General features: G+C 59.9%; 43 protein-coding genes and 1 riboswitch. Of the genes, 20 read left to right on the top strand and 23 right to left on the bottom strand.

The genetic code is table 11. From position 1 onward, the window contains the following. Window positions 1-74: 74 nt before the first annotated feature. Genes DW925_RS08055 through DW925_RS08045 form a run of 3 tightly spaced genes read right to left on the bottom strand, consistent with a single transcriptional unit; the run spans window position 75 to window position 2,055 of the window. A complete protein-coding gene (locus DW925_RS08055; RefSeq protein WP_117630050.1) occupies window positions 75-773 on the bottom strand; it encodes an ABC-2 transporter permease in 699 nt (232 codons plus the stop codon). Next, entirely contained in the window at window positions 770-1,651 is an 882-nt protein-coding gene (locus tag DW925_RS08050) for an ABC transporter ATP-binding protein (protein WP_117786914.1), read from the bottom strand. The genes DW925_RS08055 and DW925_RS08050 overlap by 4 nt, the downstream gene beginning before the upstream one ends. A gap of 23 nt (window positions 1,652-1,674) precedes the next feature. Further along, window positions 1,675-2,055, bottom strand: coding sequence for a GntR family transcriptional regulator (locus tag DW925_RS08045; RefSeq protein ID WP_117790780.1), 381 nt, complete (start codon window positions 2,053-2,055; stop codon window positions 1,675-1,677). Window positions 2,056-2,614: 559 nt separating this feature from the next. On the opposite strand from DW925_RS08045, the gene DW925_RS08040 reads away from it, so the two are divergent. The 3 genes from DW925_RS08040 (at window position 2,615) to DW925_RS08030 (ending at window position 5,797) form a co-directional block, all read left to right on the top strand. After that, entirely contained in the window at window positions 2,615-4,228 is a 1,614-nt protein-coding gene (locus DW925_RS08040; RefSeq protein WP_055286676.1) for a peptide chain release factor 3, read from the top strand. 156 nt (window positions 4,229-4,384) lie between these two features. Then, complete coding sequence (locus tag DW925_RS08035; RefSeq protein WP_233503106.1) at window positions 4,385-5,107, top strand: VUT family protein; 723 nt, start codon at window positions 4,385-4,387, stop codon at window positions 5,105-5,107. Window positions 5,108-5,116: 9 nt separating this feature from the next. Beyond that, window positions 5,117-5,797: an SDR family NAD(P)-dependent oxidoreductase gene (locus DW925_RS08030; RefSeq protein WP_117630049.1), complete on the top strand. Its 681-nt coding sequence runs from the start codon at window positions 5,117-5,119 to the stop codon at window positions 5,795-5,797. A gap of 50 nt (window positions 5,798-5,847) precedes the next feature. On the opposite strand, the gene DW925_RS08025 is transcribed toward DW925_RS08030, so the two are convergent. Together DW925_RS08025 and DW925_RS08020 are read right to left on the bottom strand one after the other, a co-directional pair. Then, window positions 5,848-6,573 (bottom strand): uracil-DNA glycosylase, encoded by a 726-nt coding sequence (locus DW925_RS08025; RefSeq protein WP_117630048.1) that lies wholly within the window; start codon window positions 6,571-6,573, stop codon window positions 5,848-5,850. An 88-nt stretch (window positions 6,574-6,661) separates the two neighbouring features. Beyond that, window positions 6,662-7,564, bottom strand: a complete 903-nt coding sequence (locus tag DW925_RS08020; RefSeq protein ID WP_117630047.1) for a DMT family transporter — start codon at window positions 7,562-7,564, stop codon at window positions 6,662-6,664. A 158-nt stretch (window positions 7,565-7,722) separates the two neighbouring features. Between DW925_RS08020 and DW925_RS08015 the strand changes: the two genes are divergently transcribed. After that, window positions 7,723-8,589 carry a LysR family transcriptional regulator gene (locus DW925_RS08015; protein WP_117790779.1) on the top strand — a complete coding sequence of 289 codons (867 nt, stop codon included), beginning with the start codon at window positions 7,723-7,725 and terminating at the stop codon, window positions 8,587-8,589. Window positions 8,590-8,616: 27 nt separating this feature from the next. On the opposite strand, the gene DW925_RS08010 is transcribed toward DW925_RS08015, so the two are convergent. Further along, window positions 8,617-9,999: an MATE family efflux transporter gene (locus DW925_RS08010; protein WP_117790778.1), complete on the bottom strand. Its 1,383-nt coding sequence runs from the start codon at window positions 9,997-9,999 to the stop codon at window positions 8,617-8,619. Between the two features lie 190 nt (window positions 10,000-10,189). On the opposite strand from DW925_RS08010, the gene DW925_RS08005 reads away from it, so the two are divergent. Then, window positions 10,190-11,005, top strand: a complete 816-nt coding sequence (locus DW925_RS08005; protein ID WP_117790777.1) for a putative RNA methyltransferase — start codon at window positions 10,190-10,192, stop codon at window positions 11,003-11,005. Between the two features lie 127 nt (window positions 11,006-11,132). Here DW925_RS08005 and DW925_RS08000 read toward each other — a convergent pair whose 3' ends face one another. After that, the gene (locus DW925_RS08000) at window positions 11,133-11,534 is read right to left on the bottom strand and encodes a hypothetical protein (RefSeq protein ID WP_117790776.1); all 402 of its coding nucleotides are present in this window, start codon (window positions 11,532-11,534) and stop codon (window positions 11,133-11,135) included. A gap of 435 nt (window positions 11,535-11,969) precedes the next feature. Here DW925_RS08000 and DW925_RS07995 point away from each other — a divergent pair, with 435 nt between their 5' ends. Next, complete coding sequence (locus tag DW925_RS07995; protein ID WP_117790775.1) at window positions 11,970-12,674, top strand: class I SAM-dependent methyltransferase; 705 nt, start codon at window positions 11,970-11,972, stop codon at window positions 12,672-12,674. A gap of 49 nt (window positions 12,675-12,723) precedes the next feature. Here the strand turns inward: DW925_RS07995 and DW925_RS07990 are convergent, their stop codons facing one another. Further along, a complete protein-coding gene (locus tag DW925_RS07990) occupies window positions 12,724-13,020 on the bottom strand; it encodes a hypothetical protein (RefSeq protein WP_055310006.1) in 297 nt (98 codons plus the stop codon). Between the two features lie 77 nt (window positions 13,021-13,097). On the opposite strand from DW925_RS07990, the gene DW925_RS07985 reads away from it, so the two are divergent. The 4 genes from DW925_RS07985 to DW925_RS07970 all read left to right on the top strand — a co-directional run bounded on the left by DW925_RS07985 (window position 13,098) and on the right by DW925_RS07970 (window position 19,614). Then, the gene (locus DW925_RS07985) at window positions 13,098-13,586 is read left to right on the top strand and encodes a GNAT family N-acetyltransferase (RefSeq protein WP_117582849.1); all 489 of its coding nucleotides are present in this window, start codon (window positions 13,098-13,100) and stop codon (window positions 13,584-13,586) included. A gap of 306 nt (window positions 13,587-13,892) precedes the next feature. Next, window positions 13,893-15,896, top strand: coding sequence for a translation factor GTPase family protein (locus DW925_RS07980; RefSeq protein WP_117790774.1), 2,004 nt, complete (start codon window positions 13,893-13,895; stop codon window positions 15,894-15,896). Window positions 15,897-15,989: 93 nt separating this feature from the next. Further along, complete coding sequence (locus DW925_RS07975) at window positions 15,990-17,108, top strand: AAA family ATPase (protein WP_089572898.1); 1,119 nt, start codon at window positions 15,990-15,992, stop codon at window positions 17,106-17,108. A 10-nt stretch (window positions 17,109-17,118) separates the two neighbouring features. Continuing rightward, complete coding sequence (locus DW925_RS07970) at window positions 17,119-19,614, top strand: excinuclease ABC subunit UvrA (RefSeq protein ID WP_233540262.1); 2,496 nt, start codon at window positions 17,119-17,121, stop codon at window positions 19,612-19,614. A 41-nt stretch (window positions 19,615-19,655) separates the two neighbouring features. On the opposite strand, the gene DW925_RS07965 is transcribed toward DW925_RS07970, so the two are convergent. The 5 genes from DW925_RS07965 to DW925_RS07945 form a co-directional block, all read right to left on the bottom strand. After that, on the bottom strand, window positions 19,656-20,756 hold the full coding sequence (locus DW925_RS07965; protein WP_117655631.1) for an ATP-binding protein: 1,101 nt from the start codon (window positions 20,754-20,756) through the stop codon (window positions 19,656-19,658). Between the two features lie 111 nt (window positions 20,757-20,867). Further along, entirely contained in the window at window positions 20,868-21,467 is a 600-nt protein-coding gene (locus DW925_RS07960) for a tRNA (cytidine(34)-2'-O)-methyltransferase (protein ID WP_117757295.1), read from the bottom strand. A gap of 95 nt (window positions 21,468-21,562) precedes the next feature. Further along, window positions 21,563-22,693: a GTP-binding protein gene (locus DW925_RS07955; RefSeq protein WP_117790772.1), complete on the bottom strand. Its 1,131-nt coding sequence runs from the start codon at window positions 22,691-22,693 to the stop codon at window positions 21,563-21,565. Between the two features lie 86 nt (window positions 22,694-22,779). Then, on the bottom strand, window positions 22,780-23,121 hold the full coding sequence (locus DW925_RS07950; RefSeq protein ID WP_022093957.1) for an arsenate reductase family protein: 342 nt from the start codon (window positions 23,119-23,121) through the stop codon (window positions 22,780-22,782). A gap of 12 nt (window positions 23,122-23,133) precedes the next feature. Then, a complete protein-coding gene (locus tag DW925_RS07945) occupies window positions 23,134-23,757 on the bottom strand; it encodes a flavodoxin family protein (protein WP_117790771.1) in 624 nt (207 codons plus the stop codon). A 334-nt stretch (window positions 23,758-24,091) separates the two neighbouring features. Between DW925_RS07945 and DW925_RS07940 the strand changes: the two genes are divergently transcribed. Further along, entirely contained in the window at window positions 24,092-24,412 is a 321-nt protein-coding gene (locus tag DW925_RS07940; RefSeq protein WP_117635527.1) for a DUF3784 domain-containing protein, read from the top strand. Window positions 24,413-24,695: 283 nt separating this feature from the next. On the opposite strand, the gene DW925_RS07935 is transcribed toward DW925_RS07940, so the two are convergent. After that, window positions 24,696-26,225 (bottom strand): diguanylate cyclase domain-containing protein, encoded by a 1,530-nt coding sequence (locus DW925_RS07935; RefSeq protein ID WP_117790770.1) that lies wholly within the window; start codon window positions 26,223-26,225, stop codon window positions 24,696-24,698. 127 nt (window positions 26,226-26,352) lie between these two features. Further along, on the bottom strand, window positions 26,353-29,070 hold the full coding sequence (locus DW925_RS07930; RefSeq protein ID WP_117790769.1) for an EAL domain-containing protein: 2,718 nt from the start codon (window positions 29,068-29,070) through the stop codon (window positions 26,353-26,355). A gap of 319 nt (window positions 29,071-29,389) precedes the next feature. On the opposite strand from DW925_RS07930, the gene DW925_RS07925 reads away from it, so the two are divergent. Next, the gene (locus tag DW925_RS07925; RefSeq protein ID WP_199577065.1) at window positions 29,390-30,259 is read left to right on the top strand and encodes a patatin family protein; all 870 of its coding nucleotides are present in this window, start codon (window positions 29,390-29,392) and stop codon (window positions 30,257-30,259) included. Window positions 30,260-30,421: 162 nt separating this feature from the next. Here DW925_RS07925 and DW925_RS07920 read toward each other — a convergent pair whose 3' ends face one another. The 3 genes from DW925_RS07920 to thiM are packed head-to-tail and all read right to left on the bottom strand — an operon-like array spanning window position 30,422 to window position 32,298. Further along, entirely contained in the window at window positions 30,422-31,117 is a 696-nt protein-coding gene (locus tag DW925_RS07920) for a thiamine phosphate synthase (protein WP_117790768.1), read from the bottom strand. Beyond that, window positions 31,114-31,455: a thiamine-binding protein gene (locus DW925_RS07915; RefSeq protein WP_233540261.1), complete on the bottom strand. Its 342-nt coding sequence runs from the start codon at window positions 31,453-31,455 to the stop codon at window positions 31,114-31,116. The genes DW925_RS07920 and DW925_RS07915 overlap by 4 nt, the downstream gene beginning before the upstream one ends. 3 nt (window positions 31,456-31,458) lie before the next feature. Continuing rightward, a complete protein-coding gene (gene thiM / locus DW925_RS07910; protein WP_117790767.1) occupies window positions 31,459-32,298 on the bottom strand; it encodes a hydroxyethylthiazole kinase in 840 nt (279 codons plus the stop codon). Window positions 32,299-32,349: 51 nt separating this feature from the next. Next, window positions 32,350-32,460: riboswitch (TPP riboswitch) on the bottom strand. 163 nt (window positions 32,461-32,623) lie between these two features. Here thiM and DW925_RS07905 point away from each other — a divergent pair. The 4 genes from DW925_RS07905 to DW925_RS07890 all read left to right on the top strand — a co-directional run bounded on the left by DW925_RS07905 (window position 32,624) and on the right by DW925_RS07890 (window position 37,185). Further along, on the top strand, window positions 32,624-33,532 hold the full coding sequence (locus tag DW925_RS07905; protein WP_117790766.1) for an HAD-IIB family hydrolase: 909 nt from the start codon (window positions 32,624-32,626) through the stop codon (window positions 33,530-33,532). 10 nt (window positions 33,533-33,542) lie between these two features. Continuing rightward, entirely contained in the window at window positions 33,543-34,439 is an 897-nt protein-coding gene (locus tag DW925_RS07900) for a LysR family transcriptional regulator (protein ID WP_117636881.1), read from the top strand. A 155-nt stretch (window positions 34,440-34,594) separates the two neighbouring features. Next, a complete protein-coding gene (locus DW925_RS07895) occupies window positions 34,595-35,728 on the top strand; it encodes a 5-methyltetrahydropteroyltriglutamate--homocysteine S-methyltransferase (protein ID WP_233540260.1) in 1,134 nt (377 codons plus the stop codon). A 122-nt stretch (window positions 35,729-35,850) separates the two neighbouring features. Further along, window positions 35,851-37,185 (top strand): uracil-xanthine permease family protein, encoded by a 1,335-nt coding sequence (locus DW925_RS07890; RefSeq protein WP_117582868.1) that lies wholly within the window; start codon window positions 35,851-35,853, stop codon window positions 37,183-37,185. A gap of 63 nt (window positions 37,186-37,248) precedes the next feature. Here the strand turns inward: DW925_RS07890 and DW925_RS07885 are convergent, their stop codons facing one another. From DW925_RS07885 to DW925_RS07870, 4 genes are all read right to left on the bottom strand, one after another. Next, complete coding sequence (locus DW925_RS07885; protein ID WP_117582869.1) at window positions 37,249-37,914, bottom strand: alpha/beta hydrolase; 666 nt, start codon at window positions 37,912-37,914, stop codon at window positions 37,249-37,251. A gap of 207 nt (window positions 37,915-38,121) precedes the next feature. Further along, a complete protein-coding gene (locus tag DW925_RS07880) occupies window positions 38,122-39,912 on the bottom strand; it encodes a carbohydrate-binding domain-containing protein (RefSeq protein ID WP_158556469.1) in 1,791 nt (596 codons plus the stop codon). A 271-nt stretch (window positions 39,913-40,183) separates the two neighbouring features. Beyond that, on the bottom strand, window positions 40,184-41,947 hold the full coding sequence (locus tag DW925_RS07875; RefSeq protein ID WP_158565759.1) for a carbohydrate-binding domain-containing protein: 1,764 nt from the start codon (window positions 41,945-41,947) through the stop codon (window positions 40,184-40,186). Window positions 41,948-42,155: 208 nt separating this feature from the next. Next, window positions 42,156-43,466 (bottom strand): NCS2 family permease, encoded by a 1,311-nt coding sequence (locus DW925_RS07870; protein WP_117636875.1) that lies wholly within the window; start codon window positions 43,464-43,466, stop codon window positions 42,156-42,158. A gap of 193 nt (window positions 43,467-43,659) precedes the next feature. Between DW925_RS07870 and DW925_RS07865 the strand changes: the two genes are divergently transcribed. Beyond that, window positions 43,660-44,079: a peptide deformylase gene (locus DW925_RS07865; protein WP_035137017.1), complete on the top strand. Its 420-nt coding sequence runs from the start codon at window positions 43,660-43,662 to the stop codon at window positions 44,077-44,079. Window positions 44,080-44,210: 131 nt separating this feature from the next. Continuing rightward, window positions 44,211-45,176, top strand: coding sequence for a choloylglycine hydrolase (bsh, locus tag DW925_RS07860; protein ID WP_117636874.1), 966 nt, complete (start codon window positions 44,211-44,213; stop codon window positions 45,174-45,176). Between the two features lie 102 nt (window positions 45,177-45,278). On the opposite strand, the gene DW925_RS07855 is transcribed toward bsh, so the two are convergent. Beyond that, window positions 45,279-46,190, bottom strand: coding sequence for a DMT family transporter (locus DW925_RS07855; protein WP_117790762.1), 912 nt, complete (start codon window positions 46,188-46,190; stop codon window positions 45,279-45,281). A 118-nt stretch (window positions 46,191-46,308) separates the two neighbouring features. Here DW925_RS07855 and DW925_RS07850 point away from each other — a divergent pair, with 118 nt between their 5' ends. Together DW925_RS07850 and DW925_RS07845 are read left to right on the top strand one after the other, a co-directional pair. Continuing rightward, window positions 46,309-47,166 carry a LysR family transcriptional regulator gene (locus DW925_RS07850; protein WP_117790761.1) on the top strand — a complete coding sequence of 286 codons (858 nt, stop codon included), beginning with the start codon at window positions 46,309-46,311 and terminating at the stop codon, window positions 47,164-47,166. Window positions 47,167-47,368: 202 nt separating this feature from the next. Continuing rightward, window positions 47,369-48,850 carry an aminotransferase class I/II-fold pyridoxal phosphate-dependent enzyme gene (locus tag DW925_RS07845; protein ID WP_117790781.1) on the top strand — a complete coding sequence of 494 codons (1,482 nt, stop codon included), beginning with the start codon at window positions 47,369-47,371 and terminating at the stop codon, window positions 48,848-48,850. Window positions 48,851-48,941 lie beyond the last annotated feature (91 nt).

Below are 48,941 nucleotides of genomic sequence, written 5' to 3'. Positions count from 1 at the left end.
ATCGAAATTTATCGATGGCCTATTTCAGACTGTAATGGGGCGATCGCGTCCTTCGTGGATTGAGACTCGCGTGCCTACAGGTCGTGTACTCGATAAACCTTGGTGCTGACGGTGCAGCTGATTGCGCATAGCGCGAGGGCCAGCACGGCAATTCCTGCGCACAGACAGCCCAGAACGGCGGGATCGGGATTCGCCCCAGCAATCGACATGAGCCAGTTGCTGATGGGGTTGGAGGAGCTCAGTGTGGCCATGGCAAGGCATCCGAGCAGGGCAAACAGGCCGACGGAAAGGCGCAGCGCCTCCATGTGTCCAAATCGAAAGAACAGCGGCTGTGCCAGAAACACCATCATGAGGGAAATGAGCATGGACGCGGTCGAAGCGATTGCGGTCTCAAAGACGGTCTGTCCCGTCGAGGGGATACCCACGCTGTTGAAGAGCGGGATGGAGACGATGCTCAGAAGCGCGGCGGCGCACGCCATGACGGCCGAGAAGACAATGATGCTCAGGTAGCGTGCACAGATGATGTCTTTGCGCGAGAGGGGCAGCGTTGCCCGATAGCGCTCCCATCCGTTTTGATTGTCGTAGCCGGCCAGCGAGTTCATGACCACGATGGGCGACATGGCACTGACCGCACAGGCGCCGGCGCTCATACTGGCATCGCCATCCGATGCGTTGGCGAGGGTCAGTACGACGAAGATGAACAGGCCGACGCCCGCGATGCTCGGGACAAGCGTGCGGACGATGGCGAGCTCAGACATAAAGGCGCGTTTCATTTCGAAGCCCCTTTCAGCATGAGGCGAAGATAGTCATCAATTGTTGCCCGGTCGCAGGGAATCTCGGGGAAGGCCTCGAGCGCCTCGCGACGGTTGGGCACGAGCACGTCCACGCTATAGGCGTGGTGGGCGGCACGGGCGCCTTCGACGCAAGCCATGAGCTCGGACGCCTGTGCTTGGGTGCAGTGGGCGATGCCGGCTCGGTCGGTAATGTCCTCGCGCGGCAGGTCAAACACAATCGAGCCGTTATCGATGCAGATGACGCGGTCGGCAGTGCGATCGAGGTCGGATGTAATGTGGCTTGAGAGCAGCACGCTGTGCTGGCCGTCGGCGACAAAGGCAAGCAACTCGTCGAGCAGTTCCTCGCGCGCCATGGGATCGAGGCCCGCGGTGGCTTCGTCCAAAACGAGCAGCTTAGCATTGTGACTGAGTGCGCAGGCAAGCTGCAGCTTCATGCCCATGCCGCGGGAGAGGTCCTTGACCTTCGTCTTGGGATCGAGGCCAAATCGGTCGATGAATCCGGCGAACGTTTCGCAGCTCCACGTGGGGTATGCCGGGCCTACGAGCCTCTCGACCTGGCCCACCTTGAGCGTGGAGGGGAAGGGACACGTGTCCAGGACAAGCCCGATGCGGGAGCGCAGGTGGCGCTGCGTCTCGTCGGGCGCGTTGGCGTCGCAGCGCTGTCCAAGCAGATGCACCTCGCCGGCATCGAGCTTTATAAGCCCAAGCGCGGCGCGAATGGTCGTCGTCTTGCCGGCGCCATTTGCGCCCACAAAGCCAACGATCTGGCCGGGCTCCACGGCGAGTGTGACCACTCGCAACGAAAAACGGTCGCTCACACGGCGTGAGATGCCTTTGAGTTCTAAAAGGTTTTGCATGGTATAGCCTTTCTTGCAGATGGCTACTGCATGGTTTCGGGGGCTACCAGGTCGAGCATCTCGTGCAGCTTGTCGCGCGTAACGCCCAGGGCTTCGGCTTGGCTCGCCGCTTTCGCAAGCAGTTCTTCGATATGGCAGAGCTGGTTTTCGCGCAAGAGCTCCTGGTTGCCCTCGGCGACAAAACAGCCCTTGCCCTGCACGGTGCAGATGAAGCCGAGTTGCTCCAGGTCGGCGTAGGCGCGCTTGGTGGTGATGACACTCACGCCAAGATCGCTCGCGAGTGCACGGATACTGGGGAGTTTGGCTCCCGCCGCGAACGTGCCCGAAAGGATCTGAGCTTTGACTTGCGAGGCTATTTGCTCGTAGATGGGCTTGTCGCTCGAATTGGATAGGATAATGTCCACAGCGGCTCCTTAGCTGTTGGGCTACACGTGTATATAACCGGTAAGCACAGTATATATACACTATGCACAGTTATGCAAGAAGAAATGTAGGCTCGCCTGTCTCTTCGTTCGTTTGTCTCGATCTGTAACATCTGGAGCCGATTTTGGTGTCTACCTGTTACAGATTGAGACAGTCCCGACCTTCCTGCTCGTTCATCTCAATCTGTAACACTAAGGCCCGTTTTTGGTGGCTAGATGTTACAGATTGAGACATTGGTCGCCCGCCTGCGCGTTTATCTCGATCTGTAACAGGTAGAGGCTCAAAACCCGTCTATCTGTTACAGATTGAGACGAGATTGAGACGGTGTCGATCTTCCCAGCCGTTTATCTAGATCTGTAACATCTGGAGCCGATTTTGGCGGCTAGATGTTACAGATCGAGACAATCCTTGAGGCGGCTGCCCGGTGCACAGCGAGCTCGGCTAATGAATTTGTCCTGATAGGTGCCCTATGGCGGGATTTGGCGGCTACAATAATGCGGTTACAACGACGTAATGCACTCAATGCAAGAAAGGATCCGCATGGCAAGCCTGTCGGATGAAATCTCGTCGCGCCGCACATTCGCGATCATCAGCCACCCGGACGCCGGTAAGACCACGCTTACCGAGAAGCTGCTGCTCTATACCGGCAGCATTCAGACCGCCGGCTCGGTCAAGGGCAAGAGCTCGGCTAAGCACGCCGTCTCGGACTGGATGGACATCGAGAAGGAGCGCGGCATTTCCGTTACCTCCTCGGTGCTGCAGTTCACCTATAATGGCGCCTGCGTCAACATCCTCGATACCCCCGGCCACCAGGACTTCTCGGAGGATACCTACCGTACCCTTATGGCCGCCGACGCCGCAGTCATGGTCATCGACGGCGCCAAGGGCGTCGAGGCCCAGACCAAAAAGCTCTTTAAGGTCTGTACGCTGCGTCACATTCCCATCTTCACCTTTGTGAATAAGCTCGACCACGAGGCTCGCGATCCGTTTGAGCTCATGGAAGAGATCGAGAACGTCCTGGGTATCAATACGTATCCCATGAACTGGCCGATCGGCAGCGGCCGCAACTTCCGCGGCGTGTTCGACCGTCAGACCCGTCGCGTCATTGCCTTTGAGGGCGACGGCCACGCCAACGCCACCAAGAAGGTCGCCGAGGTCGAGGCCGAGCTGGGCGATCCTTCCATGGACGAGCTTATTGGCGAAGAGAACCATAAGAACCTGATGGACGACATCGAGCTGCTCGATGGCGCCGGCGACGAGCTCGACTTGGATGCCGTGGCCTGCGGCAAGCTGAGCCCGGCGTTCTTTGGCTCGGCGCTCACCAACTTTGGCGTGGAGCCCTTCCTCAAGGAGTTCCTGCGTCTGGCCCCGACGCCGCGCGCCTATACCGATACGCTCACCAGCGAACCGGTCGATCCCTGCCGCGATGACTTTAGCGGCTTTGTGTTTAAGATCCAGGCCAATATGGACAAGAACCACCGCGACCGCATCGCCTTTGTGCGCATTTGCTCGGGCAAGTTCGAGCGTGGCATGGACGCCTTCCACGTGCAGGGCAACCGCAAGCTCAAGCTTGCCACGGGCACGTCGATGATGGCCGATGACCGCGCCATCGTGGACGAGGCGTACGCGGGCGATATCGTGGGCCTGTTCGATCCGGGTATCTTTAGCATCGGTGACACCGTGTGCTCCGGCAAGCGCCACGTGCAGTATCCGCAGATCCCGACGTTTGCCCCCGAGATGTTCGCTCGCATTACGCAGGTCGACACGCTCAAGCGCAAGCAGTTTGTGAAGGGCATGGAGGAGCTTGCCCAGGAGGGCGCCATCCAGATCTTCCGCGAGCTGGGTGCCGGCATGGAGAGCGTCATCGTGGGCGTGGTCGGTGTGCTGCAGTTTGAGGTACTCGAGCGCCGCCTCAAGGCCGAGTATCGTGTTGAGGTCCGTCGCCAGCCGCTGCCCTATACGGACATCCGCTGGATTCAGAACGACCCCGATACCATTGATATCCCGGGCCTTTCGCTCACGCGTGACACGCTGCGCGTCGAGGACATGCGCGGCGGTAAGCTGCTGCTGTTCACGAGCCCGTGGAACGTGGATTGGGCAACCGATCACAACCCCGATCTTATCCTGTCGGAGTTTGGCAACGTAGCCTTTTAATGCATCGGCGCGGTGGCCCTGTGGGGCTGCCGCGCCGTTTGCTTGCCTGATGCCGTGTGAGCGGCTATTATACCCATCGTCGTCTCAAGCCCGTGACGTCCGAGCAGTTCGGGTCCGATATCCTGCTCGTTAAACCTAAAACCAAAGGAGTACATAATGATCAAGAAGGTCATGGAGGACTACAAGGTCCTGTTGCGGAGCATTCCCGCGGCAACGGTTTCGCTGTTTTTCGTGAGTGTCATCATGATGAACCTGCTGGCCAACAAAGAGCTTATCAGCCTGCCGTATCTGGCACTCGATTGCGGCTTTGTGGTGAGCTGGGTTTCGTTTTTGTGCCAGGACATGATCTGCAAGCGCTTTGGCGCCAAGGCATCCATCAAAATCTCTGTCCTCGCGCTGCTGGTCAACCTGGCCGTGAGCCTGTGCTTTTGGGCGTGCTCGCTCACGCCCGGCATGTGGGGCGCTTACTACGACACGGGCATGATCGAGGTCAACACTGCCCTTAACGCCACCATTGGCGGCACCTGGTACGTGGTGCTGGGCTCTTCGCTGGCAATGCTCGTTTCTGCCGTGGTTAATTCCACGCTCAACCAGTCGCTCGGCCGTATGCTCAAAAAGAATAACTTTGCGAGCTTTGCCTTCCGCTCCTATGTGTCCACGGGTGTTGGCCAGTTTATCGACAACTTGGTCTTTGCCATTGTGGTGAGCCACACGTTCTTTGGTTGGACCTGGGTGCAGGTCCTTATGTGCTCGCTGACCGGCGCTGTTGCCGAGCTGCTGTGCGAGGTCTTTCTGAGCCCCGTGGGCTACAAGGTCGTGCGTGGCTGGGAGCGTGAGAATGTGGGCGCCGAGTACCTCGAGCGCCACGCAACCGCCTAAGGGGCAAGTATGCGGGTTTTGATCACGGGCGCTTCGGGCGGTATCGGAGCCGCGTGCGTGCAGCGCTTTTTGGACGAGGGCCACGAGGTCGTGGGCTTTGACCTGCTGCCGACGGCGGTCGAGCACGAGCGCTACCGCCATCTGATCGTTGATGTACGCGAGCCTAACTCGTTTCCAGGCGACCTTGAGCCTCAGGTAATCGTGAACGTTGCCGGTGTACAGGATTCGGCCGATGACATTGCCGCCAACCTGCGTGGCACCATCAACGTGACCGAGCGCTACGCCTTTGTGGGAGAGGGGCTTGCCGCCAAGCCAGCGCCTGCTATCCAATCCGTGGTCAATGTGGGGTCGGCGAGCGGACATACGGGATCGGAGTTTCCCGCCTATGCTGCCAGCAAGGGTGGCGTTATTGCCTACACCAAGAACCTTGCAAACCGCCTGGCGCCGCAGGCCATCGCCAACAGCGTGGACCCGGGCGGCGTTATCACGCCGCTCAACCGTTGCGTGATGGAAGACGAACACCTGTGGAACCAGATTATGGAGCTCACGCCGCTTAAACGCTGGGCCACCGCCCAAGAGATCGCCGAGTGGATCTACTTTGTGGGCGTGACCAACCGGTTTATGACCGGGCAGAGCCTGTTGATCGATGGCGGCGAGGCCGGCCGCACGCAATTTATTTGGCCCGAATAGGAAACGCGCCCGATGGAAAGCTGTCGGGCGCGTTTTTGATGTATCGATTTTTAGCCGATGCAAGTCCAGTTGACGGGGGTCGAGCCGTGCTGTTCGAGTAGCCGATTGGCGGCAGAGAAGGGGCGCGACCCCATAAAAGCGGGGAGTTCTGCCGTGGCACGGTTGGCCGAAAGCGGCGAGGGGTGCGTAGAGGCCAGACAGAACTTGCCGGTTGCCTTGCCCGCGCCGGTAGCGGCGAGCTTGCCTTCGACCATCTGCTGGGCAAAGCGGCCCCATGCCAAAAAGACTACCGGCTGGGGCAGCTGACAGCAGCGTTCGATAACGTAGTCGGTGAGCGTGCTCCAGCCCAGTTTGGCGTGCGAGTTCGCGGCATGCTCGCGCACGGTGAGCGTAGTGTTGAGGAGCAGGACGCCCTGTTGTGCCCATGGGGTTAGGTCTCCCGTGGCGGGAATGGGACAACCCAGATCGGCTTTGAGTTCCTTATAGATGTTGCGCAGGCTCGGCGGCAACTTGGTTTGCGTCGCAGGTACCGAGAACGACAGACCCATGGCCTGGTTGGGTCCGTGATAGGGGTCTTGGCCCAAGATGACAGCCTTGACCTGGTCGGCCGGCGTGTAGGCGAGGGCATTGAGGATGTCGTCTTGTGCCGGGTAGATGGTCTGCTCGGCACGCAGAAGGGCGATGCGCTCGAGCAGCTGGTTCGTAGTGTCACGTACCGACTGCGGCGCACCGCCCAACCAAGTTGCTATGTTGCGGTCGCGGGTTGCGGTGTCCATGGGGCTCCTTTATGGCAGATGCTCTGTTGGCATCTATTGTAAAGGCGCACCGGCTGCCTTTATGCCACGGCTGTATGAAGAGTGGGGCCTACGAGATGTGCTCGGGCACTCCTGCCATACGAGCGTGTCCGTGTGCGCGAAGGCGCGGAAGCTCGACGGTTGCCACCATGACGCCGGTGAGGATGAGGGCGGCGCCAAAGAAGGCGATGGGGCTCAGGACCTCGCCGACCAGGAAGAACGAGAAGACGGCGGAGCAGACCGGCTCGAGCGAGAAGGCGAAGCCGGTGGTCTCGGCAGGTACGTGGGGCTGCACGAGCGTCTGGGTGATAAAGCCGTAGGCAGAGCAGATGAGTGCGAGCGCAACGACAACGACGATCTCGTTCGGCGTGCTGGGAAGCGTGAAGCCGCCAAAGGTGTACGCGGCGATGCCCGAGAACAAGCCACCGAAGCCCAGCTGCCAAACGCCCAGAGCCAGCGGATCGACTTCTTCGACAAAGCGCTTGGCTACGATAATGTGGCCGGCATAGATAAAGGCCGAGAGCAGCATGACCATCGCGCCGGGGTTCAGGCTGGTAAAGTCGGCGCCCGAGAGCAGCAGCATGCCGCAGGTGACGATGGCGGTGCCGACGAGCACTTTGCGCTCGGGGGCGCGGCGCAGCAGGGCGGCGTTGGCAAACGGCACGATCACGACCGTCAGGCTCTGCAAAAAGCCGGCAGTGGAGGCAGAGGTGAGGCTGGAGCCCAGGCACATGCAGGTGAGCTCGGTTGCCATGATGGCGCCGATGATGGCGGCACGGACCATAAGGTCGCGGTTGATGCGGAAAGCGCGCTTGTGGAAGAGCAACAGGCAGGCCACAAAGGCGATGATGCAGCGCAACGCAACGATGCTCGTGGCGTTCATGCTGTCCATGCCGATCTTCATGAGGGGGTACGAAAAGCCCCATGCGACGGGAACGGAAAATGAGAGCGCGATTGCTTTTTTGCGATCCATGGGACTCCTTTTGTTACAGAACGGTTTCGTAAAAAGGATTCTGCTCCCAGATGTGGATGTAGTAAAGCGAATGTATTTTAAGTATGATTAAGAAATACTAATGTAAGCAGAAAAGGCCCTGGCAAAACGTTTTACGGCTACATCGATGTGGAGGCACGATGGCATCGCGATATCAGATTGTATGTATGGTGGTCGATTGCGGCAGTCTTAAGGGCGCGGCGGACGAACTGGGCTATACACAAAGTGCGGTGAGCCAGGCCGTCAAGGCGCTCGAGCGCGAGCTGGGTACCACGCTTATCGAGCGCGGCAAGCAGGGTGTCTCGCTTACGCGCGACGGCAAGCAGTATCTGCCGTATCTGCGCCAGATCGTAACTGCCGAGGCCGAGCTCGAGGGCAAACGCCAGGAGTTGCTGGGACTCTCCTCGACCGATATTCGCATTGCGACGTTTACCAACGTGAGCCGTACCGTGTTGCCGCGCGTGATTCGCGACTTTGGGGCCCTGCACCCGGGCGTGCACTTTACCCTCAAGCAGGGCGATTACACGCGCAATGCCCAGTGGGTGCACGATGGCGTGGTTGATTTTTGCTTTACGGCACGCGGGTTTACTGCTGGGCTCGAGAAGCGCGTGGTCTATCACGATGAGTTGGTGGCACTGTTGCCGGCCGCGCATCCGCTGACGGCAAAGGAAAAGGTGACGCTCGCCGACCTGGCGTCCGAGCCGTTTGTGCTGCTGGATGAGGGCGAACAGAGCCTGGTGCTCGATGCATTCGCGGCGCATGGGCTGTCGCCGCACGTGACGAGCGAGGTGACCGACGACTACACCATCATGGCGATGGTGGAGGAGGGCCTAGGCGTGAGTATGCTGTATCGCCGTACCGTCGAGGGCATGAGGGCCGATATTCGCGTGCGTCCCATCGTGCACGCTCCCTCGCGTGACGTAGTGGCAGCCTGGCGCAGCTGGGACACCATGCCTATCGCCACGAGGCACTTTATCGACTATATGAGCTCGCATATTGTCAATTAATGACTGGCATGGCGTTGAGTGCGGTGTTTAGCGGGCTGTCGCTTTGGCTTGGGCGGCGCGATAGGTGCGTGCCGGGTGGCAGAGTAGTACCGCCACGACCATAAAGAACGCCGTGGTGCCCAGGCTGATGGGGTAGACCATCATGATGTTCGCAAAGGTGCGGAAGTGCGGGAACACGCAGAATACCCAATAGAAGCGAATACCGCAGACGCAGATCATGGTGATGAGGGCGGGCATGAGCGAGATGCCAAAGCCGCGCAGGTAGCCGGACATGTTTTCGTAGAACATGCTAAAGGCGTACGCCGGAAAGATTGAGCACACGCGGATATAGCCGATCGAGACGATGTTGGGATCGCTGTTAAAGAGCGACAAGATCTCGCGCCCTAGGCCGACAATAACGATGATCGTGGTGAGTGCAACGATACCGCCTTCGATCAGGCAGACCTTGAGCGTCTTGGTGCAGCGGTCGATCTGGCGGGCACCGTGGTTTTGTCCCACAAAGGTGGTGCAGGCCTGGCTAAAGCTGTTGAGCAGGTTGTAGCACACGTACTCCAGGCTCATGGCAGCGCTGGATGCCGCCATGACCTCGGTGCCCAGGCTGTTGATGGCGGACTGGATGATGATGTTAGCGACGGCAAAGACGGCGCTTTGGATGCCGGCGGGCAGGCCGATCTTAACGATGCGCTTGAGGGCGACGGGGTCTAAGCCTAAGTCGCGTGGGGTGACGCGGACGACGGAGTCGGTCTTGAGCAGGTGGACAAAGAGTGTGGCGGCGCTGACGGTGTAGGCGATGGCGGTGGCGATGGCGACACCCGCGACGCCCCAGTGGAGCACGGGGACAAAGATGAGGTCCAGACCAATGTTGAGGATGGTGGACACGGCAAGCGCCTGCAGCGGCATGCGGGTGATGCCGACAGAGCGGAAGATTGCGGCCTCAAAGTTGTAGAGCAAGATCGAGGGCATGCTGAGCAAAAAGACGCGCAGGTAGAGCGATGCGAGCGGCATGGTTTCGTCAGGGACGTTGAGCGCGGCGAGCATGGGCTCGGCAAAGACCTCGCCCAGCGCGATGACGACAAAGCCCACGAGTGCCATCAGAATCGAGGTATGGACGGCGCGCTTGACCATGTTCTGATCGTTGCGGCCGATGGCGTTGGCGATGACCACGTTGGAGCCAAGCGACAGCCCAATAAACAGGTTGATCATAAGACTGGTAAGCGGAACATTGGAGCCGACCGCCGCCATGGCGAGGGTTCCCTGGTCGCCCGAGAAGTTACCGATGATGACCGTGGCGATGAGGTTCGACAGCTGCTCCAAGATGCTCGTGGCGGCGACGGGAAAGGCGAACAGGGGAATATTGCGCCACAGCGAGCCGGTGGTCATGTCAATGTGCTTAGATGCGGTGTCTGCCATACGCTCTCAATCTCTAACATGCTCATTCGTGCTTATTTGCGCAGACGATGATACTCCTAATCGACTAGTCGGCACTTAGGGACGTTCCTTTTCTGCCGGCAGCTGGGGACACTCCTTGTCTCTTCTATGACTAGGTGGGGAAGGCGTGCGACAATGGTGGGCGTTGTGTTGTTCGCGCTAAGGAGTTGCCATGTTGTTGTGTCCCGTTTGCCATGAACCGTTGGTGGACGACGAGCGCGGTGCTGCATGCGCGGGCGGACACCGATTTGACCGTGCGCGCGAGGGCTATCTCTATCTGCTGCGCTCGTCCAAGAGCGGTGACTCCATGGGCGATCCCAAGTCGCAGGCACGCAGCCGTCGCGACTTTCTGAACCGCGGTTACTATGCGCCGTTGCGCGATGCGATGGTCGAGCTGGTGCGCGAGCGGGTGTCTGGTCGTGCCGCGTCAACGAACTGCCCCATGACGTTGCTCGATATTTGCTGTGGCGAGGGCTACTACACCAGCGCCATGGGTGCGGTGCCGGGCGTAGATGCTTACGGTTTCGACCTGGGCAAAGAGATGGTGCGCCTGGCCGCCAAGCGCGGCGATGCGACCTACTTCGTGGCCAACATGAAGGCTATCCCCGTGGCCGATGGCGCCTTCGATATGGTGACCGAGCTCTTTGCCCCCTTTAACGAGCGCGAATTTGCCCGCGTGCTGGCGCCAGAGGGCTCGCTCTATACCGTGGTGCCGGGTGCTCGGCATCTGTTTGGCCTCAAAGAGGTGCTCTACGACACGCCATATCTCAATGACGAGAAGCTGCCGAAGACCACCGAACTCGAGTTGGTCGGAACGCAGCGGGTGTTTGCGAACATTACGCTCCAGACCCAGGCTGACATCGAGGCGGTGTTCCAAATGACGCCGTACTACTACCGCACGCGCCCTGCCGATAAAGAGCGCCTGGCAAACCTGGACACCCTTCAAACCGACATCGACTTCATCATCGCCGAGTACCGTCACAGCTAACAACCTGCCAAAAAGGGACAGGTTTATTTTGGCAGGTGTTATCTGGGCAAACGTAAAGGGCCGACCGCGGATATGCGCGATCGGCCCTTTTAGTTACTTGGCTGCAGAGGCTATGAGAAGTGAGCGCTTACAGGCGGTCCTTGTTCTCGGCCTTGACGGCGTGTGCCTGCTGAACAAAGAACAGGTCGTAGACCACGATGACAAAGGCTCCAATATTGACGGCGCTGCCGCCGAGCGCGGGAAGGGTGAGCACAGCCTGCGCAATCGTGGCGATTGCGGCAACGATGCCGAGCTTAAACGCGCCATCCACCTGCGAAGGCTTGTTGGCGCCCTTGATGCCCGCAACACCTGCGCCAAGGTCGATAACGCCCTTGGCGACAAGCACGACCGCGGCGAGCATGGCGTTCGATCCGTAGACGGATTCAAATTTGCCGGTTGCGATGCCGGTGATACCGATGACGAGGCTGGCGATGCCCAAAACAAAATAGATGAGGGCAAGGATTTTGAGTGTCTTGCGCGCGGCGCTCATAGGTAGTCCTTTCGATTCGGGCGCTGCCAGTCTGGCGCGTCCCATATGCTGCACATATCGTGAAGCACATTGTAGTTCAACGTGACGGCGTGTGTGTTAGAAAGCGCTTCTCGCCTGTGCAGGGCAATCTTTCAAAAAGGAAAGCCAGCTGTAAGTCAAATCGATGGCAGCTCATGTGCGGCGCTGCGATGATGAGGCCGTGATAAGAAGTGAGTCTAAGGAGGAGCCATGATGTACGGACCAGAGCAAGCGCGTGAACCGCGGTCGTTGGGAAGGCGCATGGGTGATTCTGTGATCGCTGCCGTGTGCACGGGATTGATGGCGGTGCTTTGCATTGGGATGCTGTGGACCATGTCGCATGTGGGACAATAACGGACGGTTGGGTGCCGACATGAATGGCGCCCATGTATTCGTTTTGTTTGCTAAGGAGTGTCCATGGGCGTCGTCGATCCCTTTTCTGTTGCTCGGGCCGCGGGGCTTGAGCTGACCGGGAAGTCCGAGGGCCTCACGCTCACCGACGGCACGATGGAACTGCGCGCCGATTTTGGCCGCATGCTGCCACGACTCAAGCAGGGCCGCCTGCAGCAAGAGCTGCTGGTAAAGGTTGCGCGCACAAAAGGCATCGAGCGCCCATGGGCGATTGATGCCACGGCGGGCTTTGGTGAGGATTCGCTGCTGCTGGCGGCCGCGGGCTTTACCGTCGATCTGTATGAACAGGATTGCGTAATCGCGGCGCTTCTCAAGGACGCCTTGGATCGCGCGGCAGATGATCCGGCGCTTGCGGCTGCTGTGGCGCGCATGCGCTTACATGCGGGCGAGGACAGCATTGCCGGCCTTCGCCATACGGCCGAGCTGATCGGGCAGGGCGAGCTCACCGCTCCCGACGTGGTGTATCTGGACCCCATGTTTCCCGAGCGCACCAAGAGCGCGGCGGTGAAAAAGAAGTTTCAGCTCTTGCACCATCTGGAGCAGCCGTGCGCCGACGAGGAGACGCTGGTCGAAGCTGCGCTTGCGGTGCACCCGCGCAAGGTCGTTATCAAGCGACCGGTGAAGGGGCCGCTGCTTGCCGGCGTCAAGCCGAGATATCTGCTTGCGGGCAAGGCCGTTCGTTACGATGTTTTGGTGCCGCCGCGCCCGTAGCTTGTGCACGATGGCTGGCGCTTCGCCAGCGCCGTGCCGATGCGGGGGTCTATTTCCAAGGGTGCGACGTCAGGTGCCAGCCGCCGCAGTATTCGCATTTGTAGCAGGCCAAACCACGCCGTCCGCGGTTTTCGCAGTCGGCCATAACGGCCTCGGCTTCGGCGCGTGTGTCGTAACGGTTTTTGCGCTCGCACGACTTATAGCGCCAAGCCTCGTCGCGCTCGGCGTCCAGGGCGTCGCGGCGCTCGTCCTCGCGTGCAAACAGGTCGCTCATATCGCCGCCGGTGGCAGCGCCCAAAAACTCGCTTTTGGCTTTTGACCAGGCGGCTCGCTTTTTGCTCCCCATCTGCTTCGCGCTCCTCTCCAAACGTTGGTATCATTGCTCAATCAAAGTGATACCAATAAACGTGAGGTCGCCGCGTGATGATCAGAAAAACCCTCGATACCGACATTCCCGCCGTCATGGCTATCTATGACGCGGCCCGCGCCTTTATGCGCGCGCATGGCAACGCCACGCAGTGGCCCGAGGGCACGCCTTCGGCCGAGCAGCTGGCTGCCGATATCGCCGCTGGTGGCAGTTACGTGTGCGAAGTCGACGGCCGCGTGGTGGCGACGTTTGCCTTTTTACCGGGTCCGGACGAGTGCTATGACGTGATTGAGGACGGTCAATGGCGCAGCGACACTCCGTATGCCGTGCTGCATCGCGTGGCATCCGACGGCACCGTGCACGGTATCGCGGCGGCGATGTTTGCCTTTGCCAAGGAATGCGCCGACCATCTGCGTATTGACACGCACGAGGACAACTTGCCCATGCAGGGCGCCATCGCCAAGGCGGGGTTCGAGCGTGTCGGTATCGTCTATGTGTCCGACGGCACGGCGCGTGTCGCGTTTGATTGGCTGCGCGAGGCGTAGGAGCCAAGGCACGTATCATCACCCAGCTCAAATAAAAAATGGCCCCGAGTGGGGCCATTTTTGGTAAAACGCGTCGTTGTGGGACTCGCATTGTTACCGCCCCAGATGAACCCGGGCAGACAAAAAGGGGAGGTGCCGGCTTTCGCAAGGCGCGAACCTACGAAAATCGCCGCGCGGCAACGCGGGGCGATGAGCTCGGTCGGGGGATAGGGCCCGCTTCGCCCACCGGCCCGTAAATTGTATCATCCAGTGTGGAGCGTGAACGCCCGTTGCCGCGTGCGATGGGCTTGCAATAAGAGGAGAGCCATGTCGAAGCAAGCGGTCGTTGGAATCTTGGCGCATGTCGATGCCGGCAAGACCACGTTGGCCGAGGCCATGCTGTTCAACGCGGGCCGCATTCGCAAGCGTGGCTGCGTGGACGATGGCGATTCGCATCTGGACACTAACACGATCGAGCGCGAGCGCGGCATCACGATTTTCTCGTCGCAGGCCGTGCTCGACCACGGCGATACCCACGTCATGCTCGTGGATGCTCCCGGCCATGTCGATTTTTCTGCCGAGGCGGAGCGCACACTGCGTGCCCTGGACTACGCGATTCTGGTGGTGGGCGCCAACGATGGCGTGCAGGGGCACACCGAAACCCTGTGGTGCCTGCTTGCACGCTATGACATCCCGACGTTCATCTTCATCAACAAGATCGATTTGGAGAATCCCGGCCGCGATGTTTTGCTGGCACAACTTGGGCAGCGTCTTTCCGAAGGCCGTCTGGATGCCAACGAACTGTTGGCGGGCGGTGCCGTTCAGGAGGACGCTGCTGCGTTGGACGAGGCGGCGCTCGAGGAGTTTTTTGAAGCGGGTGAGCTTTCTGTCGTAACGCTGTCGCGCATGGTTGCCGAGCGCAAGCTCTTTCCCTGCTTTGCCGGCTCGGCGCTCAAGGACCAAGGCGTGGACGAGCTGTTGGATGGCATGTGCGCGCTGATGCGTGAACAGGCGTGGCTCCCGGAGTTTGCCGCGCGCGTCTATCGTGTCAGCCGCGGAGATCGCGGCGAGCGTTTGGCTTGGGTTAAAGTGACCGGTGGCACGCTGCGCGCCAAGCAGATGATTGACGGACGTTCCGGTGCCGGGGCATGGGAGCAGAAGGTCGATCAAGTACGCATCTATAACGGCGAGAAGTATGAGCTTGCGCAAGAAGTTGCTGCTGGCGGTATTTGTGCCGTGACGGGTCTTGCGCACGTTCGCCCAGGGGACGCCCTGGGCGCGGAGCCCGCGGGCGATGCGCCCGTCATTGCGCCGGTCCTTACCTATACGGTGCTTCCGGGCGAACACGACGTCCATGCGGTGTTCAAAGCGCTGAGTGAGTTGGCGGATGAAGATCCCATGCTCGGCGTAAGCTGGAATACGCATCTAGAGCAGATTCATTTGCAGCTGATGGGCGCCGTGCAACTCGAGGTCGTGCAGCGGGTGTTGGCCGATCGTTTTGGCCTTGCGGTCGAGTTTGAGCCCGGCGGCATTCTCTATAAGGAGACTATTTCGCGGCCGGTCGAGGGCGTGGGCCACTTTGAGCCGCTGCGCCACTATGCCGAGGTGCATCTGCGCCTGGAGCCGTTGCCGGCGGGTTCGGGTGTGCAGTTTGGCACCGTGACCTCGACCGACGAGCTCGATCTTAACTGGCAGCGTTTGGCACTCACCAACGCTATGGAGCGCGACCACCTGGGCGTGCTGACGGGCTCGCCCATCACCGATGTGCGCATTACGCTCACGGGCGGCCGCGCGCATGCCAAACACACCGAGGGCGGCGATTTTCGCCAGGCCACGTATCGCGCGATTCGCCAGGGTTTGATGCAGGCGCGCGAGGTCGGCGCAGACGTGTTGCTGGAGCCGTGGTACCACTTTGAGCTCGAGGTGCCGGGGGAGTGCGTGGGCCGGGCGTTGTCAGATGTCACACGCATGGGTGCCGAGTACGAGCCGCCGACGATGGCGGGAGACCGAGCGAAGCTTGTGGGTCGCGTGCCGGCATCCGAGGTGCAGGATTACGCGCTGGAGGTGGCTGCCTACACGAGCGGGCGCGGTCATCTGTACCTGGAGTTCGCCGGTTATGCGGCTTGCCATGATGCCGAGCGCGTAATCGAGACGGCCGCCTATGAGCCCGAGGCCGATCTGCCCAACACGCCCGACTCGGTCTTTTGCTCTCATGGCGCCGGCTACACGGTCAAATGGTATGACGTGCCCGCCGCAGCGCACGTAAAGATCGATCCCGCCACCTTCCGTCCCTGGCGAGCAGCAGACGCCGAGTTTTTCGGCCACATGTGACAAAGGGACAGCCCCTTTGTCACATGCTATTGGTATAACTCAGTATAAGTTGGTATAACTGTTACCAGGGTTTGCCAATCCGAGGAGGCCGATATGAATCCAAACCCCTTTAAGCCCACAGCTGGTAAGCGGCCTCCGATACTCATCGGTCGCGAGTCGGTCATCGAAGATTTTGAGGAAGGGCTCGACAACGGCGCCGGAGCGCCGGGCAGGCTCATGCTCATTACGGGAAACCGCGGCTGTGGCAAAACGGTTCTCCTGCGGGAGCTGCAACGTCTAGCCAGCGAGCGCGGATGGGCGGTTGTCTCCGATTCCGCTTCGCTTGGTTTGTGCGACCGCTTGGCCGACGCGCTTCGCTCGAATAAACCCGTTGTGACGTCAATGGAGTTTGGGCCGTCGTTTGGCCGGATGTCGGTCGAGGCGGCGCGGGCAAAAGGCGAGACATTGCGAGGGCTGGTCAACGAGCGTCTCAAGAAGCTCGGTCCGGGCAAGGGCGTCTTGTTTGCGATTGACGAGGCACAATCGGTGTCTATCGAGGAACTGGCGGCTCTTGCCGTCCTCTATCAGCAGGTGCTCGGAGACCAGGATGCCACGGGCTTGCCCGATAGCGACCAGCGCGGTCTTGCGCTGGCGTTCGCCGGCTTGCCCAGTATGGTTGACGATCTGCTCGAAGAGCCGAGCGTGACGTTTTTGCGGCGTGCCCAGCAGCGTACGTTGGGGGCAATATCTTTGCCCAAAGTGCGCGATTCGTATATCCAGACGGTCAAAGACGCTGGTCTTTACGTTGACGCGGAGACGGCGGACCTTGCGGCGCGCAAGAGCATGGGGCATCCCTATATGGTTCAGCTGGTGGGCTATTACATGTGGCGGTCTGCTGTCCGGCGTGGCTCGCAAGTCATCGAAAGGCGCGATGTCGAGAATGGCCATGCGGATGCCGTCTCCGAGTTCTACGAAGCGGTTGACGCACCTCTGTATTACGGTCTGCGCAGCCCTCAGCGCCTCTTTATCGAGGCTATGGCGGTTGACGAGGACAAGCCGACGCGCACGGCGGATATCATTGAGCGCTGCGACCGTACCCAGAGCTGGGCGAGTAAATATCGCGCAAGCCTGATTCGCGAGCGCGTCATCGAGGCCGCCGGATACGGCCTTGTGCGGTTTACCGTGCCCATGCTGGGCGAGTATATCCGCGACCGCGTTTTATGGCATGAGTAGGGTGATAAAGGTGACGGAACAGAAGATGAGCCCGCAGGCTATCGAGGTGCGCGGTGCACGTGTCCACAATCTCAAGGACATCGATATCGATATTCCGCTGGGGAGGCTCGTGGGCATTGCCGGCGTGTCGGGCTCGGGCAAGAGCTCGCTGGCGCTGGGAGTTCTTTATGCCGAGGGCTCGCGCCGTTACCTGGAGGCGCTCAGCACCTATACTCGACGTCGCCTGACGCAGGCCGAGCACGCCCAGGTGGACGAGGTATTGCACGTACCGGCGGCACTCGCGTTGCATCAGCGTCCCAGTGTGCCAGGCGTGCGCTCGACCTTTGGTACCATGACCGAGCTCAACAACAGTCTGCGTTTGCTCTTTAGCCGCTGTGCCCATCACGTGTGCCCACATTGCGGGGCGCGTGTGGAGCCGAGCCTTAACGTGGCTGCGGGCCTGTCGCTCACGTGCCCCGCATGCGGCCGCGAGTTCTACGCGCCGAGTGCCGAGGACCTTGCCTTTAACAGCGGCGGTGCGTGCCCTACCTGCGGCGGCACCGGTGTCATGCGCGAGGTGGACGAAGCGAGCCTGGTGCCCGACGAGTCAAAGACCATCAACGAAGGCGCGGTGCTTCCCTGGGGTACGCTCATGTGGGATCTGATGAAGCAGGTAGCCGGCGAGATGGGCGTGCGCACCGACGTGCCGTTTAACCAGCTCACGCCTCAAGAGCGCGACATCGTGTTCCACGGTCCGGCGGTTAAAAAGCACATTCTCTACGTTCCCAAAAACGGCGAGGGCGCCACGCCGCTCGATTTTACCTATTACAACGCTGTCTATACCGTCGAGAATGCGCTCGCCAAGGTTAAGGACGACAAGGGCCTCAAGCGCGTGGCGCGCTTTTTGCGCGAGGGGCCATGCCGTGACTGTGGCGGCACGCGTCTCTCCGAGGCCGCACGCCATCCCCAGGTGCGCGGTATCAATCTGGCGCAGGCCGCGGCTATGACGCTGGGTGAGGCGATTGAGTGGGTGCGCGGGGTGCCCGCATCCTTGCCGGCCGAGATGCAGCCCATGGCGACGGATATCTGCGATTCGTTTTTGAGCACGGCCCGTCGACTGGTCGATCTGGGCCTCGATTACCTTTCACTCGACCGCGCCGGTGCCACGCTCTCCACGGGCGAGCGTCAGCGCGTGCAGCTCGCCCGCGTGGTGCGTAACCGATCGACGGGCGTGCTGTATGTGCTGGACGAGCCTTCGATCGGCTTGCATCCTGCCAATGTCGACGGCTTGGTGGGCGTGATGCGCGATCTGGTGGTCGACGGCAATACCGTGGTTGTTGTCGACCACGACACGCGCGTGCTGGCAGAAGCCGACTATCTGGTCGAGATGGGCCCCGTTGCGGGAGCAGGCGGCGGCCATGTAATCGCCGCCGGTACGGTATGTGAGGTCGAGCAATCGCAGGGCAGCCGCATCGCGCCGTTCTTGCGCTCGGACCCCAAGCGTCTGCGCCCGCAGGTGGCTGACGACGAAATGTTCGACCTAGGCCATATCCACATGGCGACCGATGCCATCCATACCGTCAAACCGCTCGAAGTCGATATCCCGCGCGGCCGCCTTGTCGCGGTGACGGGCGTTTCGGGTTCGGGCAAGACGACGTTGGTGCTCGAGACGCTCATCCCGGCGCTCAAGGCACAGGCAGCCGGTGAGCGCCTGCCAAGGCACGTGCGTTGGGTCGATGCCGAGGGCATCGCGCGCGCCAACCTGATTGACGCCACGCCTATCGGCGCCAACGTACGCTCGACGGTAGCGACCTATGCCGACATCCATGATGAGCTGCGCCGCGCCTTCGCCCGTACGCCCGAGGCCAAGGCGGCAGGATATAAAGCGGGTGCCTTTAGCTACAACACTGGCGCTTTGCGCTGCCCTACGTGCGATGGCACGGGCTCGATATCGCTCGACGTGCAGTTTTTGCCCGATGTCGAGATCGTCTGCCCTGCATGCCACGGCTCGCGTTATGCAGACGCGGCCTCGCATATTCATCGCGAGGGCAAGGACGGCAGCCTGCTTACGTTGCCGCAGCTCATGGATATAAGCGTGGATGAGGCCCTCGACGCGACCGTCGGACTCAAGAAGGTTCAGGTGCGTTTACAGACCTTGCACGACCTGGGCTTGGGTTATCTCACGCTTGGTGAGCCCACGCCGGCGCTTTCGGGCGGCGAGGCGCAGCGCCTTAAGCTTGCGAGCGAGATGGGCCGCGTGCAGGACGATGCCGTATTCGTATTCGACGAGCCCACGATTGGCCTGCATCCGCTCGATGTTCAGGTGTTGCTGAGTGTGTTTGATGGCCTTGTTGCCAAGGGCGCCACGGTTATCGTGATCGAGCACGACCTCGACCTTATCCGTAACGCCGATTACGTGATCGACATGGGCCCGGGCGGCGGCGACGCAGGCGGACAAATCGTCTGTGTCGGCACGCCGGGCGACATCGCTGCCTGCTCCGCAAGCATCACCGGCCGCTACCTCTAACCGAATGTGACAAAGGGACTGTCCCTTTGTCACATTGATGCCTATTTCACGCATTGAGCGGCGAGATAGTCGCGGAAGAACGGTAATTCAAAAGCGACGATACCGCGCCCGCGTTCCCCAATAATGCCTGCGTCTATCATGCGGCGTCGGTAGCGGGAGACCTGTTGCGGCGAACGCTTAAGGCGCCCGACAAGGTCGGCGGTGGTGGACTCTTCCTCGTCATCGAGCATGGCGATGAGGAATCGCTTGTCCTCTGCAGTGAGTTCCCGATAGGTCGCCGCGAGGATCCGGTCGTCCATTTCGTCGCGTGCGATTTTGATTCCCTGGTCAAAGTCGCGAGACGATATTTCTCTCGAGTTGCTCGTGAGATCCCAGGCGCGGTAACCCACAAGCTGCAAAAGGAAGGGAAAGCCCGAAATCGAGCGAACGGCCTTATCGATTCCCTCGGCATCCGCCAAACGGTCGTTTTCCTGGATCGTTCGGATCAAGGCCTCGCGTACATCGTAGTCGGCGATACGCCCCAGATGATATTGCTGGGCGCGACGAAGGAACGAGACCGTCTTGTGGTTCAGCAACGTCGAGACGTTGTTAGGAAGTCCCGCCATGAGTAGGGCGACGCGTTTCCCATCGGTCACAAAGTGCTGATACGTGGCTGCGAGCTGGATCATCTCGTCGAGCGTCGGGTCGACCTCATCAACCGTGACGAGCAGACCGGTGCCCGTTTCGTTGAGCTGGTCGATGATGTCGCTCATGCGATAACGCCAAGTCGAGGCATCGTGAACGCGATTGACCTCGATACTGCCGAATGGTGCAATTCCGAGACCGGTGACTTCGAAGTTGTTAGACGGGTCGATGAGATGGCCTGCAGCACGTTTCGCCCCGAACTCGATTTCCTCAAGCATTCCCGAGAGCGCGGTCGTCTTTACGGCTATCCAGCCGTGGGATTCTGCCCTTGTCGCGAGCGACGACATGAGAGCGGTTTTACCGGTTCCACGCGCACCTGAGAAGATCGAGGTCAATTCCGGGCGTCTACGCTGGCTCAAGAAGGCACGGTCCAAATCCCGAATAATCTGTTGTCTGCCGGCGAGATGGGCAGGAACCTCACCAAAACTGGGGGTAAACGGGTTCTCGAGATATTCCACAAGGCTCTCCTTTCACATCGCCGTTTAACTCCATTTTATTCTAGTTAATTCTGGTTAAAAGCGACGGCTCGTTATTTGGTGCATCAATGTGACAAAGGGACAGTCCCTTTGTCACATGCCAGGAAAGCCTGTCTGGCGGAGGGCCTCGTAGAGGACGATGGCGGCGCTGTTGGAGAGGTTGAGGGCGCTGATGCGGTAGTCGTCCGGGTCTACAAAGTTGCCGCAGATATCCTGCCGAAGGATGGCCTCGTGGCTGTCCTCGGTATGCCCTAGCGATTCCTCGTGGGCTTCCCATGTCTCGGCGTTGTCAAGCGAATCGCAATCGCGCAGCATCGGGATGCGCTCGCAGCGCTCGGACTCCGCGGCAAGCAGTGGCTCGGGGATGCCTGAGCTCTCGCTGCCAAAGACCAAGTAGTCGCCGTCGCGGTAGGTGCTTTGCGCATAGGTGCGGCGTGCCTTTTTGGTCAGCAGATGCAGGCGCTCGTCGGCGGGGGAGAGGCCGTTGCGCGCAAGGAAATCCTCCCAGCCGGCATAGGTCGTCACGTCCAAGTTTTGCCAGTAGCCCAGGCCGGCGCGACGCACTGTCTTGTCGTCGAGCGAAAACCCCAGCGGCTCCACCAGATGCAGGCGGGTACCGGTAACCACGCAAGTGCGGCCGATATTGCCCGTATTGGCCGGAATCTCGGGCGCATACAGCACAATGTTGAACATGAATCTCCTTGGCTCAGAACGAAAAACCACCACGAAGGGCACCTTCGTGGTGGTTTGGCGGTTACGTAGGCGGAAAAATACTCGCTTGGATAAACCTAGGCGCGGTGCCAGTCGGTCAGGCAGGCATCGAGGGAGGCGATGAGTGCGTCCTTGTCCATGTGACGGCCGATGATGCACAGGCTCGTCATGCGGTCGCCCGTCTCGTCGTCCCAAATCTGCATGATTTCGGGATTCTCGTCGATGATCTTCTGCTTCTCGCCCTCGGGCGCGGAGTCAACGAACAGACCGTTCTCCATCAGGCGCATCTGGTGGCCGGCCTGCTCAAACATGTAGCACATGTCCGGATCGCCGGTCTGCCACAGCGGGCCCTTGACGCGAATGACCTCGTCGGGCCACTCCTGCTCAACAAAATCGGTGAACTTCTGCAGGTCAAACGGCTTGCGGCGCGAGTACACAAAAGTCTCGATGTCGTACTCGAGCACCTCGGGGTCGTCGTGCTCCTCGGGATGCTCCATGGCCTCGATCCAGGCGGCGGAGTTGTAGGCGCGCATAAAGTCGAAGCGGTCGGTGTCGAGCAGCTCCTCCATGGGGACCTCGCCGTTTTGAGCCTCGACAATCACGGCGTCCTTCTGCAGGCTGCGCACGATGGCTTTGAGCTCTGCGATCTGCTCGGGGGTGACGGTGTCAGTCTTATTAAGAATCAGCGTGGAGCAAAACTCGATCTGCTGGATGAGCAGGCTCTCGATGTCATCCTCGTCAATGTCCTCGGCCAGCAGGTCGCGACCGCCGTTGAACTCGTCGTACATGCGGGCGCAGTCGACCACGGCCACGATGTTGTCGAGCGCGAGCTTGGGCTCGCCGCCCACCTTGGCCTCGTCGCAGAAGCTCGAGATGGTGTAGGCGATGGGGATGGGCTCGCAAATACCCGAGGCCTCGATGATGATGTAGTCGAACTTGCCCGAATCGGCGATGCCCTCCAGCTGGTTGGCCAGATCGTCCGAAAGCGTGCAGCAGATGCAGCCGTTGGTGAGCGGGATGAGGTCGTCGGTCTCGGAAAGGCCGCCGTCGGCGATAAGGCTGGCGTCGACGTTGATCTCGCCGATATCGTTGACGATCACGGCGGCGCGGATGCCGCCGTCGTTAGCGAGGATGTGGTTGAGCAGCGTGGTCTTGCCGGCACCGAGGTATCCGGTAAGCATGATGATCTTCACGGGTTTGTTGGGCATGTGCCCTCCTTTGTTAGACATGGCTTACAGTTAAATCTTATGCCAAACGCCTGCTCTTATACCCACGCGCCGGCAAATAACACAGGCTACTCCCAGGCTCCCCATACATCGGGGCAATAACCGACGGTGGCCTTTTTGCCGTTGCGCACGATGGGTTCGGCCAAGACCTGCTGATTCTCGAGCAGTTTATCGAAGCGCTGACTGGGGGTGAGGTGCTGGATGAGCGCGAGCGTCTCCTCGTCCTTGGCCTTGGGGTTGAGTAGCTTGTCGATGCCGCCGACCGCCTGCATCACGCTCGTGAGCTCGCCCTTGCTCATCTCCTTTTCCTTAAGGTCAATAAACTGCACCTTAATGCGGCGCTCCTTAAAATAACGCTGTGCCTTCTTGGTATCGAAGGACTTCTTAGTCCCGAAGATTTGAATATTCATGGCCCCGCCGCTCTATCGAATGAAGTTGGTTGTTGCGCGATCGGCTTCGGGCGCGTTGATACCGGCGGCCTGACCTGCCTCGATGCAGCGCAGGAGCCAGGCCATGTTCTTGCCGATGTTTCGCATGGTGGCAAGGCCCTCGGCATCCCCATCGGCGTCGCCGGGCACGCGGCCAAATACGTTGTTCCAGTAGGTGGAGGCAACTACGGGCATTTGCTTAATGGTGAAGTACTTGTTGAGCACATCGAAGGTGGTCGACGTGCCGCCGCGACGGGCAACGGCGACAGCGGCGCCCGGCTTGTGCGTAAAGGCCTTGCTGCCTGCATAGAATGCGCGGTCGAGTGCCGAGAGGATGCGTCCGCTGGGATGTGCGTAGTAGACGGGCGAGCCAAAGACAAAGCCGTCTGCCTGCTCGGCAGCGGCAATCAGCTCGTTGACCACATCGTCGTCAAAGGTGCAGCGACCGCCAAGCTTGCCGCACTGACCGCAGCCGATGCAGTCGCGAATGGGCTTGGCGCCCAGCTGAAACATCTCGGCCTCGATGCCTTCGGCGTTAAGCTGCTCGGCGACCTCGGCGAGTGCGCGGGCCGTGTTGCCGTTTGCCTTGGGGCTGCCATTGACCAAAAGAACCTTCATCACAAACTCCCTCTGCTGTCGGTGACTTCTGCAGAGGATTATCGCACGAGCGGGCAGATGGCGTGGGGCACGGTGCCGGCCCCGAGGGCCCACGGCAGGCACGCTTACCAGGTACGAGCGGGATACGGTCCAGAGGATGTTGGAGTGCGGGGCCTCGTGCGAGCAGATTGTAAGGGGTCTGGGCGGGTCGCCCTCGATGGCGAGCTTTGAGGCCTTGGAAGGCGGGCTGCTGCGGCGGCTATGGTTTATACTAAGGCGGTTGCTATCGAGTAATTCATACTTGGTTTGATTCGATTGTGAATGCGTAACTAGGATGGAAAGCAAAGGAAACTCTATGGAAACAGAGGATGCTGTTTGCTTGATGACTTCGATTGCCTTGATTGTCCTTTCAATCCAATACCGAAGAGGAAGATGGCTCTGCTCAATTGCTGGATATGATGTCACAAAAAGGGAGAGCGAGATTGATATACGCCCTTACGCAAAGCTGATTTCTTCTGTGACGTTATGGATGGGGCTGCTGTTTTTCTTGTGGGCGGTAGAGGGCTGGGTACGCGATTGGAATACCAGCGTTTTTGAAGTTTTGGTTCTACTTCTGTTCAGCTTGGCCTCTTTGTCGTTCGTGCGGCTCGTTAGGTTTGTGTTTATGAGGCGATAGCCAGCGGAAGTGGCTGGACGACAAAATGGACCAATGCAGCCAATTGTCAATAGAATTTGATAGGCTTGGCTTAACAGATTTACTCGAGGGCATATCCGTGGCGGGGGATAGGTTCTATCTTGTTGAGCACTTATTTGCATCAGGCAAAGTAAACCAAGAGTATCGAAACGGTGCCCCGGGCCCCGGGAGGGACTGAGGGGACGTTCGGCTAACTGCGGGTACGACCTATTTGCCCAATGTGTTCGGTTGAGATCGGAAATTAACCATCATGCGCCCCATAACGCTAGTCCAGCTTGGTGCCCGGTACCTGCGGCGCCTCTTTAATCAGCGCATTAAGTTCGTTCAAAATGGAAACGGGCTGTCGGTCGACGGCGTCCAGATGAAGCGTCGCCACGCGAAGGGGCGGCTGATATTCAAATGGGCCAAGGAGCACGGGCGATCCCAAGAACCGTTCGATTTCGTCTGCAACCGCGTCGGTCTCTTCGGGATCAAAGTCGTCGAAGAGCGCCACGAACATCGGTCCGGTCGAACGGAACAGACGACCCTTGCCGCGCGAGCAATCCATGAGGCAGGCGGCGCTTTCTGCCAAAACGCGGTCGCCTGCATCAAAGCCAAAGCGGGCATTGACCTGTGCGATTTCGTCGATTTTAATGGCGATCAAGCCCGCGTTTCGTGCCACGCGACGCATCTCGCCAATGGCGTTGACCAGGGCGTGGATATCGCCCAGACCGGTCACGGAATCGGTCGTATCTGCCAAGCTTCGGTTGGTGACAATGCCCACATACATGTTGGGCTCGGTATCGGTGCCGTCCAGGCGGTAACCCGTGCAGTCGCAAAGCGCGTATTTTCCGGCGGTATTCATGACGCGATACTGCATGCAGTGGAAGTGCCACGTGCCGTTTACCACCATATCGAGCTCGGCACGTACGTTGTCGCGGTCCTCGGGGTGAACACGGGCAAGCCATATATCGAGCGAGTTGTAGGGATGCTGGGAGGGTAGGTCAAAATCGCGCACGGCATTAACCGACCATTGCGATTCGCCGGTGTCGAGGTTAATGATGAACGGATAGCGTGTCTCGGAGCTCATGGAGATCGCTTGGAACACCCGGTCGTTGCAGGGAAGCTGATCGACGATTGGGCGTTGCGGCGCGTCATTGTCTTTCGGTTGCTGCACACGATGCATAAGCTTATAGCGATACATCTTGCGATCGGCATCCATCGTCATCAAGCGACGCGTGTCGCCGGCAAGTGGATCGACGCGCGAGCAGCCAAAGCTAAAGCTGCCGATCATGGGCGCCTTGCCGCCTGAGCTCGCCTCGATCAGCCCGGCACGTACCTGCTCCAAGCGCTGCTCGAGTTCAGTCTCGTTTGCGGAAAGCGAGATGAGCACAAACTCGTCTCCACCGATACGGAACAGCAGGTCATCGGGCTCCATTGTCTCGGTGAGCGTGCGGCAGATGCTCAGAATATAGCGATTGCCTTCGGCGTGGCCAAACCTATCATTGCAATGTTTGAGATGGTCGATGTCAATATAGGCGCAGGTGAAGGGGTCGCCTTTGTGCCAGAGTTGCTCGACGTGACGGTCGAGTCCGCTGCGGTTGCCCAAGTTGGTGAGCGGGTCGATATAGGCGTTGCTCTCAAGCAGCCGGCGCTCTTGTTGCAGGATGGCATGCGTCTTTTGCAGTTGTTCGCCAACGGCGCGTAGCTCAGCAGGCAGCGCGGCAACATCGAGTTCGGCGGTCGAGATGCCATTCGCAAGTCGCTGAAGATAGGCAATAATCAATTGCTCGCCCAGGCGATATGGCTCGTTCATGATGGATAACCTCCTTGGGCGGAACAACGGTTTGTATCATATCCCCAATTTGGTTTGAATTGGGGATATAAGTAAGCTAATGGAGGCAAATTCCCCCTTCGGCGGTGGCGTTTTGCGTGCGAGCGTATCAGTTGTTATTGCCACCATCGAGCAATGCCTCAAAATCATTCGCCGGCATGGGGCGGTAGTAGAAGAAGCCCTGAGCGTAGCGGGCGCCCATCTGTCGTAGCATGTTCGCCTGCTCATTTGTCTCGACGCCTTCGACCACGACGGGCAGATGGAGTGACTGCGCCATCTCGAGCATCGATGACACAATCTGCGCGCTGCGGCCTTGATCGCGGTCGGTGGGCACAAAGGTGCGGTCGAGCTTGATGACGTCGACATTAACGTTCTTGAGCATCGCGAGCGTGGACTGGCCGGTGCCAAAATCGTCCATAAAGGTCGAGAAGCCGCGGGTGTGCAGGTCGGCCGTCAGTTTGTCCACGGCCTCGGACTCTCCCGTATAAGCCGTCTCGGTGATCTCGATACGCATGAGCTCGGGCGGTAGGTTGTATTGGGCGGCGAGCGCCCCCATATGTTCGGCAACGTCGCAGGCAAGGATATCTACGCGCGACACGTTAAGCGAGATTGGAACCACGCGAAGCCCTCGATCGATGCGCTCGCGCAGCCACGAGGCAACGCCCCGCCAAACGTATTTGTCGAGCGTCACCACAAAACCGCTTTCCTCGAGAGCGGGGATAAAGGTGACGGGTGAAATGAGGGAGCCATCCTTGTCAATCCAGCGCGTGAGCGCTTCGGCGCCAGTGATCTCGCCGGTTTCCATGTCGACCTGGGGCTGCAAGTAGTAGGTGATGCGGCCGTTTGAGAGCGCATACTGAAATTCGGTCAGCGTGCGGTGGAACGAGATTTCGCGCTCGTACTCCTCGGGGCGGAAAATGGCAATGCGCTCCTTAAAGTCGTTTTTTGCACGCCGATTGGTAAACATGGCCTTGGCCTGCGCATCGATGGTGATTTTCTCGTTGGAGTCGATGGGGTAGACGCCCATGGACGGCCAGAATCCCACGCCGTCATCATACTTGGCCACGGCCTGGCGAACGCGGCTATAGATCTGATGGACGGTGTCGTGTTCAAAGGGGATGAGTATGCAAAAGTCGTCTTGGCCCCAGTACCCTGCGACGCCCATGTTGGCATTCTCGATGTCCTTGAGGACCGTGCCCACATCGGCGAGCATGCGGTCGCCCTCGGCCTGTCCGTGCCATTCGTTGAACAGTCGCATGTGTCCCATATCGACGGTGGCGATACACCAGGCGCCGTTGCGCCTTGTCTCGAGAAATTCGTTGGCGCGGCGCATAAACTCGCTGGGTCGATAGAGACCCGTGAGCGAACCGATGCGTTCGGCGATGGCGCTTTTGCGCTCCACCTCGGGTATGGGGAGGCTGTCGTTGGGAACAAGCCCGCCGGTCGTGCGAATGCGACGGTCGAGTTCGCCTAAAACGGCGGCCGTTTGATTGGTCAGGTGCTCGTAAAAGGCCGGAACGACAAGACAGACGGGGGTAATGGTGTCGTCCGCGATTCGAACGGGAGCGAAAACGGCCTCTTTGAGATGTTGGATCAGTTGCTCGAATGCTTCGTGATCCAAATTGTTGCTAAGCACGACGAACTGGGCGTTGCGTGAGCGGAAGACGCGACTCCTGCCGCGAGTAATCGACAGCATGCGACCTGCGTATTCGGCGAGCATGTTGTCGACGGCCTCGGCCCCGTAGAGCTCGTTGAGCTTTGCCGTGCCGCGAACGCGCACTGCTATAAGCCCCGTCTTGCAATGGTCGCGACGGCAGGCATCGATAGCGTTGATCAGCGTGCGCTGCATTCCGAGGCCCGTGGCGGCGTCGACGGTCTCGGCAAGCGAGTGGTTGACGAGCTCGCCGACATAGAGCGAGGGGACATTTCCGTCGCCGTCGATACGAAACCCGCGAGCACGGCCGAGGATGTAGTCGCCGGCGGCATTGCGCACGCGGTACTGCATGACGTGGCGATGTTTGGAGCCGTCATAGATTTGGTCGATGTCGTTGGTATAGGCCTCAAGGTCATCGGGATGGACACGCGTTTTCCAGTAATCGTGGCAGTTGTCTATATGCTCCGAAGGAAGACCAAGATCGCGCAAGGCGCCTTGTGACCAAAGGGTTCGATGTTTGTCCAAGTTCTCGATAAAGAAATATCGGCCTTCGTTGAGCATCGAAAGGGCGTCGAAAATGCGATCGCTTATTTCGAAGTCGTCGGTGTGGGCTTGTGCGATATTGCGTCGATCAAGGTGCACGGCATGACGTAGCTTGTAGTCGTACATGCGATGGTCGGCATCGTTCGTCAAGCGATTGGGGGCTTCGCCCAGGGCGGGGTCGGCGTGTGCCACTCCGTAGCTAAACGAGTGAGGCATCTTGGAAGCGTTGTTTTCGAGCAGTACCGTTCGGCAGTGTTCCAGACGTTCGGCAAGGTCGTCCTCGGTCGCAATCGTAGATAGGATGGCGAACTCGTCGCCCCCCAGACGAAATGCCGCCTCGTCCACCTTCATATACAGTTTGAGATAGAGGCTCACCTGCAAGATATAGCGGTTGCCCTCGTCATGTCCAAAGATGTCGTTACAGTGCTTAAGGTTATCGATGTCGATAAACGCCATGGTCACGGGCAGTTCCTGCTCCCAGAGTTCCTCTAAGGAACGGGTAAAGCCGCCGCGGTTGCCAAGTCCGGTGAGCTCGTCGGTAAAGGCGGTCCTGATCAGATCGTCCTGACGCTCCAGAAGGTCACGGATGGTCTTTTCGAGCGTTTCGGTATTATTGCTGGCGTTATCCATACTGTAAGCGGCTTTCTGAGGTCGGGGCGGATTGCGTCGGGCGAGCTCGTTGTGCACATGCGTTGCTGCTCAACGCCTTGCGTGTTTCCAAGCCCCCGCCTTGCTGCGTCGTTGGGTTTATTTGTCGGTTCGTGCTCTCGGCTGATAACTACTGAGTAGTATAAACAAGTGTATGGAATTATGTAGGGGTGCCCATGTTGCGGGCGGCCATTATTCGCCAAACGGTAACGCGACGATGTTCGATGAAAATGCGACTGAGACGATATTTGTTGATGGGTATACTTGTTCCGTTTTAAAACGCAGGAACGGAGATGGTCGCATGGCACAGTCAAATATGACGAGCACGGTGGGGCTGGCGCTCGAGGGAGGCGGCTACCGCGGTATGTATACGGCGGGCGTGCTCGACGTTTGGATGGAGCACGGTTTGACCTGCGACCATATGGTGGGCGTCTCGGCGGGCGCGGCATTTGGCTACAACTTTAAATCGCGCCAGATCGGCCGCGCCATTCGCTATAACAAGGCCTATTGCGCCGACAAACGCTATGCGAGCGTGACCAGCTGGCTGCGAACCGGCGATATGTTCAATGCCGATTTTGCCTATCACGAGGTGCCCATCGAGCGCGATCCCATCGACCTGGAGGCGTATCGCGCCTGCCCCATGCGGTTTACGTGCGTGTGTACCGATATCGAGACGGGCAAGGCCGTCTACCACGACCTGCCCTATGGCGACGAGCGGGATATCGAGTGGATCCGGGCATCGTCGGCGATTCCCGTGGCGACGCGTCCTGTTGCCATCGAGGGTCGTAAGTACTTGGATGGCGGTGTTGCCGATTCCATTCCCAGCGCTTGGCTGTTTGAGCAAGGCTATGACCGCAACGTGGTGGTGCTGACGCAGCCGGCGGGCTTTGTAAAGCAGCCCAATAGCGTGATGCCTATGCTGCGTCGCGTGTATCGTCACTATCCGGAGTTTGTTGCGGCGCTTGAGCATCGGCACGAGGTCTACAATGTCACGCTCGATGACCTGGCGCGTCGCGAAGCCGCTGGCGAGATCTTTGTGGTGCGGCCGAGCGAATCGGTGAGGGTGCCGTCGCTGTGCCGCGAGCCCGATGAACTCGAGCGCATCTACCAGATCGGCCGTCGCGATGCGGAGGCGACGTTGCCCGCGCTGGAAGCGTATCTGGCGGGGTAGGGACTACGCCGGAAACTGCATCCCGTAATCAGCGTTCAGACTGGGACGCAGTTTCCCGCTGGTCCTCTATGCGGAAAGCGCATCCCAGAATGGACGTCCAAACTGGGATGCGCTTTCCGCTCTTGAAGATATGAGGCTGCGGAGCAGCCGCTCGGCATAGGTCTATGCTTGCTGCCAGGTATCGACGAGCTCCTCGGCTGCGGCGTAGGGGTCGTCGGCGCTGCAGACGGCGCTCACCACAAAGAAGCCGTCGACGCCGGTGGACTTGAGTTGCGGCAGATCGGCCGTCTTGACGCCGCCGCCCACCACAATGGGGACGGGGCTTGCCGCATGGAGGGCGGCCAGGTCCTCAAAGCTCTTGGTGATGATGGAGCCGTCGGCCGCACGTCCGCAGTCGCGCTTGGTTTCGGTCTCGTGGAGCGGGCCTACGCCCAGGTAATCGACCAGGCTCATGTCGGCGGTCTTGACGTACTCGAGCATCTCCTCGCAACGGGCCGAAAGGCCCACGATGGCATCGGGGCCCAAAAGTTTGCGGCAGACCTCGACGGGGATGTCGCTCTGGCCAACATGCACGCCGTCGACGGCAATACCCTGCTCGCGTGCGGCAAGTACGCAGTCAAGGCGGTCGTCGATCAGCAGCGCGACCTGCCCGGTTTTGCCGGCCTGAGCGATGGCCTGCGCGGCATCGCCCGTCAGTGCGATGATCTCGCGGGCGCTTGCCACCTTGGAACGCACCTGAATGCAGGTAAAGCCGGCGTCGAGCGCCTGGGCCACCACATCGCCCACGGGGCGTCCGAGGGTGTTTTCGGGGCCGAGTACCAGATAGGCCGAGATATCAAGGTTGTCGCGGATGCTCATTGTGCTTCCTCCTGCTTTTTGATCTGAGCTTCCATGCGCTCGAGCTTGCCAGTCATGCTGTCGGTAAATCCGGGTCGAATATCGGCCTTGAGCACGACTTCGGTGCGTATGCCCTTGCTCGCCAACACAAAGGTTGCGTCGCGCACGACCTGCATGACTTCGTCCCAGTCACCCTCGATCTCGGTGAACATCGAGGTGGTGCGGTTGGGAAGGCCGCTCTCGCGAATGACGCGTACGACCTCGGCGACCTCGGCGGACAGCTCGTCGCCGGTGCCGCACGGGGCGATGGCTACGGCGACGAGCGTGTTCATACCGGCATTGGTTGCGGGCTCGGACATGCCTTATGCCTCCTCGAGCTCGAGTTGGTTATCGGCAATGTCCTGGGCGGTCGCGCGGTAGAGCTCGTCGATAAAGGCGACCTTAAAGCTTGCCGGGGCATCGGCAACGGCGGCGGCACGCGTGCCGGCAACGTTGTAGGCGGCGGTGCCGCAGATGGCCGCCGTAAACGGTTCGGCGGCGCAGGCATACACGGCCAGCACGCCGCCCTGCGAGCAACCGCAGCCGGTGATTTTGGACATGAGCGGGCTGCCGCCGTGGGACTTGGCCACGGTCGTGCCGTCGGTAATCAGGTCGACTTCGCCCGAGACCACAACGGCGCCGCCGGTGTAGCGGGCGAGCGCCACGGCGGCGCCGCGGGCGGCGTCTACCGTGTCGGTGGTATCGACACCGCGCACGCGACTCAGATCGGCCGCTTCGCCCTCAAGGCCCCACAGGCCGGCGAGCGCGATAATCTCGGAGGCATTGCCGCGCACGATGGCGGGTTTGTACTGCTTGAGTTCGTTTACCAGTTGGGTGCGCAGGCTGCCGATGCCCAGGCCCACCGGATCGAGCACCCAGGGCTTGCCGGCGTCGTGTGCCGCCTTGGCCGCGCGGGGAATCGTCTGCTCGTAGATGGGGAAGAGTGTGCCCATGTTCAGATAGATGGCGCCGCCGCCGGCAACGAGCGCCTCGCCCTCGTCGGGCAGATAGACCATGGCGGCCGATCCGCCCACGGCGAGCTGCGCGTTGGCGACAAAGTCAATCGTCACCGTGTTGGTGATGGAGCCCGCCATCGGATTGTTGGCACGAATCTCCTCCACGGCCTTGACCACGTTTTGCTTGAGCTGTTTCGAATCGATCACTGCACATGCCTCCTTGGCATAGAAAAGGGGCGCTGTGCATAGACAGCGCCCCTAAAAAGGCGGCATGCTCCCTACGCCAGCATTAACTGACAGGTTCAAAGGATTGGGCCCCATGCCCTCTCAGCCTTGTGGTTTGCACCGCCGGCACTCCCGCATCGAATCTGTTGTTCCCTATACTAGCGCACCTGCCAAAAAGGGACAGGTTTATTTTGGCAGGTAACAACTGGGGCTTTGCGTTTTCCCAGATAAAACCTGCCAATATAAACCTGTCTCTTTTTGGCAGGTCGGTACAATAGACGGGATTAAGAATGACCGAGGGGGCCTTATGATTAAACTTGTGCTGACCGATATGGACGATACGCTGATTCCAGCCGGGCATGACGGCGCCAGCGACTACGCCATCGAGGGCATTCATGCCATGCAGGCGGCGGGTCTGCACTTTGGCCCGGTTTCGGGTCGCCAGCCCTCCGCGATGGGCTGGATGTTCCGCAATCGCGCCGAGTGCTTCTCGACCGGCGCGTTCTGCAACGGCCAGGTCATGTTTGTGGACGGCGAGGTGGTAGCCTCGCATGCGACCGACAACGCCGCCCTTATGCGCTTGGCTGACTACTTGGAGCAAGAGACCGACGATACGTATCTGAAGGTCTACGGCCTGGGTGATGACTTTTGGGGCAACGATGCCTATTGTGTGACGAGTGACCCCGAGCGCGTGCGCCGCGCCATGGAGTCGGGCGGCAACGCATGGCTCAAGGGCGAAGAGGCCCCGTGCCGTCCTGTCGTCGATGACGCGTCGGTGTTCAAGGCGAATATCTGGAGTGCTCGTTCGCGTGAGGAGCTCGCGGAGCTACGCGAGCGCGTTGCCGCTGAGGTGCCGGAACTCTCGCTCGTGTTTCCCAACAATCGTGTGCGCCTGTTCGACATTCTTCCAGCAGGTTGGGACAAGGGTTGCGCTGCGCTGGAGCTGGCGCGCGCTTTGGACCTGACGTCCGACGAGGTGGCCGTATTTGGCGATTCCGATAACGACCTGCCCATGATCGGTGCCGTCCCCAACTCCGTTACAGTCGCCAATGCCAACGAGGCCGTCACGGCTGCCGCGCGCTGGCATATCGGCGCTGCGGCAGACGATGCGGTTGCCGGGGCTCTGCATCAGATTGCCGCCTGCGCCGCGACGGGGGAGATGCCGTCGTTTATGCGTCAGGCAGATGCGGCGGGTTCGGGTTTCGCGGACGTCTAGGGAGGCCATCATGAAGCTTCAACAGCTCAGGTATGTCGTCAAAGTTGCCGAATGCGGCAGCATCACCGAGGCCTCGCGCCGGCTCTTTGTGTCGCAGCCTTCGATTACCGCGTCGATCCGCGATCTCGAAAACGAGATGGGTGTGCACATCTTTGAGCGCACCAACAAGGGTGTCATTGTGTCCGAGGAGGGCGAGACCTTCTTGGGCTACGCGCGCCAGGTGCTCGATCAGGCGGATCTGCTCGAAGGCAAGTACAAGGGCGCGTCCGAGCAGGTGCCGCACTTTAGTGTGAGCTGCCAGCATTATTCCTTTGCCGTTAATGCGTTTGTCGATGTAATCCGCGAGTTCGATGCCGCGCGCTACGACTTTACCCTGCGCGAGGAGCAGACCCACGAGATTATCGAGGATGTCGCGCACATGAAAAGCGAGCTGGGCATCCTATATCTGTCCGAGCACAACCGCGAGGTCATCGAGCGCATGCTGGTGGCCAACGAGCTCGTGTTCGAAGGGCTCTTCTGCGCCACGCCGCATGTCTTCGTCTGCGCCGACCATCCGTTGGCGGACCGCTCCAGCGTGACGCTAGAGGATCTGGAAGACTACCCGTTCCTGTCCTATGAGCAGGGCAGCTATAACTCGTTTTATTATTCTGAGGAGCTGACCTCGACCTTTGAGCGTCGCAAGAATATCCGCGTGCGCGACCGTGCGACGCTGTTCAACCTAGCTATGGGCCTTAACGGCTACACGGTGTGTTCGGGCGTGATTAGCCACGAGCTCAATGGCCCCGGTATTATCTCGATTCCGCTCGATGTGGACGAATACATGGAGATCGGCATTATCACGCGCAAGAACACGACGCTCACGCGCTATGGGCAGGCCTATATCGACGCGATTCGTCAGCACATCTAGACTGCTGCGTTCTGCGCGGGTCAAATCTCTTTATGGCAGTCCAAACTGATATAGGAAACATCTATATCAAACTGTTATAAACATATATTTTACGATGTCCATATGAGCGCTCATACTCTGTCCCAGTAAAGCAACCAATGCAAAGGGAGATATCTATGAGCACTTCGATTCAACCGAACGCGCCGTTTCGTGCCGATATCGTCGGCAGCTTTCTTCGTCCGCAGGCCGTAAAGGATGCCCGCGCTGCCTATGCGGCAGGCACGCTTGACGCCGAGGGGCTTAAGGCCGTCGAGGATGAGGCCATTCGCGACCTAGTGGACAGGCAAAAGGCTGCCGGCCTGCAGGTGATTACCGATGGCGAGTTCCGCCGCAGCTACTGGCACCTCGATTTTATGTGGGGGCTGAACGGCGTCGAGCGTCGCACCTCGCGTACAGGCTATATGTTCCACGATGAGGAGACTACCGCCGACACTGCCGTGGTAACCGGTCCCATTAACGGCGAGAATCATCCGTTCGTCGAGCACTTCAAATTTGTCAAGGCGCTCGAGGGGGAGGGCCAGATTGCGCGCCAGACCATTCCGGCACCGATCCAGACGTTCTCCGAAGTCACGCTCGACCGCTGCGATGGCCAGCAGGAGAGTCTGCACGCCGTCTACAAGACCGACGAAGAGCTCGCCGATGCCATTGCCGCAGCATACCGCACCGTGATTGCCGACCTGTATGCCGCGGGCTGCCGCAACATCCAGTTTGATGACTGTACCTGGGGTATCTACTGCGACACCGATTTCGTGGCAAAGACCGGTATGAGCCCGGTTGATCTGCAAAAGGTGAGTGAGCTGGGCGTGGCGCTCAACAACGCCGCCATCGAGGGCAAGCCCGATGACCTTGTCATTAACACGCACGTGTGCCGTGGTAACTACCACTCTACCTATGCCTTCGAGGGCGGCTATGACCCCATCGCGCCGTACCTGTTCGCACACGAGAACGTCGATGCGTTCTATCTTGAGTTCGATACGCCGCGTGCCGGTGGCTTTGAGCCGCTCAAGTACGTTGCCCCCGGCAAGAAGGTCGTGTTGGGCCTGGTGACCACCAAGGCGGCAGAGCTCGAGGACGAGGATGCCATCGTCGAGCGTATTCACGAGGCGGCAAAGTATGTGCCGCTCGAGAACCTGTATCTGTCTCCGCAGTGTGGCTTTGCCAGCTGCGAGATTGGCAACAAGCTGACCGAGGACGAGCAATGGGCAAAGATCGCGCTGGTCAAGCGCGTTGCCGAGCGCGTTTGGAAATAGCGGTAACGTTCGCAGGTGACGGCGCATGCGAGACATGGCGTATCGCGTACAATGGTTCGGATCGTATCGTTCGGGCAGGTTATCCGATATGCCCGATCGCCCTTCCATTCGAAAGGACATCCATGTCCCAGTCTTCGACGCCCGCCGTCACCGATGCCATCTACGATGCATCGTCGCTCGGCCGCCCGCGCATGTTTTTGCTCGGTCTGCAGCACCTGTTTGCCATGTTTGGCGCCACCGTGCTGGTGCCTGTGCTCACCGGCCTCTCGGTATCGGCAACACTATTGTTTGCCGGCTTGGGCACCCTGCTGTTCCACTTCCTGTCGCGCGGTAAGGTCCCTGCATTCCTGGGATCGTCGTTTGCCTTTATCGCAGGCTATGCTGCCATTGCGCCGAACGGTGAAGCCGAGCTTTTGCCCTACGCTTGCCTGGGCGTTGCCTGCGCCGGTCTACTCTATCCGGTACTCGCGGCACTCTTCCGCGCGTTTGGTGCCAAGCGCGTCATGCGCTTCTTCCCGCCGGTGGTGACTGGTCCTATCGTCATTTCCATCGGCTTGATCCTGGCAAGCTCCGCCATTGCCAACTGCCAGACCAATTGGCTCGTCGCCGTTATCGCCGTGGCAGTGATCGTCATCTGCAACATCTGGGGCCGCGGCATGGTCAAGATTGTGCCGATTCTGCTGGGCGTCGTGGTGAGCTATGCCGTTGCGGCCGCGTTGGGTGAGGTTGATTTTTCGGGCGTTGCCGCCGCGCCGTGGGTCGGTCTTCCCATCGTGTGGGACAACACCGTGTTTGCGCTCTTTGGCCCGCAGTTCGATAGCGGTCTTGCCACGACGGCCATCATCACCATCATGCCGCTGGCTTTCGCGACCATGATCGAGCATATCGGTGATATCTCCGCTATTGGCTCCACCTGTGAGCGCAACTACATTGCCGATCCCGGCCTGCATCGCACGCTGCTCGGCGATGGTCTCGCCACGATTCTGGCGTCGCTCTTTGGCGCTCCGGCCAACACCACGTATGGCGAGAACACCGGCGTGCTCGCCCTGACGCGCGTGTTCGACCCGCGCGTGATTCGCATTGCCGCGTGCTGCGCCATCGTGCTTTCGTTCTGCCCCAAGTTCGCTGCCGTAATCGCCGCCATGCCGGCATGCGTTATCGGTGGCGTGTCGCTCGTGCTCTATGGCATGATCAGTGCCGTGGGCGTACGCAACCTCATTGAGAACCAGGTCGATTTCCAGAACAACCGCAACGTGCTGGTGGCCGCTCTGGTACTCGTGCTTTCGCTCGGCATTGCGTACAGCACCGCCGGTGCCATCGTGCTGGAGCTGGGCGGCGTGACGATTTCGCTCTCGGGCCTTGCCGTTGGCTCGCTGGTGGGTATTGTGCTCAACGCGATTCTGCCGGGTAATGACTTCGAGTTTGATGTCTCCGAGCTCGAGGAGGCTGCTAAGTAGCGGCTGCGTTCAGCTAAAACAAAATAAATGGCGCCCATGCGTATGCACGCGTGGGCGCCATTTTTAATGCGTCAGTATCCAGTGGATGCCGCGGGCCATGCGCAAGTCGGTTTGGGCAAAGTGGTTGCCGGGGTTGAGCTCCAGCGTCGTGGGAATACCACGTTCGCCGAGCAGTTTTTCCATGGCGCGCGTGTCGTCGAGTACATGCCGCATCATGCGGTTGGGCGTCTTGGTTTCCTTTTTGCCGAGTGACAGATAGACGGCCTGCGGGTTGCCGGCAAAAGGGGTCGTGCTGGCGCGATCGACAAAGTCGGGAAACCACAACGACCCCGATGCGCTTGCGGCGCGGCTAAAGGCGTCGGTTTGCCAGAGGGACCAGAGCGCGAAGAGGCCCGCGAGCGAGTAGCCGGCAATGCCGCGCCAGGTGGGCGGCTGAGGAAGCGACGACTCGGCCTCTGGGATTATCCAGTTCAACAGCTCATCGAGAAATCCGGATGCCTGACCGCCAAAGGGCTCGGCATCGCGCACGGTTCCGTCGCATCCCCAGGGGCTCAGCTCGCGATTCCAGTTGAGGCTGCCAATGCCGACAAGCGTGAAGGGCGGGCAGTTGAGCTCTCGGCAGCGTTCATAAACCTCCGTGCCGTCGCCCATGACCACGGGAAGATAGATGACTGGTGCGCTTTCGGCATGCTGTGCATGAACGGTTATCTGCTTTTGATACGCTTCCATGACGGGCTTCTCTCGGCGTTGTGATATCGACGGCCCCCATTGTCGCACGCCGGCTCATGCAGATTGGGCTAGACCAAAGACAATCTCGTGCATACCCTGCGGACGCATATGGAAAACGCCACCGCCGGAGGGGAGCTCGGCGGTGGCGTTGTTAAACGGTGCTGGGACTCGGGGCCTTCGCGGGAGCTGCCATGTGCGCAGAGGCGTCTAAGAGCGCTTGCGGCTCGCCATGGTGCCTGCGGCGATAGCAGCTGTTCCCGCAAGGACGGTTGCCACGATGGCCGCACCCGAGGTGTCGCCGGTTGCCGCGAGCGCGCCGGTAGTCTTGGCTTTCGTGATTGAAGCCGCAACGGCCTTGGTCGGCTTTGAGCCCTCAGGCTTGGGGTTCTGCTTGGACTCCGCGGGCTTGCTTTCTGCGGGCTTGGTCTCGTCGGGCTTGGGGTCTTCCGGCTTGGCTACCTCGGGAGGTGCGATGACCATGCTCTTGGCGACAGCTTCGTTATAGGGGGAGTCGATCACAGCGTCGCCCGTGCCGATGGCTTGGCCTGCCTCGTAGATGCCGTCACGGAGCTTGCGATAGTCAATGACCTTGCCGCCTTCGGGCGTCTGGATGGCGGCGTTCTCAATCTTGATGGTGCCGATTGTCTTGCCGTCAGCGCTCATGGCACGGGCAAAGATTGCCGCTGTATCTCCTTCGGCCGTTACCTTGCTGCGGATGATCGAGATGACTGCGGGTGTGACGCCCTCGCTGGTCTGGGCGATGATGCCGATGTTCTCGCCTTGGGGCTCGGGGCTCGTCTCACCATCTTGGTTTTCGCTGTAGGGGATGGGGCCGTCGCCGTTCTCGACATAGCGGGCTATGGCCTTGACAACGGAGTCGCTGATGTAGATGTGGCCACCCTCCTCGTTGGGTCGATCGTTTCTGGTGGAGAATGCAGCCGAAACCTCGCCTTCCGCAAACGCGTCCACGGTGGAGCCGTTCTTGACGACGATATCGTCTTGGTAGGTGAAGAGGGCAATGGCGCCACCGTATCTGCCTTTACTTGTGCGGACTGTCACGTTTGCATGATCGAGTGTGATGCCCTTGTGGGCATAGACGCCATATTCAACACCGTTTGCGTTGAGGGAGGCGTTTGTGGCTGCGAGGCTGCCCTTGGCCTCGACGGCGGCGTCTTTCTCGGAGCTCGCCTTGACCTGGCTGCCGTCCGAGATATTGATGTTGCCGCCGCTCCAAATGGCCTCACCATCGGCTGAGCTTGCCTCGACTGTGCCGCCACCCTTGATGGTGAGGTTCTTGTCGGTTCCGATACCCTTGTCCTTGGTAGCCCTGGCGGTGACGGCCCCGCTGTCGTCAATCGTGATATTGCCGTTTGCCCTGATGCCATCCGATACGCCCGTGGCGTTGACGTTGCCCGAACCTTTGATAGCGAGATCGCCCTCGGCGTCGATGGCATCAAACCCAGCGCTCGTGGCGTTGACGGATCCGGCTCCGTCGATGTTGATATTACCCGTGGAGAGGATAGCGTCCTCAGTAGATGTCACGCTGAGCGTGCTGCCCGCGTCGCCTTGGATATTGAGCTCGGCGTTCTCATTCTTGCCATGAGAAGCCTTGATGCCTTCGATCCAGTCGGCAGTGACGATGTTGTTTCCCGAGTAATTCACGTTGAGCTTGCCTGCGGCCTGGATCTCGCCGCCGTTATAGTTGTTGAGCTTCAAGTCGTCGGCGCCGTCCCACGACCAGGTGCCGGTCTCGTCGCCCGCCGCAGTGCCGGCGTTGTATTTGGTTTCGCCGACCTTGACCCATTCCGCCGCGAGCGAGACGCTCGGCATGAGCAGCGAGCTCACCGTGAGCGCGCACACGGCGCCTACGACGATGCGGCGCGTCACGCGGCGCCAGCTGCCGTGCGCGAGTCCTATGCGACGGCGAACGTCGGGTTCGGCAACATGGGTTCCGGCGGTAGTGTCATTGCGTTTGGGGGTCGTGAACAAGGCTGCCATGGTTGCTCCCGTTCTCATAGGGCCTATACGGCTAGATTCAGCGTATCTGCTGGATGTTGCCGGCGGTAGTGCCGTTTGGAGGGCAAAATGGCCAAAATGGGGGAGAAATAGGCCGCACGCCGGCGCAGGGACCGACGCTAAAAGAAAAGCGCGGGGCCGCATGGCGACTCCGCGCTTTATTGTTCAGCTTTTGCAGCCTTGCCCTTACGCTACGAAGAAGTAGACGGGGAAGGCAAGAGCCGCGATCCACCCGTCCTGTGCGAAAAAGTGTTTACGAGCGTTTGCGACTCGCCAGGGCGCCTGTGACGATAGCGGCCGTTCCTACAAGGGCGGTCGCTATGATGGCTGCGCTCGAGGCGTCGCCGGTTGCCGCGAGTTTGCCGGCGGTCTTGGCTCCCGTGGCTGCAACTGCAACGGTCTTGATCGTCTTCGCGCCCTCGGACTTGGAACCCGGCTTGGTCTCGCCGGGCTTTTCCTCGGGTTTGGTCTCCTCGGGAGGCGCGATGAGCGTGTGCTTGGCGACTGCTTCGTTGTAGGGGGAGTCGATCACGGCGTCGCCCGTGCCGATGGTTTGACCCGCCTCGTAGACGATGCCGTCGCTGAGTTCTTCCTTGTTGCGATAGTCAATGACCTTGCCGCCTTCAGGCGTCTGGATGGTGGCTCCTTCGATTTCGATGGTGCCGATCGCCTTGCCGTCCGCGCTCATGGCAAGGGCGAAGATTGCCGCCGTGTCTCCCTCGGCCGTGACCCTGCTGCGGACGATCGAGATGGTCGCGGGCGTGATGCCCTCGCTGGTCTGCGCGAAGATGCCGATGTTCAGGCCCTCGGACTCAGGGATGATTTCGTCGTTTTGGTCTCCACTGTAGTGGTCGGGGCCGTCGCCGCCGGTCTCGGCATAGCGGGCTATGGCCTTGACAACGGAGTCGCTGATGTAGATATGGCCACCCGCTTCGCCGGAGTAGAAATTACTGGTGGAGATTGCAACCGAGAACCTGCCTTCTGCGAGCGCATCCACAGTCGAGCCGTTCTTGATGACGATGTCGTCCTCATCGGTGAAGAGTGCGCTGACTTCCCCGCCATCTGAGCTTGCGCGGACCGTCACGGTCGCGCCATCGAGCGTGATGCCCTTGTAGACATAGATGCCATACCCAACGCCACCTGCGTTGAGGGAAGCGTTCGTGACCGTGAGGCTGTTTTTACCGTCGATGGCGGCGTCTTCCTCGGAGCTTGCCTTGACCTGGCTGCCACCCGAGATCTCGATACTGCCGTCGGCCCAAATCGCATTGTCCTCGATAGAGCTTGCCTCTACCTTGCCGCCGCCCTTTATGATGAGGTTCTCGTTAGCATCGATACCCTGATCCTCGGTGGCCTTGGCGGTGACGGTTCCGCTGTTGTCGATCGTGATGTTGCCGTCGGCCCTGATGCCATCCGAATCGCCCGTGGCGTTAACGTTTCCCGAGCCCTTGATGGCGACATCGCCCCCGGCATCGATGGCATCGTGCTCGGTGCTCGTGGCGTTGACAGTGCCAGCGCCGTCGATGTTGATGTTGCCGACGGAAGTGATGGCGTCACGAGAAGATGCCACGTTGAGCGTGCTGGACGCGTCGCCCTGAATATTAAGCTCGGCGTTCTCGTTCGCGCCATCCTTAACCTTGATGCCGCGGCCGTCGTCGTTAGTGACGGTGTTGTTGCCCTCGTAGCTCACGTTGAGCTTGCCCGCTGCCTCGATCGCGCCGCCGTTATAGCCGTTGAGCTTCATGTCGTCGGCGCCGTCCCAGGCCCAGGTGCCGGCCTCGTCGCCTGCTGCAGTGTTGTACTGAGTGCCGCCGACGTTGACCCACTCGGCCGCGAGTGAGACGCTCGGCATGAGCAGCGAGCTTGCCGTGAGCGCGCATACGGCGCCCACGACGATGCGGTGTGTCACGCGGCGCCAGCTGCCGTGTGCGAGCAGCGTGCGACGGCGTGCGTCGGGCTCGATAAAATGGGCTCCAGAGGTTTTGTCATTGCGCTTGGGGGTCGTGAACAGGGCGGCCATGGTTGCTCCCATCCTCATAGGGCCTATGCGATTACGCCCAGCATATCTGCAGGATGTAGCCGGCGGTAGTGCCGTTTGGAGGGCAAAATGTCCAAAACTTGGGAAGCAATACATCGCGCGTCCGTGCGTTGCCTGGCTTTAAAAGAAAAGCGCGGAGCCGCTCGATGCGACTCCGCGCTTTTGTGTTCTGCTTTGGCAGACTGTACCGTTACGCCACGAAGAAGTAGACGAGGAAGGCAAGGGCTGCAATCCACATGAGCGGCTTGATCTTGGAGGCCTCGCCCTTAAAGAGCGCGACGATCACGTAGGCGATAAAGCCCAGGCCAATGCCGGCAGAGATGGAGTAGGTGAAGGGTACGCCGGCGACAATCATGAACGCCGGGAAACCCTGCGACACGTCGGACCAGTCGATCTCGGAGGCCTCGCTCATCATGAGGTAGCCAACGTAGACCAGAGCACCGCAGGTGGCGGCGCTGGAAACGATGGTGACGATGGGGGAGAAGAACGCGGCGAGAATGAACAGCACGCCGGTGGTGACGGAGGTGAGGCCCGTGCGGCCACCGTCGGCGGCGCCGGAAGTGGACTCGACGAAGGTGGTGATGGAGGAGACGCCCATGAAACCGCCCACAGCAGCGGCGGCGGAGTCGACGATCAGGATCTCCTTGATATTCTCGACGTTGCCGTCGTCGGTGAGGAACTCGCCCTGCTTGGCCACGGCCATCGCGGTGCCCATGGTGTCGAAGAAGTCACTCATGAGCAGCGAGAACGAGATGACGAGGAGCGTGGGGTCGGTAAGGACCTTGACGATGGCGGGCACGCCGCCGGCGTCGGCGATGGGGCCGCCGATGCTCGAGAAGTCGAGCGGGGCGATGATGCCGGTCGGAGCCTGGGTCACACCCAGGGGGATACCGGCGATAACGGCGACGATGATGCCGATGAGCAGCGAGCCGGGGACGTTGCGGCAGGCGAGGGCGACCGTCACCAGGATGGAGATGATGCCGACGATGAAGGTGGGGGAGGTGATGTCGCCCAGACCGACGAGTGTACCGGCGCCAGCGGTGATAATGCCGGCATCGCACAGGCCAATCATGGCGATGAACAGGCCCAGACCCACCGAGATGGCGTGACGCAGGACAACCGGGATGGCGTCCATGATGGCCTCGCGCAGGCCACAAAGCACGAGCAGCAAGATGACGACGCCCTCAAGGAAGATGACGCTCATGGCCACGTGCCAGTCACCGCCGCAGACGGTGGTGGTGATTCCAGCGATCATCGCGTTGACGCCTAAGCCCGACGCGCATGCGAGCGGACGGTTGGCGAAGATGCCCATGCAGATGGTCATGATGCCGGCGCCCAGGCAAGTGGCGCAGGCGAGCGCTCCCGCATCGATGCCGGCGCCCGAGAGCACTGCGGGGTTGACGGCGATGATGTAGGCCATCGCCAGGAATGTTGTCAGTCCAGCGCGAAGTTCGGTCCCGATTGTGGACTTGCGCTCACTGACGTGAAAAAGTTCGTCCATGCATACCCTTTCCTTGTTCGGCCCCGAGTTTAGGCCGATTGACACGAACCCACCCACTATATCGCCTTTGTGAAGTTGGTGTTCCTCACATGTTGATGTTCGGCGGTTTGTAACGGACGGGCGGTATCTTTCGCATGAAATTGTGTAGGTACCGTATACTTAAGCGGTTACAACGACCCCTATGGAGGAACGTATGATTAAAGAGCTTTGCCACGACGAGGCTATCCTGTCCCAGCGTTGCGAGGTTGCGACCGTCGAGGACGAGTCGGTTGCTCAGGACCTGATCGATACCATCAAGTCGCTCGACGATGCCGGCTGCCTTGCCGCTAACCAGATTGGCGTTACCAAGAAGGTTTGCGTCTACCTGGACGACGCCGGCGAGCCCCACGTGCTCTACAACCCCCGTCTGGTGTTTGGCCTGGGTGCCAGCAAGATGGAGGAGAGCTGCCTGACGCACGAGGAGGTCACCAAGTCCACGCGCTATATCAAGTGCAAGGTTGCCTTTGACCAGATCGTCGACGGCAAGATGAAGGAGTGCCGCCGCGATTACGCAGGCTTTGAGGCGCAAATGATCCAGCACATGATTGATCACTGTCTTGGAAAGTTGGTCTAAGGGGACCAAAGCACCGCACCTCGTCGTTTTTAGTCCGGGTATGACATTGTTGTCATGTCCGGACTTTTTTGTTTAGCGCTCCTTTGTTTGGTGACAATGACCTTAGTAAGAACATTGAGCTAGGAGGCGCTATGTGCACGAGCATTCGATTTACCGATAATTCCGGCCACATGTATCTGGGCCGCAACCTCGACTGGAGCTTTGGATACGGCGAGCAGGTTCGCGTGGTGCCCCGCGGGTTCCACATCCCGTACTCGTTTATCGACGATGCGACGGCGGCGCATGCGGTAATCGGTATGTGTATCGATTACAAGAACTATCCCATGTTTTTCGATTGCGGCAACGATGCGGGCCTGGCTGTGGCGGGGCTCAACTTTCCCGGCTATGCCGAGTATGCCGAGGGGCCGGTTGATGGCAAGACCAATATCGCGGCCTACGAGTTTCCCCTGTGGGTGGCGGCGACGTTCTCGACGGTCGACGAGGCCGAGGCTGCACTGCGCGATACGGTGATTGTCGCCAAATCTGCCGGCGAGGGCCTGGGCGTGTCGCTGCTCCATTGGATTATCGGCGACAGCCAGCGCAGTATCGTGGTCGAGATGATGGCCGACGGCCTGCATGTATACGACGACCCGGTCGATACCCTTGCCAACCAGCCGACTTTCCCGTGGCATATGGAAAACCTGCGCACCTATATCACCGCCACCAGCGATTTTCCGCAGACGGCGACATGGCGCGCCGCCGAGCTCAAGCCCTATGGCGCTGGTGCCGGCATGCGCGGTATTCCGGGCGACTGCTATTCGCCGAGCCGTTTTGTAAAGGCGGCCTACCTCAATGCCAATTACCCGCAAAAGGGCAGCGAGGCCGAAAACGTCGTCCGCATGTTCCGCTCGCTCGAGGGCGTGGCGATGATCGAGGGAGCGTCCAAGATGGGCGACGGCAAGTTCGAGAAGACCATCTACACCGGATGCTTTAGCGCGCGTACGGGCAATTATTACTACGCGACCTACGATGACCCATCGATTCGCTACGTGAGCCTGATGGATGCCGAGGGCGCGAGCCCCGATAGGCTCGTGGTTCCCGAGCCGCGTCGTTCGTAGCCCATAGCTTTACTGCAATGCAAAATGGCCCTGCATCTCCCGTGAGGTGCAGGGCCACTGCGACCTGGGCTTTATCCCGCATGCGCCCCGAGAAAATGTCCCTTAAGCGCGCGCTGCCTGGGCGATACCAGCCTTGGTGCTTGCGCGTTTGCCGGCGAGTTCGCAAAAGACCGCGCCGCCGATGATGAGCGCGGCGCCCATCAGGCGGACCGGCGTTATGCCTTCGCTCAAAAGGATGGCGGAGAACACAACGGCCGAAAGCGGCTCGAGGTAGCCGACAACCGCGACGGTCTGCACGGGCAGCCTGGCGACGGCGCTAAAGTAAAGCAGGCAGCCGACGCCGGTGTTGACGACGCCGAGCATAGCGACGGCACGCCAATCGATGCTTGCGGCGATACCGGGGGAAAAGAACGAGGGGGCGCCTTGGGTGACGAGCGTGAGGACCAGCGCGGTCACAAAGGCGGCGCTCACCTGGAGTGCAGAGTTCTCGAGGCCTTCGATGTGTGGCGCGCCTTTGCTGGCGATGACCATCAACGCGTAGCAGAAGGCCGAGGCAATGCCACAGACGATGCCCGCAATGGGCATGTTGCCGCCGAGATCCTGCGCTGCAACGAGAAAAGCGCCGCAGGCGACGGCGATAAAGCCGGCGATTTTGCCCCCGGTCAGTTTTTCGCCAAAGATAAACGGCGAGAGGGCCATGACGATGATGGGGCCGCAGTAGTACAGCAGCGAGGATACGCCGACGCCGATCGTCTGGTAGGCGCGGAACAGAAAAATCCAGCTGGCACCCAGCGCGGCTCCCGAGAGGATCAGGGCTGCGGCTTCGCGGGGGCGAGATGGCGCCTGCAACTTATGGCGTTGGGTGATGGCGAGGATGGTGACAAGCGAGAGTGCGCCCAAAAACGTGCGCAGCAGCACGATATCGGAGCTCGGCAGCGCGATGGCAGCGGCGATGATGCCGTTGGAGCCAAACAATAGCAATGCTGCTAAGTACGTAAACAGTCCGTTGTTCATGCGCTGACATCCCCTCTATATCCGAGCATGTTCACTATGGGTGAACTGGCTTTAGAAGAAAAGCGAATATAATGCATGGCAAACATGACAAAAACTCATGTAAAGGTGGAGGCGTGCCGTGGAGACCAATATCCAAAAGATGCAAGTGCTGCTCGAGACGGTGCGTGCCGGCAGCTTTACGCGTGCTGCAGAGCGGTTGAGCTATTCGCAGTCGGGCGTGAGCCGCATGGTGGGCGACCTTGAGGCAGACTGGGGTTTTAAGGTACTCGACCGCAGTCGCGAGGGCGTGACACTTTCTGCCGACGGGCGGCAGGTCATGCCGGCAGTCGAGGCGTTATGCGAAGAGTTTGGCCGCCTGCAGCGACGCGTGGATGAGATGCGTGGGCTCATGCGCGGCAAAATCTGCATCGGTACGTTTTCGAGTGTGGCGACCCACGTGCTGCCGCCGGTGATTGCGCGCTTTCGCGCCGATCACCCGGACGTCGATTATGAGTTGCTGATGGGCGATTACTCAGAGATTGAACAATGGGTGGCTGAGGGTCGTTGCGACCTGGGCTTTATCCCACGTGGGCCCCGAGAAAACGGCATGGCATCGCGGTCTTTGGTGCGCGACGAGTTGATGGCGGTAGTACCGGCAGACTCTTTGCTTGCCACGGCGGAGGTCGTTTCTCTTGCCGATTTGGCCAACGAGCAGTTTATTCTGCTAGAACGCGGCACCGATGACGAGATTACGCCGCTGTTCCGTCGGGCGGGGCTGACCGTGCGCTCAAAGCTGTCGACCTGGGATGACTATGCGATTATGGCCATGGTCGAGGACGGCCTGGGCGTGAGCGTCCTTCCGGCGCTCATCTTGCGCCGCTGCCAGTTCAATGTCGCCATTCGTTCGCTCGAAGGACATCCCCATCGGCAGATCAACGCCATATATCGAACGGCCGATGTTTCACTTGCCGCCGCTCGATTCCTTGAATACCTCTAAATGAGCGCACGCCGTTGTCGCTTTGGGATAAATCTCGAGGTTTGGCTCATTTTATTTTTGAAATTGAACTTTCAAATGAGGTGCCGCGCTATACTGCTTGCTAAATTGAACCCTGGTTCAATTCGTGTTCTATAAATTGAACTTTGCCAGCAAGGAGGTTCCTGTGGCCCAAGAGACGTTTAGCGATCGCCTGCGACAGACTATGTCCGATCGCGACGTTCGCCAGTCGGACGTAATCCGCGCATCGGAGATGCTCGGCAAAAAACTCGGCAAGAGTCAGATGAGCCAATATGTGAGCGGCAAGACGATTCCGCGGCGCGATGTGGCAGAGCTGCTCGCCCGTATTTTGGAGGTCGATGTTACCTGGCTGCTCGCCGGTGACGCCGACCAAGGCGAGGAATCATCTCCCCGCAACGATTCCAAGCCCGAACCCCATCCCTCAGCTCAAATTGCAAGGAGCGCCACCATGCGTACTTTTTCTAAATCCACCAAGCTCGATAACGTCCTGTATGACGTGCGCGGTCCCGTCGTCGACGAGGCCGCCCGTATGGAGGACGAGGGCGAGCGCATCCTCAAGCTCAATATCGGCAACCCGGCGCCCTTCGGTTTCCGCACGCCCGATGAGGTCATCAAGGACATGCGCCAGCAGCTGCCCGACTGCGAAGGCTATTCCAACTCGCGTGGCCTGTTCTCCGCGCGCAAGGCGATCATGCAGTATTCGCAGATCAAGGGCTTGCCCAACGTTCAGATGGAGCATATCTACACAGGCAACGGCGTATCCGAGCTCATTCAGCTTTCGATGAACGCGCTGCTCGACAATGGCGACGAGATTCTGATCCCCAGCCCCGACTATCCTCTCTGGACGGCGTGCGCAACCCTTGCCGGCGGTCATCCCGTGCACTATCTGTGCGATGAGCAGGCGGATTGGTATCCCGACCTGGAGGATATGGAGTCCAAGATCACGAGCGCGACCAAAGCCCTCGTCATCATCAACCCCAACAACCCCACGGGTTCCGTCTATCCGCGCGAGGTGCTCGAGGGCATCGTCGAGGTTGCGCGCAGGCATCAGCTGATGATCTTTGCCGATGAGATCTACGACCGCCTGTGCATGGACGGCTACGAGCACGTCTCGATTGCCTCGCTCGCCCCCGACCTGCCCTGCGTTACCTTTAGCGGTCTGTCCAAGTCGCACATGATCGCGGGCTATCGTATTGGCTGGATGGTGCTTTCGGGCAACCAACGCTGCATGAGCGACTTCATCATGGGCATCAACATGCTCTCCAACATGCGCCTGTGCTCCAACGTGCCGGCTCAGTCGATCGTTCAGACGGCACTCGGCGGACACCAGTCTGTCAACGACTACATCCGTCCTGGCGGTCGTGTGTATGAGCAGCGCAACTTTGTGTACGAGGCGCTCAGCAAGATCGATGGCATCTCGGTGGTCAAGCCCCGCGCGGCGTTCTATATCTTCCCCAAGATGGATGTCAAGAAATTCAACATCACAGATGACGAGCAGTTCGCCCTCGACCTGCTGCACGAGAAGAAGATCCTGATCACCCGCGGCGGCGGCTTTAACTGGGCCGAGCCCGACCACTTCCGCATCGTGTACCTGCCGCGTATGGAAGTGCTCAAAGAGTCGCTCGAGGACCTCGCCGACTTCTTCGATCATTACCGTCAAGCGTAGGGGATTGGATATCTTCCGCTGCGAGGGTTGAGACGTCGCAGGATAGGCATACGACAGACACTATGACCCAATCCAGGGGCACGGAAACGAC

The sequence above is a fragment of the Collinsella sp. AM43-1 genome, from assembly GCF_003467925.1.
GTDB lineage: Bacteria > Actinomycetota > Coriobacteriia > Coriobacteriales > Coriobacteriaceae > Collinsella.
This window is presented reverse-complemented; position numbering and strand designations above follow the sequence as displayed.

Bases quoted from the DNA above. Each gene is read 5' to 3' on its own strand.
- DW925_RS08055 (WP_117630050.1), bottom strand. From the start codon at position 773: ATGAAACGCGCCTTTATGTCTGAGCTCGCCATCGTCCGCACGCTTGTC.
- DW925_RS08050 (WP_117786914.1), bottom strand. From the start codon at position 1,651: ATGCAAAACCTTTTAGAACTCAAAGGCATCTCACGCCGTGTGAGCGAC.
- DW925_RS08040 (WP_055286676.1), top strand. From the start codon at position 2,615: ATGGCAAGCCTGTCGGATGAAATCTCGTCGCGCCGCACATTCGCGATC.
- DW925_RS08035 (WP_233503106.1), top strand. From the start codon at position 4,385: ATGATCAAGAAGGTCATGGAGGACTACAAGGTCCTGTTGCGGAGCATT.
- DW925_RS08030 (WP_117630049.1), top strand. From the start codon at position 5,117: ATGCGGGTTTTGATCACGGGCGCTTCGGGCGGTATCGGAGCCGCGTGC.
- DW925_RS08025 (WP_117630048.1), bottom strand. From the start codon at position 6,573: ATGGACACCGCAACCCGCGACCGCAACATAGCAACTTGGTTGGGCGGT.
- DW925_RS08020 (WP_117630047.1), bottom strand. From the start codon at position 7,564: ATGGATCGCAAAAAAGCAATCGCGCTCTCATTTTCCGTTCCCGTCGCA.
- DW925_RS08015 (WP_117790779.1), top strand. From the start codon at position 7,723: ATGGCATCGCGATATCAGATTGTATGTATGGTGGTCGATTGCGGCAGT.
- DW925_RS08010 (WP_117790778.1), bottom strand. From the start codon at position 9,999: ATGGCAGACACCGCATCTAAGCACATTGACATGACCACCGGCTCGCTG.
- DW925_RS08005 (WP_117790777.1), top strand. From the start codon at position 10,190: ATGTTGTTGTGTCCCGTTTGCCATGAACCGTTGGTGGACGACGAGCGC.
- DW925_RS08000 (WP_117790776.1), bottom strand. From the start codon at position 11,534: ATGAGCGCCGCGCGCAAGACACTCAAAATCCTTGCCCTCATCTATTTT.
- DW925_RS07995 (WP_117790775.1), top strand. From the start codon at position 11,970: ATGGGCGTCGTCGATCCCTTTTCTGTTGCTCGGGCCGCGGGGCTTGAG.
- DW925_RS07990 (WP_055310006.1), bottom strand. From the start codon at position 13,020: ATGGGGAGCAAAAAGCGAGCCGCCTGGTCAAAAGCCAAAAGCGAGTTT.
- DW925_RS07985 (WP_117582849.1), top strand. From the start codon at position 13,098: ATGATCAGAAAAACCCTCGATACCGACATTCCCGCCGTCATGGCTATC.
- DW925_RS07980 (WP_117790774.1), top strand. From the start codon at position 13,893: ATGTCGAAGCAAGCGGTCGTTGGAATCTTGGCGCATGTCGATGCCGGC.
- DW925_RS07975 (WP_089572898.1), top strand. From the start codon at position 15,990: ATGAATCCAAACCCCTTTAAGCCCACAGCTGGTAAGCGGCCTCCGATA.
- DW925_RS07960 (WP_117757295.1), bottom strand. From the start codon at position 21,467: ATGTTCAACATTGTGCTGTATGCGCCCGAGATTCCGGCCAATACGGGC.
- DW925_RS07955 (WP_117790772.1), bottom strand. From the start codon at position 22,693: ATGCCCAACAAACCCGTGAAGATCATCATGCTTACCGGATACCTCGGT.
- DW925_RS07950 (WP_022093957.1), bottom strand. From the start codon at position 23,121: ATGAATATTCAAATCTTCGGGACTAAGAAGTCCTTCGATACCAAGAAG.
- DW925_RS07945 (WP_117790771.1), bottom strand. From the start codon at position 23,757: ATGAAGGTTCTTTTGGTCAATGGCAGCCCCAAGGCAAACGGCAACACG.
- DW925_RS07940 (WP_117635527.1), top strand. From the start codon at position 24,092: ATGGAAACAGAGGATGCTGTTTGCTTGATGACTTCGATTGCCTTGATT.
- DW925_RS07935 (WP_117790770.1), bottom strand. From the start codon at position 26,225: ATGAACGAGCCATATCGCCTGGGCGAGCAATTGATTATTGCCTATCTT.
- DW925_RS07930 (WP_117790769.1), bottom strand. From the start codon at position 29,070: ATGGATAACGCCAGCAATAATACCGAAACGCTCGAAAAGACCATCCGT.
- DW925_RS07925 (WP_199577065.1), top strand. From the start codon at position 29,390: ATGGCACAGTCAAATATGACGAGCACGGTGGGGCTGGCGCTCGAGGGA.
- DW925_RS07920 (WP_117790768.1), bottom strand. From the start codon at position 31,117: ATGAGCATCCGCGACAACCTTGATATCTCGGCCTATCTGGTACTCGGC.
- DW925_RS07915 (WP_233540261.1), bottom strand. From the start codon at position 31,455: ATGTCCGAGCCCGCAACCAATGCCGGTATGAACACGCTCGTCGCCGTA.
- DW925_RS07905 (WP_117790766.1), top strand. From the start codon at position 32,624: ATGATTAAACTTGTGCTGACCGATATGGACGATACGCTGATTCCAGCC.
- DW925_RS07900 (WP_117636881.1), top strand. From the start codon at position 33,543: ATGAAGCTTCAACAGCTCAGGTATGTCGTCAAAGTTGCCGAATGCGGC.
- DW925_RS07895 (WP_233540260.1), top strand. From the start codon at position 34,595: ATGAGCACTTCGATTCAACCGAACGCGCCGTTTCGTGCCGATATCGTC.
- DW925_RS07890 (WP_117582868.1), top strand. From the start codon at position 35,851: ATGTCCCAGTCTTCGACGCCCGCCGTCACCGATGCCATCTACGATGCA.
- DW925_RS07885 (WP_117582869.1), bottom strand. From the start codon at position 37,914: ATGGAAGCGTATCAAAAGCAGATAACCGTTCATGCACAGCATGCCGAA.
- DW925_RS07880 (WP_158556469.1), bottom strand. From the start codon at position 39,912: ATGGCAGCCTTGTTCACGACCCCCAAACGCAATGACACTACCGCCGGA.
- DW925_RS07875 (WP_158565759.1), bottom strand. From the start codon at position 41,947: ATGGCCGCCCTGTTCACGACCCCCAAGCGCAATGACAAAACCTCTGGA.
- DW925_RS07870 (WP_117636875.1), bottom strand. From the start codon at position 43,466: ATGGACGAACTTTTTCACGTCAGTGAGCGCAAGTCCACAATCGGGACC.
- DW925_RS07865 (WP_035137017.1), top strand. From the start codon at position 43,660: ATGATTAAAGAGCTTTGCCACGACGAGGCTATCCTGTCCCAGCGTTGC.
- bsh (WP_117636874.1), top strand. From the start codon at position 44,211: ATGTGCACGAGCATTCGATTTACCGATAATTCCGGCCACATGTATCTG.
- DW925_RS07855 (WP_117790762.1), bottom strand. From the start codon at position 46,190: ATGAACAACGGACTGTTTACGTACTTAGCAGCATTGCTATTGTTTGGC.
- DW925_RS07845 (WP_117790781.1), top strand. From the start codon at position 47,369: ATGTCCGATCGCGACGTTCGCCAGTCGGACGTAATCCGCGCATCGGAG.